A 55,259-nucleotide genomic window follows, 5' to 3' on the forward strand; every position below is an offset into this window, starting at 1 on the left:
GTATTTTACCTACGCGAGCAGTGTCGAGGAGAGCGACCAGGCTCCGGCGACGGCAATCAATGCCAACGCGTTCCTTGCGCCGTACCACGACGAGATGCTCCAGGCCGGCATCAAGTATGCACCTGTCGACAAGCTGCTGCTGACGGCGGATGCGTTCCGCATGACCCGCCCGTATGCGACGACGCCTACCGACAACATCTTCCAGGTGATCGGCCAGCAGCGCGACCAGGGCTTCGAGGTCTTCGCCCAGGGCGATCTGCTCCCTGCGCTGAGCGTGCTCGGCGGCTTCACCTATCTCGATGCGCGGCTGCTGGGCTCCGGCAGCCCGGCGACCGAAGGCGGGATGATCGTCGGCGTGCCGGAGTGGAAGAGCGACGCGACCCTCGACTGGCACCCCGGCTTGCTACACGGCGTCGCCTTCACCGGCAGCGCGCACTACGAAAGCGAGCGCGCGGCGACGGATACCGGCAACTCGTTCGCCCCCCGGTACGTGACCTTCGATATCGGCGTGCGCTATGCCGCGAGCGTGCTTCGCCATGCGATGGTGGCGAGGCTCGCGGCGGTCAACGTGACCGACAGGCACTACTATTCGTCGATCGCGGATGGCAACATCGTCGGCAGCCCCGGCGCCAACACCGCCTATTCCGGTGCGCCCCGGACCGTGCTGGCGAGCATCGAATTCGACCTCTGACGCAGGCTGTGCACGGGCCACGAGACAGGCCGGCGCGCCTGCAATAGGCTTGGCAGCAATCGCCCCGCCGGACCCGACCCGACCATGCCCAAGCTTCGACATCCAGACCGCCTCGGACTGCATCTGCGGGTGGTGCTGGCCGACGGAGTGGTCCTCGGGCCAGGGCGCGCCGACCTGCTGCAGGCGATCCGCGACCATGGCTCGATCTCGGCGGCGGGACGCGCCATCGGCATGAGCTACAAGCGCGCCTGGGATCTCGCCGAGGCGGTCAACAACCGCTTCGGCACCCCCCTGATCGAAACCAGCGCGGGCGGTGTCGCCGGCGGTGGCACCCGCCTGACCGCAACCGGCGAGGCGGTGCTGGCCGCCTACCGGCGCATCGAGACTGCGGCCGCCGAGGCGGCAGGCCAGGAGATCCGGGCCCTCGAGGCCCTGCTCCCGGACAGGCTGCCGGAGACCTGAACCGGCCGGTCGCGCATGACCGCCTTGGCCCGGCCCCGGACAAGAACAGCCTTGCTGCGATCTGGACCCTCGCGGCTCCGCACCCGGCTGCACCGGCCCGGGACGGGCCGAACACAGCGCTGCTGACAAAAAAGTATCGGTCGGCGGTCTAACCAGACGAGGATTTCTGGTCGGACAGGGCCTAGCATCGGCCGATAAACAAATGGGTGCCCCGGCCGCGTGGCCAGGAGGCAGCCTGGGATGGAACGGTGCAGAAGACCTGCAGGAACGGTGCCCCGGGAACGTGGCCCTCGAACGGCTGCGCGACGGCAGGCGCAAGGGCCGAACCCGAGCTCGAGATCGTTGCCGCCGCCGACGGCACACCGTTCAAGATGTGGTCGCACGGCTATCCGTTCCGCACGGTACGCTGGCACTTCCATCCCGAGTACGAGATCCACCTGATCACCGCGACCACGGGCCGCATGTTCGTAGGCGATCACGTCGGCGCCTTCGTGCCCGGCAACCTGGTCATGACCGGCCCCAACCTGCCGCACAACTGGCTCAGCGACGTCGAGCCGGGCACCACCATTCCGGAGCGCTGCCTGGTGCTGCAGTTCACCGAGGCTTTCATCGCCTGCTGCCGTGCGGCGTTTCCGGAATTCGACCTCACCTGCCTGGTCGAGGACTGCCAGCGCGGCGTGCAGTTCTCGGCCGGCACCGGCCGCGCGGCAGAGCCGCTGCTGCGCGCCATGCTCGACGGCTCGGCATTGTCCCGGCCGGCACTGTTCTTCCAGTTGCTGGAGCTGCTTGTTGGCGCCACCGACCGCCGGATGCTGGCCAGCATCGGCTATCGTGCCAAGCCTGCGATCTACATGACGCGGCCGATCAACCATGTACTCGAACATATCGCCCGCAACCTCGACTGCACCCTGCGCGAGGGGGAGATGGCCGAACTCAGCGGATATAGTCCGAGCGCGTTCTCGCGCGCCTTCCACCGGCAGATCGGCCTGACCTTCACGGCCTACGTCAACGGCATGCGTATCAATCGCGCCTGCCGTTTGCTGACCACCTCGGATCGAACGGTCACTGAAATCTGCTTCGAGACCGGCTTCAACAACGTCTCGAACTTCAATCGGCAATTCCTGTCGCGCACCGCGATGACGCCGCGCGCCTACCGGCGCCACCATCGCGCGAACGACCGTTATTCGATGAAACGGACCGACCACTCCGACATCGATGCCATCGCATCCGCGGGCGTAAGCGGCCCCGATGCGCAATCCGGCGACACGCCAAGAAACGTCCAGACCTGAACGAGGAAGAGCTTCAATGGCTACAAGACATCTCACCCGATCCGGCGCGCTTGGCGCGCTGGCACTCACCGTATTTGCAGCAGCGACCGTCCCAACCCATGCCGCAGGCCTGTCGAAGGTGAAGGTCGCCTTCCTGATGCCCGATGAAGGCTCCACGCGCTACGAGGAGCACGATGCCCCGGGCTTTCGCGCCGAGATGCGGAAGCTGTGCCCGAGCTGCACGGTGCTCTACCAGAACGCCGATGGCGACGCCTCGCGCCAGCAGCAGCAGTTCAATTCCGTCATCTCCCAGGGCGCCAAGGCGATCGTGCTCGATCCGGTCGACTCCACCGCCGCCGCCTCGCTGGTCAAGCAGGCGCAGGCGCAGGGCATCAAGGTCATCGCCTATGACCGGCCGATCCCCTCCACGCGCGCCGACTACTACGTGTCGTTCGACAACGAGAAGATCGGCCGGACGATCGCCACCTCCCTCGTCCAGCATCTGAAATCGATCGGCGCATCGACCGATGGCGGCGTGCTCGAGGTGAACGGATCGCCGACCGACGCCGCCGCCGGCCTGATCAAGAAGGGCGTCCATGAAGGCCTCGCCAGCAGCGGCTACCGGACACTCGCCGAGTACGATACGCCGGACTGGCTGCCCGCAAAGGCGCAGCAATGGGTCAGCGGGCAGATCTCGCGATTCAACAAGAAGATCGTCGGCGTCGTCGCGGCCAACGACGGCACCGGCGGCGGCGCGATCGCGGCGTTCAAGGCGGCCGGCGTGGATCCGGTTCCGCCGGTGACCGGCAACGATGCCACCATCGCGGGACTGCAGCTGATCATTTCAGGCGACCAGTACAACACCATCTCGAAGCCGAGCGAGATCGTCGCCGCAGCCGCGGCAAAGGTCGTGGCAGCCCTGTTGCAGGGCCAGGCTCCGAGCAGCAATGCCACCCTGTTCGATACGCCGACACAGCTCTTCACGCCGAGCCTCGTCACCGCGTCGAACCTCAAGCAGGAGATCGTCGACAAGGACGTGAACGGGAAGCCGATCGAGGCCCCCGCCGTGCTCTGCACCGGTCGCTATGCGGCCGGCTGCTCGAAACTCGGCATCTCGCCCTGATCGTCATCCCCGACGCCTGAGACCGGAGGCCGGCGCGCCAATTGCGCGTCCGGCCTGCCCCTTTCGAAAACACCGGAGTGCCTCCGCGATGGATGACCCGACCCTGTTGGCCAGGCGAGGCGAGCTGGTGCTCAGCCTGCGCGGCATCTCGAAGCATTTCGGCGCCGTGTCGGCGCTGACCGATATCGAACTCGACGTCCACGCCGGCGAGGTGGTGGCGCTGGTCGGCGACAACGGCGCCGGCAAATCCACCCTGGTCAAGATCCTGGCTGGCGTGCACCAGCCCAGTAGCGGCACCATGCGGTTCGGCGGCAAGGAGGTGACGCTTGCCGATCCGGGCGCCGCACTGTCGCTCGGCATCGCCACGGTGTTCCAGGACCTGGCGCTGTGCGAGAATCTCGACGTCGTGGCGAACATCTTCCTCGGCCGTGAACTCGGTCCTCTCGGCCTCGACGAGGTGTCGATGGAGATCAAGGCCTGGACGCTGCTGCGCGAGTTGTCCGCCCGCATCCCGAGTGTCCGCGAAGTGGTCGCCTCGCTGTCGGGCGGGCAGCGCCAGACCGTCGCCATCGCCCGCTCGCTGCTGCTCGAACCCAGGCTCATCATGCTCGACGAGCCGACCGCAGCCCTCGGGGTCGCCCAGACCGCCGAGGTTCTCAACCTGATCGAGCGCGTCCGTGACCGCGGCCTCGGGGTGGTGATGATCAGCCACAACATGGAGGACGTGCGTGCGGTGGCGGATCGCATCGTGGTGCTGCGGCTCGGCCGCAACAACGGCGTGTTCACGCCCGATGCCAGCAACCATGAGCTGGTGAGTGCGATCACCGGCGCGGCCGAGAATGCGGTCTCGCGCCGGTCGGATCGCCGGCGCGCCATGATGCCGCCGCCCGCCGCCGGAGAGGAGGCACGGCCATGAGCTCGAGCAACCTTGTCGACCGCGGCGACGAGCGGCTGAAACAATCGGTGGGGGTGCGTGGCGCGATCCGCGCCTTCCTCGACCGGGTGCGATCCGGCGATCTCGGCCCGCTGCCGGTGATCGTCGGGCTGGTGATCATCTGCACGGTGTTCGAGAGCCTCAACGACGTCTTCCTGTCGAGCAACAACCTCGTCAACGTCCTGTATGACTCGTCGACGATCGGCGTGATCTCGCTCGGCATCGTCTGCATCCTCATGGTCGGCGAGATCGACCTGTCCGTCGGCTCGGTCAGCGGCTTCGCCTCGGCGCTGCTCGGCGTGCTGTGGGTCAACGCGAACTGGCCGGTCTGGCTCGCCGTGCTGGCCGCCATCGCCGCCGGCGCCGCGATCGGCTTCCTCTACGCCCAGCTGTTCAATCGTTTCGGCATGCCGTCCTTCGTGTCGACGCTCTCGGGCCTGCTGGCGGTGCTCGGCCTGCAGCTCTACATCCTCGGCCAGAGCGGTTCGATCAACCTGCCCTACGGCTCGCCGATGGTCAGCTTCGGCCAGTCGCTGTTCATGCCGGCCATCCTCAGCTACGCGCTGGTGCTGATCGCCGGGATCGGGGTCTTCGCCACCGGGTATCGCACCGCGCGCCGGCGCCAGGCGGCGCGGCTCTCCTCGCGGTCCACGGCCAGCATCGCCGCGGTGGCCATCGTGCTCACCGTCGCCCTCGAGGCGTCCGTGTTCTACTTGAACCTCGATCGCGGCGTGCCCTGGATGCTGGGCTTCTTCCTGGCCCTGGTGCTGATGCTGCACTACGCGCTGACACGCACACGATGGGGCCGCTCGGTCACCGCCGTCGGCGGCAACCGCGAGGCGGCTCGGCGCGCCGGCATCAACGTGCGCGGCATCTACACCAGCGCCTTCGTGCTGTGCTCGGTGTTCGCGGCGATCGGCGGCGTGCTGTCGTCCGCGCGCCTCGCCTCGGCGAGCCAGCAGGCCGGCACCGGCGACGTCAATCTCGACGCCATCGCGGCGGCGGTCATCGGCGGCACCAGCCTGTTCGGCGGCCGCGGCAGCGCGTACTCGGCCCTGCTCGGCATCATCGTCATCCAGGCGATCTCGAGCGGGCTGACCCTGCTCGATCTGTCGTCGTCGCTTCGCTACATGATCACCGGCGGAGTGCTGGCGGTCGCCGTCATCGTCGACAGCCTCGCCCGACGCTCGCGCGTCTCGCACGGCCGGGCCTGATCCCCACGCACGCAGACCTGAAGGAACACGCAATGGATCGACCCTTGTCCGGATTGTGTGCGGCGATCACCGGCGCCGCCTCCGGGATCGGCCTCGCCTGCACGAGAGGGCTGCTGGCGGCAGGCGCGCGCGTCGCCCTGGTGGACCGCGACGAGGGCAGGCTGCGGAGCCTCTGCAAGGAGCTTGGGACCGAAGCGAGGGCCGTCTCCCTCGACCTGCTCGATCCCCGCAGCGTCGACGGCATGTTGCCGCGCCTGCTTGCCGAGCTGGGCCAGCTCGACATCTTCCACGCCAATGCCGGGTCCTACATCGGCGGCCCCGTCGTCGAGGGCGATGCGGATGCCTGGGACCGCATGCTCACCCTCAACATCAACGCCACCTTCCGCTCGATCCGCGCCGTGCTGCCGCACATGGTCGAGCGCCGCACCGGCGACATCATCGTGACCAGCTCCGTCGCCGGAGTGGTCCCGGTGGTGTGGGAGCCGATCTACACGGCCTCCAAGCATGCCGTGCAGGCCTTCGTCCACACGGTACGCCGGCAGGTGGCCAAGGACGGCATCCGTGTCGGCGGCGTGCTGCCCGGCCCGGTGGTCACGGCGCTGCTGGACGACTGGCCGAAGGCGAAGCTCGACGACGCGATCGCCACCGGCAGCGTGATGGAAGCCAGGGAAGTCGCCGAGGCCGTGCTGTTCATGCTGACCCGGCCCCGCAACATCACCATCCGCGATCTCGTGATCCTGCCGCAGAGCCTGGATCTCTGATCTCGCACGGCCGGTGTCAGAGCGCCGGCTTGCCATCCATGAAGGCGCCGATGTGGTCGTTGAGGAAGCGGGCATCGGCCGGACTGGCGCCGGCGCCGGCCGGATGGCCCCATAGCGACGGGATCGGTTTGAACGTGCAGCGCCTGATGAAGCGGGCCTCGTCGCGCGCCTCGTCCGCCGGAAAATACAGGTCGGTCGCCGACGGCATGTAGAGCAGCGGCGCCGTGATCGAGCCGAGCGCCGCCTGTAAATTGCCGGCGAACGGCGGCGTGTGGCCGACATCGTGCTGCTGCCAGCAGCGCATCTGCAGAATCAGGTCGTTGGCGTCGTCGCCTTCGAAGAACTGCGCCGTAAGCCGCTCGACCGCCTGCCGGAAGGTCGTGCCGGGCGGGTTGTCGTTGCGCCACAGTTCCTGCCGCCACCATTCCTGCGAATACAGCCAGCCGAGCCAGACCAGGGCGGTGGCCAGGATCCCGCGGGTGGGCTGGGCGGTGTAGTTGCCGCCGTCGAACGCCGCATCGGCGGTGAGCGCCGCGATCTGGCCGTCGAGGCGGACGATGCCGTGGCCATAGGTCTTCGCGGTGCCGGAGGTGGCGACGATCCGGTCCATGAAGGTCGGATGGCTGATGCCCCATTGCAGCGCCTGCTGCGCGCCCATCGAGAAGCCGATCACGGCACGCAGATGGCTGATGCCGAAATGCCCGGTGAGCAGGCGGTGGACCGCGTCGACGTTGTCGCGAATGGTGGTGACCGGGAACCGCGGACCGTGCAGCGGCTCCGGCGTGTTGCTCGGCGACGAGGAGCGCCCGTTGCCGAACATCTCGCTGGTGATCAGGAACAGCTTCCCCGGATCGAGCGCGTGGCCGGGACCGATCAGCCAGTCATAGCCGTGCATGTCGGCCATGTAGTGCGACGGCAGCAGCACGGCATTGTCGCGCGCGGCGTTCAGGGTGCCCTGGGTGCCATACACGATGCGTGCCTCCGGCAGCACCGTACCGCTCTCGGTCACGAAATCGCGGATGACGAACTCGTGCCGCACCGGGCCGGACGGGGCAGCCTCGGCGGCGGCCTGCCGGATCGGGTTGGTGGTCATCGCCGCGGAGCCGATCAGCGCCGCCCGTCTGGTCATCATGTCGCATTGCCCTGCCTGTCGGGGAGACAGGTATCGGCAGTCGCGCCAGGGATCCATAGCACCTCCGGTCGACCACCCCCCCGGCGGCCTGCTAGAGCCGCGCATTCCCTCCAGGAGCCACGCCGATGCTGAAGCTGAGCGCCCGCAACCAGATCAAGGGCCGGATCACCGCAGTCACCAAGGGCCAGACCACCGGCCACGTGCATATCGATATCGGCAACGGCGTCACCGTGCACTCGTCGATCACCAACGAGGCGATCGACGATCTCGACCTGAAGGTCGGTGACGAGGCCGTCGCGGTGATCAAGTCGTCGGACGTGATGATCGGCAAGTAGGCCGCGTCAGCCGGCCGGGAACCTGATCCGGCCGGCAAGCTGCGCCATCAGCGCACGCAGGGTTTCCAGCACGCCGGCATCGCTGGCGTTGTCGCCCCGCAAGCTGAGCCGCGTCTGCATCATCAGGTCGGGCCGCCCCGGTCGCTCCAGCGACCAGCGGGCCTGCGCCACGGCGTTGCCGTCGCGGCTCAGCTCCAGGATATCGAGATCGACCAGCAGGCGCTCCCGCCGGGATGACCCGAGCGTGCTGCGGGTGACCTGGAGTTCGGGATGCACCGGCTGCAGGTCGGCGACCAGCGCGTCGGTGAGCTGGTCCGAGAGCCGGCTGGCCCAGCGGCCTGTCGGACTTGCGGACAGCACGCTGCCGGCATCCCTCACCTGGATGTCGCGCGTGTCGAGATAGTCCGGAATGCGCAGGCGCGGCACTTCGAGCACGGTATCCGCCTGCACGGCCGGCAGCGTCGCGGCCGGCGGGGCGATCAGATAGAGCCTCGGTACCGGCGGGGCGCAGCCAGCCAGGAGCGCCGCCAGGAGCAGCCATCGACCCCTCACCGTCCGCGCCCCGTCAGCAGCAGCTGCGGGTTGCGGTCGAGATCCTCGGCCAGGCCACGCAGCGAGGACGCCGCCGCCGACAGGTCGCGCAGGCTGCTCTCGATATCCCCGCGTGGCGCCGATCGCGGCGAGGCAATCCCGTTGAGCTGAGTCAGCAACGCCTGCGCCTGTCCGACCGTGCGATTCGAGGTTTGCAGCAGCCGGCTCAGCTCGGCGCCACGCCCGGCGAGCTGCCGGTCGCCATCGTTCGTGAGCCGGTCGACCGCCTCCAGCGTACGCCCGGCCTTGACCTGCAGGTCGGCGATGGCCGCTGTCGCGGTCGCCAGCGCCACCTGCGACTGGTCGGACGTCCGGGTCAGGCTGCCGACCAGCGGCGGCAACATCTGGTCCATGTGCGTGCTCAGCGCCTGCAGCGAGACCAGCGTGCGCTCGGCATCCAGCGCCAGGTCGTGCAGCGGCAGGTTCACGATCTGGTCGCGAAGCTGCTGCAACTGGCCGGGCAGCGTCGGGATCTCGGGCAGGCCGGGCACCCGGTGGTAGAGCGTCGCCGGGGTCTCGGGCCGGAAATCGAGGTCGATCTCCGCCTGGCCGGTGACGAAGCTCTGCACGTTGAGCTGGCCACGCAGGCCGTCGGCGACCATGCGCGGCAGGCCCACCGTGCGCACGCTCTTGACGCTGGTGCCGACGGTGACCCGGTTCGGCTCGAGCTGCACGATGACCGGGATATACGCGCGCCGGCTGCCGGGATCGAACTGCACCCGGATATGGCGCACCACGCCGACGCGCACGCCGCGGAAGGTCACCGGGCTGCCGACGATCAGCCCCTGCACCGAGCCCTCGAACACCAGCACCGCGCGGGTCACCGGCTCGAACGGACGCAGCCGGCTGAACAGCACCAGCACGCCCAGGGCAAGCAGGATGCCGCCGAGCACGAAGCCGCCCACGATGGTCTGCCGGTTCACCATGACGCTGATCCCACCGTGGCCCTATCCTTCCTGCTCGAGACGCTCGCGGCGCATGAAGGCCTGCACCTGCGGGTTGATGCTGTCGTCGCGCAACGCTTTTGGAGAGCCGTGCGCGATGGCGGTGCGCGTGGTGGCATCCAGGAACACCCCGTCATCGGCGATCGCCAGCAGGCTCGGCAGCTCGTGGCTGACCAGCACGATGGTCTGGCCGAAGCCGTCGCGCAGCTGCAGGATCAGGTCGTCGAGCCGCTTCGAGGTCACCGGGTCGAGCCCGGCGGACGGCTCGTCGAAGAACAGCACCTCCGGATCAAGCGCCAGCGCACGCGCGAGGCCGGCGCGCTTGCGCATGCCGCCGCTGAGCTCCGAGGGCGACAGCGCAGCCGCGTGCTCCATGCCGACCAGGGCGAGTTTCAGCCGCACCAGGCTGTCGATGGCGGCGTTGTCGAGCCGGGTGAACATGCGCAGCGGCAGCGCCACGTTCTCCGCCACCGACAGCGAACTCCAGAGCGCGCCGTTCTGGAACAGCACGCCGAAGCGCCGGCCGATCGCCTCGCGCTGCGCCGCATCGCCCGCCCAGTAATCCTCGCCGCCGACCAGCACGCGCCCGGCCGCCGGCCGCAGCAGGCCGACCAGCGAACGCAGCACCGTGCTCTTGCCGCAGCCGCTGCCGCCCATCACCGCAAATATGCTGCCGCGCCGGACGCTGAACCCGAGATCGCGCTGGATCACCCTGGTGCCGTACGCGAGTTCGAGGCCCTGCACTTCGAGGATGGTGTCCGCCGCCACGCCCTCAGCGCCCGACCGCGTTGGCGACGACCGCGAACACCGCATCGAGCGCGATGGTGCCGACGATGCCGACCACCACCGCCGAGGTCGCGGCACTGCCGACATCGGCGGCGCTGCGGCCCGCCTTCATGCCGATCCGGCAGCTGGTCACCGCGATCATCAGCCCGAAGGCGAAGCTCTTCAGCAGCCCGAAGCCGAACTCGCCGACCGGCAGCGACATGCGCGTCTGCTGGATGTAGGCGAGCGGGGTGATGTCGAGCATCGCGATCGCCACCACGAAACCGCCGGCGATGCCGACCACGCAGCCATAGAGATACAGCACCGGCATCATCGCGGTCAGCGACAGCACCGCCGGCAGCACGATGTAGTCGGTGGCGGGAATGCCGGTGGCGGCGAGCGCGTCGAGTTCCTCGTTGCCCTGCATGGTGGCGATGCGCGCGGCATACGCGCCGCCGGTGCGTCCGGCCATGATGATGGCGGTCATCACCGGCACCATCTCGCGCACCAGGGCAAGCCCGACCAGGTTGGCGACGAAGCTGTCGGCCGCGAGCCGGCGCAGCTGCACCACGCCGACGAAGGCGAGGATGGCGCCGACCAGCACATTGACCACGGTGATGATGAGCAGCGCCGACGGCCCGGCATCGTAGAGATTATCGAGCAGGTCGATCCCACGCATGCGGGCGCGACCCAGGCTGGCGGCGCCGGCGCGCAGTGTGAGGCCGCCGAGCAGGGAGCTGAGCTCGCCGGTGTTGTTCAGCGCACCGGTCAACGCCGTGGTTGTCGCCCCGCCAAGCCGGGCCAGCAGTCCCGGCCCGCGACGTGGCGGCAGCGGCGCCGGCCTGCTGTCGTCGAGCAGGGAGAGCAGCCGGCGGCTGGCATCCGGGAGCCCGCTCTCGTCGAAGCCGATGCCGCGCCCGGCGGCAAGCCGGCGCAGCTGCCACAGGAAATCGATCAGGGCGCTATCCCAGCGACCGAGCCGGGTCGCATCGAAGCCGATGCTGGCTGGCGTCGCGCGGTCCGCCCCGGTTCCATGCTCGGGCAACATCGCCTCGGCAGGGCGCGGCGTATCGCCGGACCGGCCGATCCACGCGCCGGACAGCAGCAGGGTCGCATGCGCGCCGTCCTGCCGCAGCGTGACCTTGGGAGAATTGGCCTCGCTCACGCCGCCGCCGTCACACCATGCGGTTGTAGGCGTCGAGGGCCGCGATCTTGTATGCCTCCGCCAGGGTCGGATAGTTGAAGGTGTTCTCGATGAAGTAGTCGATGGTGCCGTGCAGGTTGAGCACCGCCTGTCCGATGTGCACCAGCTCCGTGGCCCCCTCGCCGATGATGTGCACGCCAAGCAGGCGGCGGTCGTCGGTGGCGAAGATCATCTTCATCATGCCGCCGCGCAACCCCATGATGTGCCCGCGCGAGGTCTCGCGCAGCCGCGCGATGCCGCATTCGTACGGGATCCGCTTGGCACGCACCTCCTCCTCGGTCATGCCGATGGTGGAGATCTCCGGCACCGCATAGATGCCGTACGGGAAGAAGCGCGGCGCCGGCGGCATGCGCTGCCCGAAGGCGTGGCAGGCGGCGATGCGGCCCTGCTCCAGCGACGTCGACGCCAGGCTCGGGAAGCCGATCGCATCGCCGGCGGCGTAGATGTGCGACACCTCGGTCTGCAGCGTGTCCGGATCGACGGCGATGCGCCCCCGGTTGTCGACCTTGACGCCCAGCACCTCCAGCCCGAGTCCCCCGACGGAGACCTGCCGCCCGGCGCAGTGCATCAGCATCTCCGAGCGCACCACCCGGCCGCCATCGAGCCGGACCACGACGCGCTCGTCCTCGATGGCGATGTCGTCCACCTTCGAGCCGAGGCGCAGCGCCACCCCGCGGTCGCGCAGCTCGTGGGTCAGCTCGTCGATGATCTCGCGGTCGATGAAGTCGAGGAAGGTGTCGCGCGCCTCGACCAGCGTCACCTTGACGTCCAGCGCGCTGAAGATGGTGGCGTACTCCACCCCGATCACCCCGGCGCCGATCACCGTCAGGCTGCGCGGCACGTGGTCCAGGTTGATGATCTCGTCGCTGTCCAGCACGGTGCGGCCGTTGAACGGCACCCCGTCCGGACGGCGCGGCTGGGTGCCGACCGCGATGAGCACCTTTTCCGCGGTCACCTGCCGCGTCTCGCCGGCCGCCATCGCGACCTCGATGGTGTGCGGCCCGACGAAGCGACCGGCGCCGTGCAGGATCTTGACGCCGTTGCGGTTGAACTGGTGCTCGAGCCCGTCCACCTCGAACTCGAGCGTCTTGCCGAGGCGCTCGGTCAGGTCGGCGGCGCCGATCACCCCGCGCGCCCGAAACGCCGAGCCGTAGAAGCCGCGCTCGCGAAAGCCGGTCAGGTTCAGCACCGTCTCGCGCAGCGTCTTGGACGGGATGGTGCCGGTATGCACGCACACCCCGCCGACCCGCTTGTCGCGCTCGACCACCAGCACCGACCGGCCCAGCTTGGCCGCCTGCACCGCCGCGCGACGGCCGGCCGGCCCGCTGCCGATGACCACGAAGTCGTACTGGTCGCTGGCTGGCACGTTCATATCCATCGGCATGGTTTCCTGTCGGGAACGGCTAGTTCAGGCGGATTTCGCGCAGGCGCTGCATCAGGTACTCCTGCGCGGTGATCGGCTCGGGGTAGTGATCGTCCCCCGCGCCGATGCAGCCGGGCAGCGTCCGGATCTCGTATTCCATGTTCGGGGCCAGGAAGAACGGCATCGAGTAGCGGCTGACGCTGGCCGCCTCCCCGGTCGGGTTGACCACCCGGTGGGTTGTGGAGGGATACACCCTATTGGTAAGTCGTTGCAGCATATCACCGACATTGACCACCAGCGTGCCGGGTGCCGCCTCGATCGGCAGCCAGCGCCCTTCGCGGGTCAGCACCTCCAGCCCCGAGGCGGTGGCGCCGACCAGCAGGGTGATCAGGCTGATATCCTCGTGCGCCTCGGCGCGTACCGCCGGCAGGTCGCGCACGTCCACCGGCGGGTAGTGCAGCGCGCGCAGGATCGAGTTGCCGTGGTCGGTGACGGTGGCGAAGAAGCCCTCCGACAGGCCGAGATCGGTGGCGATGGCGGCCAGCACGCGGTCGCCGGCCTGCTGCATGGCGCGATACAGGGCGAGCGCGTTGTCGCGGAACGACGGCACCTCGGCGGGCCAGACGTTGGGCTTCAGCACCGCATCGTCCGGCGGCGCCTCGTCGCGGCCGACATGGAAGAACTCCTTGAGATCCGGCACCGTGCTGGTCCTGGCGGTCTCGACCTTGAAGCCGACATAGCCGCGCCCGGTCTGCGGCTGCGCGTAGGCGCGCTTGGCGGCATCGGGCAGTGCGAAGAAGCGGCGGAAATCGTCGTACGCGGCGTCGATGCGATCGGGCGGGATGCCGTGGTGGCTGAAGCAGCAGAAGCCGTAGCGCCGGTAGGCCGCCCCGACATCGGCCACGAACGCCGCCCGGTCGTCCTCGAACCGGCGCATGTCGAGCGTCGGCACCCGCTCGTTCGTCAGCACGGTCACAGCATTCCCTTCAGCCGCAGCATTCCGATGGCGGCGATCGACACCATGCAAGCGATGCGCCCGTCGCATATCATCGCCTCGACCTCGGCGAGCGGGATGCGCCGCGTGACCATGTCCTGCTCGGTCGCCTCGCGCTCGGCCTCCTGCTGCACCAGGCCGGTCGCCAGGAACACGTGCCCCTTCTGGTTGGAGTAGCCGGCGCCCTGGAACAGCGTCCCGGCATGGCGCATCGAGGCCGCCACCAGGCCGGTCTCCTCGCGCAGCTCGCCGGCGGCGATCGTTTCCGGCGTGGCGTCCGGCCGCTCCTCCCACATGCCCATCGGCAGCTCCCACAGGCGCCGGCGCACCGGATAGCGGTACTGCTCCACCATGGCGAGCCAGGGCACGCCGGCGTCGTCGCCGATCGCCGCGACCGCCACGAAGTCGTTGCGCTCCACCACGCCATACAGCCCGTCCGAGCCGTCCGGCCGCCGGATGATGTCCTCGCGCAACCGCAGCCAGCGGTTCTCGTAGGCGATCCGGCTGGACAGGGTGACGATCTCACTCTCCATACTTGCTCCTGCCACACTCGCTGCCAGAGGAAGACCCGCTGTCCCCCACCCTGCCGACTTCGGCGCCGCTTGTCCGCACGCTTCGTACGCTCGGCTCCAGCCCATCCGGCCGGATCATCGGCACCGTCGTCCTCACCATGCTCTGCTACACCACCATCGGCCTGCCGCTCGCGGTCATTCCAGGCTTCGTGCGCGACAGCCTGGGCTACGACGTGGTGGTCGCCGGGCTGGCGGTGTCGGTGCAGTATCTGGCCACCTTCGCGACCAGGCCGTTCGGCGGCCGGCTGACCGACACGCGCGGCCCGAAGCTGTCGGTGCTGCTCGGGCTCGCCGGCTGCATCGCCAGCGGGCTGCTGATGCTGGCGACCGGCCTGCTCGCACACGCGCTGCCCGCCAGTCCCGGCATCGCGCTCGCCGCGCTGTTCGCCAGCCGCCTGCTGCTGGGGCTGTCGGAGAGCCTGGTCGGCACCGGCTGCATCATGTGGGCGATCGGGCAGGTCGGCGCCGGCCGCACCGCGCAGATCATCTCGTGGAACGGCATCGCCTCCTATGGCGGCATCGCGCTGGGAGCACCGCTCGGCGTGGCGCTGAGCGGCGACGGCAGGATCGGTTTCGCCATGCTCGGCCTGGTGCCGGTGGCGCTCGGACTTCTCGGCCTGCTGATCGCGGTGCCGAAGCGGGGCCTGGTGCCGCATCCCTCGAAGCGCATCCCGTTCCTGTCCATTCTCTCGCGGGTACTGCCGCAGGGCACGGCGCTGGCACTGAGTTCGATCGGTTTCGGGGTGATCGCCGCCTTCATCACCCTGTTCTATGCGGCTCACGGCTGGCCGGCCGGCGGCCTTGGCGGTGCCGCCAGCGCGCTGTCGGCGTTCGGGCTCAGCTTCATCGCCGCCCGGCTGCTGTTCGCCGGCCGCATCGCCCGCCCGGAGCTCCGGATCGGCGGCGGCTACCCGGTTGCCATGGTCTCGCTCGCCGTCGAGGCGTGCGGCCTGCTGGTCCTCTGGCTGGCCCCCGGCAGTCTCGTCGCGCTGTGCGGCGCCATCCTCACCGGCCTGGGCTTCGCGCTGGTGTTCCCGGCGCTGGGCGTGGAGGCCGTGAAACGTGTCGGCGTCGACAATCGTGGCGCGGCGATCGGTGCCTACACCGTGTTCCTCGACATCTCGCTGGGACTGTCCGGGCCGTTGCTCGGCCTGATCGCCAACCATGCCGGCTATGCGACGCTGTTCCTCGTCGCCGCCCTGTGCTGCGTGGCGGCACTGGCGCTGACCGCCGGCCTGCACAGCGCCGCGCCATCATCCAACGAGCATTCGACGGCAAATTCACCATCCTGCTAAAGCTTGCCGACCGCGCAGCCGAACCAGCAGGAGCCGCCTCGCCGATGCCGTCCCACGCGTCTTCCGACCTCGGCCTGGCCGATCCCGTGCTGGAGGCGGCCGCCCCCGGCCTCGCGGTCGACCCAGGCCTCGCGGTTGCCCCAGGCCTTGCGGTCGCCGTCTTCTGCGGCTCGCGTTTCGGCAACCGGCCGGCTTATCTGGAGGCTGCGAGCGAGGCCGGCGCCGGGCTGGCACGCGCCGGCATCCGGCTGATCTATGGCGGCGGCCGGGTCGGCCTGATGGGCGCGCTGGCGGATGCCGCGATCGAGGCCGGCGGCGCGGTCAGCGGCATCATCCCGGACTTCCTGTCCACCCGCGAGGTGATGCACGACCGCGTCACCGACCTCACGGTCACAGACTCCATGCACAGCCGCAAAGCCGGCATGTTCGCCCAGGCGGACGCCTACCTGGTGCTGCCAGGCGGCCTCGGCACCTTCGACGAGACCATCGAGATCATCACCTGGAAGCAGTTGCGGCTGCACGACAAGCCGATCCTGATCGCCGATATCGATGGCTGGGCGGCGCCGCTGCTGGCGACCCTGGAGGCTGCGATCGAGGACGGCTTCGCCGATCCGTCGGCGCGCCGGCTGTTCGAGGTTGTGCCGGACGTCGGGGCGGCGCTGGCCCGCGTCGCCACCCTGACGCCGCAGGCCCAGCCCTCTGCCGCCCGCCTCTAGCACCGGGAGCGGCTTTGGCATCAGGGCGCGGGTGGCGTCTTGCGGGGTCGGGGCACCGCCTGTATAGGGCGCTCCACCGGAGTGTAGCTCAGCCTGGTAGAGCACTGTGTTCGGGACGCAGGGGCCGGAGGTTCGAATCCTCTCACTCCGACCAGCCTTTTCATGAGGCCAGGTCAAACTCCCGCAGCTTGTCTTGGTCTGGTTGAACCCAAGGCTGTGGCTGACGGGTTCCAATCCGGTGGCAACCGATCAGGCCGCGATTGCGACCGGGACATGCTGCTGAATGGCCTGGGAGATCCAGGCCCTTGCGGACCCTTCCTTGCTGAACTCGATGCTGTACACGCCAGCCGCTCCTTCCCGCACGATTGTCGCGGGGATAGGTCCGGCATTGGGCCCGAACTGGATGGTCAGATGGGTGCCGGCGGCAACCTTCAGGTTGGCCTGGAACGCAGCGCCTCCCTCGGACAGGTTGTCGACCGGCACGGTCATGGCAGCCTGGCCAGGAAGCAGTACGCTGGCCGTCACGGCCCGGAGCTGGAAGCGCTCGAACTGGCGCCGGTCGCTGGCATCCGACTTGATCGCGGTCAGGAACCGGTTGACCTCCTCGCGCAGCGTCACGGTTTCGGTGCCGATGTTGGTCGCCCCGGTCAACACGACCTGACTGGCCGAGCCAGCCTGGTCCGCCACAGAGACAACCTGTCCCATGGCGCGAGCCGAACGCGCAGTGGACTCCGACACCGCATGCACGGAGCCGGCGATCTCCTGGGTAGTGACGCTCTGCTCCTCGATCGCGGCTGACATGGACGTGGTGTTGGCCGCCATGCCGCGTATCAAGTCGCATATCTCGATCACCGCCGACACGGTCGCATCCGTCGCGCTGCGCACCGTGTCCACCTGTTTGCCGATCTCGGCGGTGGCGTGCGCAGTCTGCGCTGCGAGTGCCTTCACTTCGCTGGCCACGACCGCGAAGCCCTTGCCGGCATCTCCGGCACGTGCCGCCTCGATGGTGGCGTTCAGGGCCAGCAGGTTGGTCTGGCCGGCGATGGAGTTGATCAGCCCGACGGCTGCTCCGATCCGCAAGGTGGCAGCCGAAAGATCGCCGATGGCCGCCTGGCCGGTTTTCGCTCGCTCGACCGCCTGCTGCGAGGTCATCGCCGCCGACGAGACCTGACGGGCGATTTCGCCAAAACTGGCGGTCAGCTCCTCCACCGCTGCGGCCGTCGTGTGCAGATCGTGTGACGACTTCCTCGCCCCCTCCGACGTGACGGAAGCTTCCTCGCGAACGGCGTCCGCCGCGTCGTTCATCGCATCGGCCGCCTGTGTCATCTCGTCTGATGAGAAGCTCAGTCGCTGCATGACGGCGTTGACGGCCATGCCGAACCGATCGGTCTCCTGCTCCATCTCGTCATGCCGCCGGGCAAGCGCCGCGCGCGAGGCGGTCTGATCCTCCGTCAGCCGACCGGTCTCGATCAGGTTGGCCTTGAACACCTGCAGCGACGCCGCCATTGCGCCGATCTCGTCGCGTGACCGAGGCGCCGGAAGCGGCGTCCGGGCGTCGCCGGTGGCCAGCCGACGTGTAGCCGCCGAAAGCGCCAGCACCGGGCGGATCACCATCCACTGCAGCAGCAGATGCACCGCGCCGACGCACAACGCGAACAGGAGCAGGGTTACCACCAGCGCACTGGCTTGCTGGTGATGCAGGTGCTTCACGCGGGTGGTCAGCAGATGGTCGAGCACGTTCGCCGCCGAGATGTCGAAAGCGGCGGTGTTGTCCAGCATGCGGGCGGTCTCGGCCAGCGTCGGCGCCCCCTTCTGCAGGGCCGCCATGTAGGAGGCGAGTGCCGCGTGCTCGGCCTGGTAGGCTTCGTGCAAAGCAGGCTTCAAGGTGCCGTCGAGGTTGTCCTCCTCGGCTGCGGCCATATCCCCGTCGGCGCCATCGCTGGCGGCGCTCAGCAGGCCGACGCCCATGAGGAACTGTGCCCGGTCGGCGGACGACATGCCGGCTGCATGGGCGGCGGTGACGGACAGGTCGGCGACCCGGTCGATGATCTCCGGGAACCGGTTCAGCACGACGTCGGTCAGGTAGTAGGTGTCGAGCACGTTGTCGAGAATGAGGTTCGAGCGATCGCCGACCCGGGTCAGCAGGTCGCGCATCTTGCTCCGCGCGGCGCCGAGCGTCGCGCCATCGACAACCGCCCGCATGGCATGCACCGCGTCCGCGGACTGCATGGAGGTCGTGAGATGGGTGCCGTAGCGGTCTTCGACCTTCTGCAATGCCGGCACCAGGGCGCCGGGTGGCATGCTGTCGATGCTGGCGGCGGCGGCAGCCTGGGCCTGCACCGGGATCATGTCATGCAGGTAGTTGGCCCCCATGACTTCGCTCCTGGCGAAGTCGATCGCGATGTTCTGGCTCGACACGATCATCCACAGGGTGAAGGTGATCGGCACGATGAAGACCACGACGGCCATCCCGAGCTTCGCCGATATGCCGAGGGGTCGCCGCATGGCACGCATCTCCCACGCGGTGCAGGCTGCACCGCAAACTCGCCATTAAGGTGAGGAACCCTAAGATCCGATTAAGACGCTCTGGCCGCATGACCGGCTTGCTACCAGGAAGTCCGGCGCTTGCCCGGAAGCACGGCTTGTCAATAAATGCGAGGCATGAGCCAGAACCACCGCGGTAGTCCCGCCATGCGCGACCCGGTCTGGACCCTGCGCGGCTCGCGCAACTACCGGCGCATCGTGGTGGCGTTGTTCCTGTCCGGCTACGCCACCTTCTCGCTGCTCTACTGCGTGCAACCGCTGCTGCCGCTGTTCTCGCAGCATTTCCGGCTCGACGCCGCCCGCAGCGCGCTGTCGCTGTCGCTGGCGACCGGAATGCTGGCGCCGTCGATCCTGGTCGCCGGCGCCCTGTCCGAGACGCTCGGGCGCAAGACACTGATGGCCGGGTCGCTGACTGTCGCGGCACTGCTGAACCTGCTCTGCGCCATGAGCCCCGGCTGGACCCTGCTGCTGGTGCTGCGGGGCCTCGAGGGCTTCGCCCTGGGCGGCGCGCCGGCGGTGGCGATGGCCTACCTCGCCGAGGAGATCCACCCGTCCGGGCTCGGCCTCGCCATGGGCCTGTATGTCGGGGGTACCGCAATCGGCGGCATGGCCGGGCGGCTGCTCACCGGGCTGGTGGCCGAGTTTGCCGGCTGGCGTGCTGCCCTGGCCACGATCGGCCTGCTGGGTGCCGCCAGCGCCGCCTGCTTCGTGCTGCTGCTGCCGGCGTCGCGCAACTTCGTGCGACGCCCCGCCTTCGAACCCGCCTACCATGCAAGGGCCTGGCTCGCGCACCTGCGCACCCCCGGACTGCCGACCTTGTTCGCGGTCGGCGGCCTGCTGATGGGCAGCTTCGTGACACTCTACAACGCCACCGGCTACCGGCTGCTCGCGCCGCCATACAACCTCAACCAGGCGGAGGTCGGAGCTATCTTCGTGATCTACCTGTTCGGCACCGCCGCGTCCGCCGGCGCCGGCATGATGACCGACCGGATCGGCCGCAAGCCGGTGCTGGCAGCCGCCCTGCTGGCGTCCCTGCTCGGCGTCGCCCTGACCCTGGCCAACCCGCTCGCCGCGGTGATCGGCGGCCTCGCCTTGTTCACCGTCGGCTTCTTCGCGGGCCATGCTGTAGCAAGCGGCAGCGTCGGACGCCTCGCGCTGCAGACCAAGGGTCACGCCGCCGCGCTCTACCTGCTGTCCTACTACCTTGGTTCGAGCCTGCTCAGCATCCTCGGCGGCGTCGCCTGGGAGTGGGCCGGCTGGAATGCGGTGGCCGGGTTCTGTGCCCTGCTGCTGATCCTGGCGCTGGCGCTGGCTTTGCTGCCGCAGCGGCCGGCGATCCGGCGTGGCGCCGGCGCGGCCGCGCTGCTGCTGGCGCTGGCACCCGCGATGCCGGCGCGCGCGGCCACACTGCCCGCGTTCATGCAGCAGATGCTGCGGGCGGAGCTGCCCGACCCGGCTCCGGCGCCCGCGGAGATGAAACCGATCGGCACCATCGAGGTCGCCGGCGTCCCGCTCGCTTTCGGCCATGCCGGCATCGCCGCGATTGCCGGACGCCTCGGCGTGCCGGTGCGCCACCAGGGTGATGCCGGCGACAGCGTCTACTGGGCCTGCGCGCGGCTCGATGTTCCGGCAGGCACAAGGCACCCTCGCGAGGTGCCCACCCTCACCCTGTGGCTGCTGTCGGACGCGGAGGCGACCGGCCGCGCGCACGCCGTGACCGCCCTGGCCCTGGACAGCGTGCGCGAGGATGACCGGTCCTGCCCGGTGCCGCAGCACGAGCCCGATCTCACGCTCGATGCCCGCATCGTCCGCCCCGGGACCGACGCGGCACGCATCGGGATGCTCTATGGCCGCACGCCCCGGCGCGACGGCCGCAGCGCCTTCGTGCTGCCCACCGCCGACGGGACGCTCACACTCACCGTGGCGATGGCGAACGGACGGGTGCAGACGGTCTGGCTGGCCGATACGCCCGACAACTGATCGGCCATCGGGTCCCGTTAACCGGAGCTTCACGCCTGTCTGGATAGGATGGATCCAACCAGACCAGCACAGGAGCATCCATCATGAGCATCGCCAGCGTCGCCGCAGCCGGATCGGCAGTTCTTGCCCAACAGATCCAGAAGCTGCAGCAGGCGGTCCCGGCTCAGCAGACCGGGCGCGTGCACGGCCATCATCACGGCAGCCAGCAGACACCCCCGGCGGTGTCTGCGGCGACCACTCAGCCGGCCTCGTCCGCCGCCTCCGCCACATCCAGCAGCCTGCTCGACCTGCTGGCCTGAGCGCTCCCCGCCGGGTGCGCGATCGGTTGGCACGTGCTCGTGTCGCCGGAGGCGCCGACGCCGAAATCCTTCCGGTGCAGCAGGAACAGCGCCTGCTCGCCGAACAGGTTGGCCATCTGGATGGATCTGCGCCAGGGCGAGCGGCCCCCCTTGTCGTCGACCGCGAGCCAGCTCTGGATCGCGTAGCCCTCGCTGCCGCACAGCGAGACGAAATCGCGGATGGTGCAGGGATGGATGTTCGGCGTCTCGTACCAGCCGGTCGACCAGGTGTCGGTCATCGGCATGCGTCCGCGCAGCAGCAACTGCCAGCGCAGTTGCCAGTGGCCGAAATTCGGGAAGCTGACGATGGCACGCGTGCCGATGCGCAACATCTGACGCAGCACCTCGCGCGGGCGCTCGACCGCCTGCAGCGTGCGCGAGAGAACCACATAGTCGAACGCGCCATCCGGATAATGCGCAAGATCGCTGTCGGCGTCGCCATGCATCACCGGCAGGCCATGCGCGACCGCGCGCGTCACCTCCGCCATGTCGATCTCGATGCCACGCGCATCGCAATTCCGGGTGCGGAACAGATGTTCGATGAGCGAGCCATCGCCACTGCCGATATCGAGCACCCGGGAGTTCGGCGCAATCATGTCGGCGATGAGCTTCTGGTCGAGGCGCATTCGATCAGTCCGGCTTGCGGCGGTGCGGCGTCATGCCTGCCCGGCAGAAGCTGCATGGGAACGCGGTCGCTGCTCCAGCCCGGCATGTTCCGCAGCCCCGGCCAGGAAGCCCCGTATCGTGCGGTCGAGCGCAGGCTCGTCGAGCAGGAAGGCATCGTGCCCCTTGTCGCTGTCGATCTCGACGAAGCTGACGTTGGCCGCGGCACGGTTCAGCGCCCTCGCCACCGCGCGCGACTGCGCCGTCGGAAACAGCCAGTCCGAGGAAAACGAGATGACACAGAAGCGCGTGTTGGTGTTCCGAAATGCAACCGCAAGATCGCCGTCATGGTCCGCAGCGATATCGAAGTAGTCCATCGCGCGGGTGATGGTCAGATACGAGTTGGCGTCGAAGCGGCGCACGAAGCTGCTGCCCTGGTGGCGAAGATAGCTCTCCACCTCGAACATCTCGCCGAACAGGGCAAGCGGCGCCTCGGCGTTATACGGGTCGCGGCGCAGGCGGCGGCCGAACTTCCGGGTCAGCGCCTCCTCCGACAGGTAGGTGATGTGCGCCATCATGCGTGCCACCGCGAGGCCGCGCGCCGGAACCCGCCCATCCGCCCAATAGCGGCCGCCCTGCCAGTCCGGATCGGCGAAGATCGCCTGCCGGCTGACCTCGTTGAAGGCGATGTTCTGCGCGGAATGGAACGGCGCGGTCGCGATCGGAACCGCGGCAAATACCAGTTCCGGATAGGTCGCCGCCCACTGCAGCACCTGCATGCCGCCCATCGAGCCGCCGATCACCGCGAACAGCCGCTCGATACCCAGTTCGGCGATCACCAGCCGCTGCGCCCGCACCATGTCGCGTATGGTGATGGGCGGAAAGTCCGTGCCCCATGGCATGGAGATGTGGGGTTCGGTGCTGCCATCGCCGGAGCCGGGACGCGGCGAGCGCGGTCCGGTCGACCCCATGCAGCCGCCCAGCACGTTCATGCACAGCACGAAGTAGCGGTCGGTATCGATCGGCAGCCCGCTTCCTACCATGCGCGACCACCAGCCGGGCTTGCCGGTCACCGGATGCGGTTCGGCGGCATACTGGTCGCCGGTCAGGGCGTGGCAGACCAGGATCGCGTTGTCGGCCGCCCTGTTGAGGGTGCCGTAGCTGCACAGGGCGATCTCCAGTGGCGCCAGATGCACACCGCAATCGAGCGTCAGGCCCTGCGGCAGCAAGACGAGGCGATGGATGGTCTCGGCGAGAACGGTCGGCTGGTCCATGCGCAGGGTCTACAGCGCCACGCCCGCATCCGCATCATTCCAGTTCCGGCCTGCACCCTTTTTCGCGCTGCATGCCATGCAAACCGATAACGTCCTTTACCCGAAGCTGGTTCACAACTACGTTACCTAACGCTCCGTTAGTTGCTCCCCTTTCCTCAGTCAGCCTGTGGGGCGGACCACGATCATGTCAGCCGGCATTGAGCAGCATCCCGACGATCCGGTCCCGCCCGCCGCTGCGTCGCCGTTCGGCGAATTGCAGGTGATCGGGCATTCCGGGCTGTTCGACTGCGACTTCTATCTTGGCGGCAATCCGGATCTCGCCGGGCTCGGCTCGGAGGCGCTGTCGCACTACCACAACTATGGCTGGCGCGAGGGGCGAAAGCCGAACCTGTATTTCGACCCGCGCTGGTATCTCTCGCAATATCCCGACGTCGCTGCGGCGGGGATCGATCCGCTGCTGCACTACATCCTGCGTGGCGAGGCCGCGGGCAATCGCCCGATCGCCTGGTTCGACGGGCTCTGGTACCTGGACACCTACACGGTGCCCGCAGGCATGCTCGGCCTGCGGCACTTCCTGCTGCATCGCGCAGACGGCGCGGTAAGCGCGCTGCCCGAGTTCGACGCCGGCTTCTACCTGAACTCCTATCCGGATGTCGCCGCTGCCGGACTGGATCCGCTCGAGCACTACATGGTGCAGGGCTTCCGCGAGGCACGCCGGCCGTTCGAGGGTTTCGATCCCGCCTTCTACCGCAAGCGCTACCTTCGCGATGACAACGCCACCAACCCGCTGCTGCACTACCTGTCGCATCGCGACGATCCGGAGGTGCACCCGGCGCTGCCGCGACACGAGACCAGCATCCCGCGCGAGATGCGCCGAAACACCCAGCCCGGACCGTACTTCGAGCCGGTGCGACCGTTGCCTGCGGGCGCCCCCCGACGCGTGCAGATGCTGGCCTACTACCTGCCGCAATTCCATGCCGTGAAGCAGAACGATGAATGGTGGGGCAACGGCTTCACCGAATGGACCAACGTCGCGCGCGGGCTGCCGCGCTTCGCCGGACACTACCAGCCGCGCATCCCGCGCGACCTCGGGCATTACAGCCTGACCGGGGCGGAGACGCTCAGGCGCCAGGCGGAAATGGCGCACAATGCGGGCATCGGCGGCTTCGTATTCTATTTCTACTGGTTCAACGGCACCCGGCTGCTCGATGCCCCGCTCGAGACGCTGCTCGCCGAGCCGGCGATCGCGATGCCCTTCTGCCTGCTGTGGGCGAACGAGAACTGGACCCGGCGCTGGGACGGCTCCGACCACGACGTCCTGATCAGCCAGGATTTCCGCCCCGAGGACGAGGCGGCGATGATCGACTGCTTCGGCCGGCATTTCGCCGATCCGCGCTATATCAGGCTGCAGGGCCGTCCGCTGCTGATGATCTACCGCGCCGCGCTGATCCCGGACACCAGACGCACCATCGCGCATTGGCGCGCGATGTTCATGGAACGATGCGGCGAGGACCCGATCTTCCTGATGGCGCAGGCATTCGGCGAGACCGATCCGCGCCCCTTCGGCATCGATGGCGCGATCGAGTTCCCGCCGCACAAGCTGGTGGACGGACTTCCCACCATCAATTCCCAGCTCGACCTGCTCGACACCGAGTTGACGGCGCAGGTCTACGACTACGAGCAGGTCGTGGCGCAATCGCTGGCGGCGCCGGCGCCAGATTATCCGTTGATCCGCACCGCCAGCCCATCGTGGGACAATGACGCGCGGCGCCAGGGCAGCGGACTGGTGATCCATGGTTCGACACCGGCACGCTACCAGGCCTGGCTGGAGGGGCTGGTGCGCCACGCGCGGGCGCACCCGTTCTTCGGCAGTCCGATCGTCTGCATCAATGCCTGGAACGAGTGGGCGGAAGGGGCCTATCTCGAGCCGGACCTGCATCATGGCGCCGCCTACCTTAACGCCACCGCGCGCGCGGTCAGCGGCTGCAGTACGACGACACGTCCCGGTCGCATCCTGCTGGTCGGCCACGACGCCTTCCAGGCCGGCGCGCAGAGCCTGCTGCTGCATATCGGACGCCAGCTCAGCCGTGCGCATGGCATCGAGATCAGCTTCCTGCTGCTGGCTGGCGGCGCGCTGCTGGCGGGCTACCAGGCAACCGGCCCGACCCGGGTGATGGCGGCCGACGATCCGGCCCTGGCCGCCTGGCTCGACCGGCTGCGGCGCGACGGCTACGACGCCGCCATCGTGAACTCGTCGGCCTCCGGCGCCGCCGGGGCGCAGCTGCACGCCGCCGAGATCGGCTACACCCTGCTGGTGCACGAGCTGCCGACAGTGATCGCCGAGAAGCACCTGCGGCACGTCCTCGCCGCCGCCGCCGCATCCGCCCGCAGCGTGGTGTTCCCCGCCACCGTCGTGCAGAACGCCGTTCGCGCGCTGGTCCAGCTGCCGGAGGCGAAGTGCCGGCTGCTGCCGCAGGGCCTGTATCGCCGATGCCGCTACTCGGCGCGCGCACGCTCCATGCTGCGGCGGCGCCTCGGCCTGCCGGCGGACGCGCTGCTGATGATAGGCATGGGCTATGGCGACCTGCGCAAGGGGTTCGACCTGTTCCTGCAGCTCTGGCGCACCCTGCAGTCGTCGCCTCGCTCACGTGCGAAATCGGCCGGGCCGGCCCGGCAGGTGCACTGCCTGTGGCTCGGCGAGCTCGATCCCGGCCTGCGTCTCTACCTGCAGGCCGAACTCGATCTCGCGCTCGCGACGGGCAGCTTCCACATGCTCGGCTACGTGCAGGACGCGCCGGACTATCTCAGCGCCGCCGACGTGTTCGTGCTGACCTCGCGCGAGGATCCGCTGCCGAGCGTGGTCCTGGAGGCGATGGCGACCGGCCTGTCCTGCGTCGCCTTCGCCAGTGGCGGCGGCATTCCCGAACTGATCGAGCAGCATGGCGGCGGCGCGCTGGCACCGCTCGGCGACCTCGCCGGCATGGCCGGGCAGGCGCTGGCGCTGGCGGCGCAGACCCACGCGCAGTCCGCCGCCGCCCGGGCCGCGATCGGCAGGCGGGCGGCGGCGCGGCACGATTTCGGCAGCTATGTCACGAGCCTGGTGGCGCTCGCCCGGCCGGCGCTGCCGCGCATCTCGGTGGTGGTGCCGTCCTACAACTACGCCCGCTACATGAAGCAGCGCCTCGCCTCAATCTTCGCGCAGACCCAGCCGGTGCTGGAGATCATCGTGCTCGACGACGCCTCGTCGGACGACAGCGTCGCCACCGCCCGCGCCACTGCCGACGAGTGGAACCGGGACGTGCGCCTGGTCGCGTCGCAGAGCAACTCCGGCTCGGTGTTCCGCCAGTGGCGGCGCGCGGCCGCGGAGGCGCAGGGCGACTGGATCTGGATCGCCGAGGCGGACGATGCCGCCGAGCCGATGATGCTGGAGCGCCTGATACAGGCCATTACGCAGGCCGCCTCGGTCGGCCGCGACGTCGTCATGGCGTTCTGCGACAGCAGCAGCCTCGACGAGGACGGCGCGGTGACGTCGGAAAGCTACAAGCCGTATTTCGCCACCACCGCCGGCACGCTGCTCGAGCAGGACGGACTGCATGACGGGCCCGATTTCGTGCGCGACTGCCTGAGCGAGCGCAACCTGATCCTCAACGCGAGCGGCGTGCTGTTCGCGCGCACGGCGCTGCGCCAGGCGCTGGCGGAGTGCGGCGACGAGCTGTTCGCCTTCCGCATGGCCGGCGACTGGCGGCTCTACATCGAGATGCTGCGCGCGCCCGGCGCTCGCATCGCCTACGTCGCCGAGCCGCTCAACATCCACCGCCGGCACAGCCAGTCCACCACCCACCGGCTGGCTGGCCAGAAGCATCTCGGCGAGGTGGCACGTATCCACCGGCTGCTCGGACGCGGTCCCAGCCTGCTCGATGCCGACCGCATCCGCCAACGCAGCTATCGCGACCAGCTTGCGCGCCAGCTTGGCCTGGCGGTGCTCGGGGAGTGAGGCCGGCCTGCGTCGGCGGCATGACGACGGTTCCAGCCATCATGTTCCGCCCGAGCGGAAACCCGGCTACTCCTCGACACTAATGGTGCTTGTGAAAAAACCGTGGCTCCCTGCCGTCGACCTTGCCTGGCGCACTGCCTTCCGCATCGGCTTTCCGATGGCGCGGCTGTGGTGGCGGCTGCGGCGCCCCCAGCACGAGGGTGCCCTGGTCGCCGTGCATGTCGGCCGCGACCTGCTGCTGCTGCGCTGCTCCTATCGCCGGCAGTGGAACTTTCCGGGCGGCGGGGTGCGTCCGGGCGAGGCGCCGGAAGCCGCCGCGCGCCGGGAACTGCGGGAGGAGATCGGGCTGTCGGACTTCACGCTGCGGCCGGCGGGCATCACCACCGGAACATTCGATTGCCGGCCCGATCGGGTGCATTTCTTCGAGCTCCGGCTCGACCGCCTGCCCCATCTCTCGCTCGACAACCGCGAGATCGTGGCGGCAAGGCTGTTCGCTCCGGAGGAACTGCGCGGCATCGGCCTGACCCGTCCAGTCCTCGATTACCTGGCGGCCCGGGGCCCGGCAAACCTCGGCCACGCACCCCAGGGCGCATGACCGGCGAACCGACTTCCACAGGACGGGGCCGAATGGAGAATGTCTGGGAGTATCCGCGTCCGCCCGCGCTGCAACCGGTGACGCGCCCGGTGCGCATCGTGTTCGGCGGCCGGATCATCGCCGCGACGGAGCAGGCGTGGCGCGTGCTGGAAACGTCGCATCCGCCGGTCTACTACCTGCCGCCGGACGCTTTCACCGGCTGCACCCTGGAACCGGCGCCGGGACGCAGCCTGTGTGAATGGAAGGGTGTGGCGCGCTACTGGACCATCGCGGCCGGCGCGCACCGGGCGGAGCGCGCGGCCTGGAGCTATCCCGACCCCACTCCGGCCTTCGAGCCGTTGCGCGACCATCTGGCGGTCTATGCCGGCATGATGGACCAGTGCTTCGTCGGCGACGAGGCGGTAACCCCGCAGCCGGGCGGCTTCTACGGCGGCTGGGTCACCAGCGATCTTGTCGGGCCGTTCAAGGGTGCTCCCGGCACCATGGGCTGGTGAGGCTAGGCTCTTTCGAATCGAGGCGCACCGTCCACCGCCTCGTTCCACATCGATAGCGGCCGCACCCAGTAGTCGCCGCGGGCTTCGCTGCGATAGGTGACCAGCCATTCCTCGGTCTCGCTGTGCCGGCCGACGCAGATCACCGTATAGAGGCCGCCCTTGTAGTGGCGGTAGAGGCCCGGTTCGGGTGATGTCATGCCGGCTCCATCCCTGATCGTTCGACGGCGTATCGACCCGGCGACCTGCCGGCTCTAGATTGAGACCAACAAGCCTGTTCCGGGATGATCAAGACGCCATGACTTTCGTCCGCCTGATGGTCCTGGCCGGCCTGCTGCTTCCGCTGCACGTTCATGCCGCCACACGGAAGGCGCACCATGGTGGCGCGCCGGTCATCCTGACACGCCAGCCCGGTACGGCGGCCGACCAGGCTGCCCGCACGCTTAATCGCGAGGATCTGCAGGGCGCCGCCCGGCATGGCGAGACGCCGCTGGTGCTGGTCGGGTCGGCGCCGCTTTCGGACCATCGCACCGACGAGGCGCTGTTCGTGCAGCTGCAGTCCGCCAGCCTGTGTGGCTCGGCGGGCTGTTCCACCTCGGTCTATCTTCGGCGCGACCATGAGTGGACCAAGGTGCTGGACTCCGTGAGCGGTCCGATCCGCGTGATGCCGCAGAGCAACGACGGCATGCACGACCTGCTGGTCGGCCGCAACGACCGCTGGACCTGGTCTGGCGGAGGCTACCGCGACACCCTGGCTGCGCCACCCCTGACTGGCCTCAAACGTTCGGTGGAGCAGCACCGCGCAGCGGTCCGGCGGCACCAGGACCCCACGACCAACTGACCTGGAGCGGATGGCGGGAATCGAACCCGCGTATGCAGCTTGGGAAGCTGCCGTTCTACCATTGAACTACACCCGCCTTGGAGGAGACTTTAGTGACCGTCCGGGACGCAGGCAAGACGCGGCCTCGACCTCACCCCGCTTGACCTCGTCACTTGCTGACGCCACCATGGCTCTGCTCCGGTCGCCTCCGCGCCGGGGTCCTCGTGATTTGTCCGGCCGGCTTGCGGCGAGGTAAAACAACTGCGCTAAAGAGGCATCGGCGAACCGTCCCATGGGGGAAGGGCGTCGTGTCATCCATGGCCGGCCCCACTACGGGACTTCGACCGGGACATCCATGATGAGCGACAACGCCTCCTATCGCACCAACACCCGCCTGATCCATTCCGGCACCGAGCGCAGCCCGTTCGGCGAGACCAGCGAGGCGATGTTCCTCACCTCCGGCTTCGTCTACGACAGCGCAGAGCAGGCCGAGGCGACCTTCAAGGGCGAGGCCGAGCACTACCAGTATAGCCGCTTCGGCAACCCCACCGTATCGATGTTCGAGCGCCGCCTCGCCGAGATCGAGGGAGCAGAGGCGTGTCGCGCCACCGCGTCCGGAATGGGCGCGGTGCATGCTGCGCTGTTGAGCCACCTCAAGGCCGGCGACCGCCTGGTGGCGTCGCGCGCCTTGTTCGGCTCGTGTTTCTGGATCGTCTCGACGCTGCTGCCGCGCTACGGCATCGAGAGCGTATTCGTCGACGGCCATGATCTCGACCAGTGGCGCACCGCCCTCTCGCAGCCGACCGCGATGGTGCTGCTGGAGAGCCCGTCCAACCCGATGCTGGACATCGTGGACCTGCAGGCGGTCGCCGATCTCGCGCATGCGGCGGGGGCCCTGGTGGTGGTGGACAACGTGTTCGCCACCCCGCTGCTGCAGCGCCCGTTCGAACTCGGCGCCGACGTGGTGGTGTATTCTTGCACCAAGCATATCGACGGCCAGGGCCGTGTGCTCGGCGGCGCCGTGCTGGGCCGCGCGAAGTGGGTGGAGGACGTGCTGCAGCCGTTCATCCGCAACACCGGCCCGACGCTCTCCGCCTTCAATGCCTGGGTGCTGCTCAAGGGCCTCGAAACGCTGGCGCTGCGGGTGGATGCCATGTGCGCCAATGCCGCGCGCATGGCGGACTGGCTGGCGCTGCAGCCTGGCATCCGCCGGGTCTGGTATCCGGCCCGCACCGACCATGCGCAGCACGCCCTGGCGATGCGGCAGATGAGCGCCGGCGGCACGCTGGTGACGTTCGAATTGGACGGCAAGGCGGCGGCCTTCGAGGTGATGAACCGGCTGCGCCTGATCGCGGTCTCCAACAATCTGGGCGACAGCCGCTCCCTGGTCACCCATCCGGCGACCACCACGCATATGCGCATCGGCGCCGAGGAGCGGGCCAGGCTCGGCATTACCGATGGCGTGGTGAGGATGTCGGTGGGACTGGAGGATGTGCTCGACCTGCAGGACGATCTGGGCCGCGCGCTGACCGGCCTCTCGCGGCTGCGGGCGGCCGAATGACATCGAGGCGACCCTACGATGCTGCTGGCCAGAACATCCGCGCGGCGGCAACATGCGCAAGGAAACAGGAAGGCGTCCGATGAAGGATAACGACCCCGCAGCCGCGGGGACGCAGCCGGGTGCCGCGGCGCCGGCCTCCGAGGCGCAAGCTGCCGAGACCTATGCACTCGTGACCCGTGGCATCAGGGTGAGCGTGCGACCGTTCTTCCTCGAGGACCAGTCGCAACCCGACGAGCGGCAATTCGTCTGGGCCTACCGGGTTCGCATCGAGAACCAGGGGACCGATACGGTCCGCCTGCTGCGCCGCACCTGGCACATCACCGACAGCCGTGGCCGGACGCAGCACGTCGAGGGCAGCGGCGTGGTCGGCGAGCAGCCGCAGCTGCATGCCGGCGAGGCCTTCGAATACACCTCCGGGACCCCGCTTGAGACGCCGTCCGGATTCATGTCGGGCGCCTACCACATGGTGCTGACCGGGACCGGGGAAGAATTCGACGTGCAGATCCCGACCTTCAGCCTCGACAGTCCGCATCAGCCGGCGGTGCTGCACTGATGGACCAGGCGATCCCGGCGGGCGCCCTGCCCCACCATGCCGACCGGCCGTCCCAGGAGGAGGCCGAGGCGGCGGTGCGCACGCTGCTGCGCTGGGCGGGCGAGGACCCGGCTCGCGAGGGGCTGCTCGACACCCCGCGGCGGGTGGTGAAATCATACAACGAGTTCTTCCAGGGCTATGCGACCGATCCGGTGGCGCTGCTGGCGACCACCTTTGCCGAGACCGATGGCTACGACGAGATCGTGCTGCTGCGCGACATACGCATCGAGAGCCACTGCGAGCACCACATGGTGCCGATTATCGGCAAGTGCCACGTCGCCTACCTGCCGCGCCGTCGCGTGGTCGGGATCAGCAAGCTTGCCCGCCTGGTCGAGGTCTATGCCAGGCGGCTGCAGATCCAGGAGCGGTTGACCGCGCAGATCGCCAACACGCTGAACGAGGTGCTGGAGCCGCACGGGGTCGCGGTGATCATCGAGGCTGGCCACCAGTGCATGAGCACGCGCGGCGTACACAAGCCCGGTGTCTCGATGGTGACCAGCCGCATGCTGGGCGCGTTCCGCGACAATCCGACCACCCGGTCCGAGCTGTTGTCGATGATCAACCACAGCTCGGCGGTGTCGGCCTTCGAGTAAGGGCTAGTCGCTCGCCCCTTCCGTAATCTTGTAGTCCACCACCGCATGGTTGGGCTGCGGATAGGTTGCGCTGGGCGCGATCTGGACGCCGATATTCTTCTTCTTGTACAGCGCCAGGATCGCCTGCATGTTGGCGCTGACCTTGGCCTCGTCGACGACGTCGCCCGGATGCAGCGTGATGACGCCGTCGATCTCCTGGGTGCTGACCTTGCTGTTGCCCTCGACGGTCACCCGGTCGACGCGCAGCACGGCGGGGCCCTGCGGCGCGGGGGCCGCCTGCTCGGTGATCAGGTAGGCCACCGTCACCGCGCCCGAGGGCTGGATGGTCAGGCGCTGCTTCAGGCTGGCGCCCACATTGGCGTGCTGGTAGACGCCGACCACCGCGTTCTCGTTGGCCACCAGGTCCGCCTTGGTGACCTTGTCGCCGACATGCACCGTCATCGCATTGTCGATGTCGGCGGTCGGAACGCGGTGATTGCCGATCACCTCGATGCGCTGCACCTTCATGACCTTCGGGGCCTGGGCGAGAGCGGGGGTGGCAGCGAGCGCAGTCACCATCGCGGCGCGCACGAACAGACGATCGATCTTCACAGGGTCAGCACTCCGGGTCATTGATCGGGGCGCAGCATACAGACGCGGGCGACCGGGTCGACCCCGGCGCTTCAGGCGGTGCGGGACACCGACGCCGAGTAGAGCGGTTCACCGGAGGCGCCCTTGAACTCGAAGGCGAAGGTGTCCGGGGTCAGCGTGGCGGTCATGAAGCCATGCGTCTCGGCGCCCCAGGCCCCGGGGCGGACAGGATAGAGATGGATCAGCTTCGAGCCGCCGCCGTTGGTGACGTAGTCGACGCTGCCCACACGGATGTGCTGCAGGTTGTGGATATGGCCGTTGAGATAGACCCGCACGCCGTACCGCTCCAGCACCGGCTTGAGGGACGCGATCAGTTCCGGCTCCTCGGTCGGCGCGCCGTCGGCGGTGTGGATCGGATGGTGCCCGATCACGATCTTCCAAGGCGCGCGCGAGGCGGCGAGGCTGCGCTCGAGCCAGGCGAGTTGCGCCGCCGGATCCTGACCGTCGACGCGCACCTTGCTGTGCCGGTAGCGCGACAGGAACGGGTTGGTGTCGATGAAGAACAGGTCGCATGGCGTGCCGTCGGCGAGATGCTCGGTGCGGGCGTAGTAGCGCGCCGGCATCGACCAGCGCGTATCACGGCTGCCGTAATCGAGCTGCGCCTGCACGTCGCCGCGGTAATCATGGTTGCCCAGGATCACCCGCCACGGCGAACGCAGCGACGGCGCGTCGTAGATATCCTCGAACGAACCACGCCACTGCGGATCGTCAGTGCCCTGCACGCCATCCTCGTAGAAATTGTCACCGAGCGAGAGCGTCCATGTGCTGCGATGGATTTCCGCCGCGCGACCCATCGCGACGCCGACCGCACGCTGCTCGTCGTGTCCCTGCCGGCCCCAGTCGCCCACGGAAACAAATCGCATCCCGGGTGCAAGCGGCGTCGCATAGACGCGGCCCGGCAAGGCGACAGCGGCGACACCGCCGGCCGCAAGTGCCAGCGCATCGCGTCGACGCAGCAGCATCGTCAGTACGGCTTGTACGGCAGGAACTTGCCGCTCATCGAGATGCTGACCCGATCGCCCTGGTTGTTCGGCTCGCGCTGCAGGTCCATGTGGAAATCGATGGCGCTCATGATGCCGTCGCCGAATTCCTCGTGGATCAGCGCCTTGAAGGTGGTGCCGTACACCGACACCAGCTCGTAGAAGCGGTAGATCAGCGGATCGGTCGGCACCGCGGTTGGCAAGGAGCCGCGATAGGGTGCCTCCTGCAGCAGCCTGATCTCGAACGGATCGAGACCGAGATGATCACCGATCGCCTCGGCAGCCGCCTTCGGCAACTGCATCTGCCCGAGCAGCCCGGCGGTGATGAATTCCTTCGACAGATCGGGCGCCAGTCCGGCGAGCCCGCTCCAGCTCAGATCGCGCTCGATCTTGAGCCGGACGATCTTCTCGGTGAGATCCGCGCGCATGCTCATGACGCAAGATGCTCCTTCAGGCGTGGCATCAGTTCGACAAAGTTGCAGGGCGAGTGGCGGCTGTCGAGCTGCCAGACCAGGATGTCGTCCCAGCCATCCTTCACCGCACCGGTGCTGCCCGGCAACGCGAACAGGTAGGTGCCGTTGGCAACGCCCGCGATGGCGCGCGACTGGATCGTCGACGTGCCGATCTTCTGGTACGACAGCATCCGGAACAGCTCGCCGAAGCCCTCGATCTGCTTCTCGACCACGCGTGCATACGCCTCCGGCGTCACGTCGCGGCCGGTGACCCCGGTGCCGCCGGTGCTGACCACCACATCGACCTGCGGGTCCGCGATCCATCCCGACAGCCGTTCGGCGATCCGCCCGGCATCGTCCGGCTCGATGGCGCGGTCGGCGAGCACATGCCCCGCCGCCTCGACGCGGCCGGCCAGGATGTCGCCGGAGGTGTCGTTGGCGACGGTGCGGGAGTCCGAGACGGTGAGCACCGCGATGCGGACCGGGATGAAGCGCTTGGAGAGATCTAGACGGGACATGGCTCGATCAGACCAGCCCCGGTGCAGCCACGTCAATCTCGGGCGCGCCGATGCCCGGCACGATCGCATGATCGATCGCGGCGTCGCGCAGAGCCCGCACATCCGCGCCGGTCGGTGACAGCCGCACCAGCTTGGCGCCTTCGCGAGCCAGCCGCACCAGCAGCGCCGGGGCCTCGGCATCGTCCACCATCGCCCGCCCGGCATCGCGGCGCGCGACCTCGAGCACCGCAGGACTTTCGTCCGCACGATGCACGATGACATCCGCCTCGCCGAGCAGCCGGAGCGCCCGCAGGGTCAGGAGATCGGCAGGTCCCGGACCCGCATGCACCAGATGCACGAACCCGCGCTGCAGGGCGGCACCGTCCGCCGCCGCCGCGAGCGCCTGCCGGTACGCCGCCTCCGCCTCCGCCTCGCGACCCTCCAGCATCAGCTCCGCCACCGGGCCGGACAGCGCCGCTTCCAGCATGCGTCGCCGCTGCAGGACGTCCGGCAGCACCCGCCTGGTCTCGTCCTGCAGCCGGCCGGCCAGCGCCGCCAGCTTGCCGAAGGCCGGCGGGACCAGGGTCTCGATGCGCGCCCTGAGCAGCCGTGCCAGCACCGGAGCGGCGCCCCCCGAGGAGATCGCGATCGACAGCGGCGGCCGTTCCACCACCGCGGGCGTGATGAAGCTGCCGAGTTCCGGCTGGTCGACCACGTTGTGCGGGATGCCGCGCCGACGTGCCGACGCCGTCATCGCGCGGAGCTGGATCTGCGCCGGATGGTCGTATGCACGCGCATCCTCGTCGGCGGCGCCGATGGCGATCGCGCAGCCATCCAGCAGCGCCTCATCGAAAATGGTCGCGCGCACCAGCACCGCACCGCAGGCCAGTAGGGTCGCGGCCCGGCGCTCGGCCGCCTCGCCCTCGCCGAGCAGCAGCGCGCGGCGGCCGTCGAGATCGAGGAATACCGGCAGCCGGCTCTTCATCGTGGCAGCTCCAGGCACTTGCGCATCAGCGACGGCAACGCCTCGGTGGCCATCGCGTCGGGCGCGCGCAGGAAGCCCACCTGCAGCAGGTCCTCCGCGACCTGCACCACCGATGCGGCGAAGACCTGCAGGGTGAGGGCGAAGTGGGTGAAAACATGCGTCACCGTGCCGACCGGCCGCCAGTCGGCCGCCATCGGCGCCGAGGCCCGCACCTCGTCGAGGGCAAACGGCGCATCCCGCCAGGCGGTGCCGGGGAACTCGGTCATGCCGCCGAGCAGGCCGCTTGGCGGACGCCGTCGCAGCAGCAGCCGGCCCTCGGCATCGGACAGCAGGAACACCGCGCCATGACGCTGCGGGCGCACGGCCTTCGCGGCCTTGACCGGCAGGTCGCCGGCGATCCCCGCGGCGCGCGCGGCGCAGCAGCGCATCCATGGGCAAATCGCGCAGGCCGGGTTGCGCGGGGTGCAGATCGTGGCGCCGAGATCGAACAGCGCCTGCGCAAAATCGGACGGCCGCGCATACGCCTCCAGGTCGGCGTTCAGCGTCGCCGCTGCTGCGCCGATTACCCGGCGGGCCAGGGGTAGCGGGATGTCGATCGCGAACAGCCTCGCGGTCACCCTTTCGACATTGCCATCTACCGGCACCACCGGCCGTCCGAACGCGATGGCGGCAATGGCGGCGGAGGTATAGGCACCCACTCCCGGCAGGCGGCGCAGGCCTTCCACGTCGTCCGGAAAGTCGCCGAGCGCCGCCACCGCACGGGCGCAGGCATGCAGGTTGCGGGCGCGGGCGTAGTAACCGAGCCCAGCCCAGGCCGACATCACCGCCCCGTCCCCGGCGGCGGCCAGAGCCTGCACGGTCGGGAACAGCTCCAGGAAGCGGCGATAGTACGGCACCACCGCCGCCACCGTGGTCTGCTGCAGCATGATCTCGCTGAGCCAGACGTGGTATGGGTCGGCGGTCTGGCCGGGCCCGGCGCGCCAGGGCAGCACCCTGCGGTGCCGGTCATACCAGCGCAGCAAGGCGCCGGCAGGTGGCGTGGAGGTAACGGCGAGGGCGGCTGATGCTGGCGGCACGAGTGCATCCATGACGAAGGATCAACGCTTCGTATACGGGCCGCGCGCGCTTGGCGCCCTGCTGCCGGCGATCGTCAAGCCTGCCCTGCACAGCCGCAACGCCGCCTCGGCGCAGCTGGTCGCGGACTGGGACGCCATCGTCGGTCCGGCGCACGCCGCCACCACCCGCCCGCGCCGGCTGTCCGCCGGCACCCTGACCCTGGCCTGCGCCGGCCCGGTGGCGCTCGAGCTGCAGCACGTCGCAGACCTGCTGATCGGGCGCATCAACACCCACTACGGGCGGCAGCTGGTCAGCCGGCTGCGCTTCATCCAGGACGACACCGCGCTCGCCGACCGCACGCCGCCGCGCCCGCTTCCCGTCCCGGCTCAGGCGGTGGACATCCCGGACCTGCCGGACGGGCCGCTGCGTGATGCCTTGGCGTCGCTCGGCGGCCGCATCGCGCAACGTGGGCGGCGCTGATACAACATGCCCCGGAAACCGGAGCGGTCCGGACCATCCAGGGAGACGCGACCATGAAGACCAACGGCTCGGCAGTCTGGCAAGGCGGCCTCAAGGACGGCAAGGGCGCCATCACCACCCATAGTGGCGCACTCAAGGAATATCCGTACGGCTTCGCGGCCCGCTTCGAGGGCAAGCCCGGCACCAACCCGGAGGAGCTGATCGGCGCCGCGCATGCCGGCTGCTTCACCATGGCGCTGTCGATGATCCTGGGCGGTGCCGGCCTGACCGCGGAGCACATGGAGACCAAGGCGGACGTCACCCTCGACCAGGTGCCGGACGGTTTCTCCATCACCAAGGTGCACCTGACACTCAAGGCGAAAGTCCCCGGCGCCACGCAGGAGAAGTTCGAGGAGCTGACCGCGATGGCCAAGGCCGGCTGCCCGGTCTCCAAGCTGCTGAAGGCGGAGATCACCCTGGACGCCACGCTGGAGAGCTAGCCGCGCGTTCCGGAGAGAGTTGCAATGCGGCGAACGCTCTGGCGTACTGGAGCGATCAACGGAGTCGCCTCACGCATGCCGACCGTTCGCCGCCGCTTGCTTCTGGGTGCAGCCCTCACGCTGGGAGCGGCGCCGGCCCTGCTGCTGCCGGACACGGCTCATGCACAACAGGCCGATCCGCGCATGGCGGAGCGCGCGCTCGGGAAGCCGGACGCGAAGCTCACCGTGCAGGAATGGTTCTCGCTGACGTGCACGCATTGCGCCCGCTTCGCCGCCGAGACCTTCCCGGACGTCAAGGCCAAGCTGATCGATACCGGACGCATCCGCTACGTCTTCAAGGATTTCCCGCTCGACCAGGTGGCACTGACCGCGGCGATGGTGGCGCGTGCGCTGCCGACCGATCGCTACGAGCCGTTCGTGCTGGCGCTGCTGGCCAGCCAGGATCGCTGGGCGTTCGGCCAGAATGTCGACCCCCAGGCACAGTTGCAGCAGATGGCGGCGCTGGCCGGAATGCCGAAGGCCACCTTCGACGCCACCATCGCCGACGACACCCTGCGCAAGGAGATCCTCGCCGAGCAGGATCGCGGCCAGACCCAGTACAAGGTGGACAGCACCCCGACCTTCGTCTTCGGCGCCACCAGCCATTCCGGCGAGATGGATTACGACACCTTCCTCAAGCAGGTGACTGCGGCCGGAGCCTGACCCCCGGGCGCCTCGACTTGACCCCAGGCAGGACGACCCGCCGATGAGCGTCCGCTTCGCACGCCTGCGCATCGCCGGCTTCAAGAGCTTCGCCGAGGCGGTCAGCGTCGACATCCTGCCCGGGCTTACCGGCATCGTCGGGCCGAACGGCTGCGGCAAGTCCAACGTCGTCGAAGCGCTGCGCTGGACGATGGGCGAGACCTCCGCCCGTTCGCTGCGCGGGGGCGAGATGGACGACCTGATCTTCGCCGGCACCGCCGCCCGGCCGGCGCGCAACCTGGCCGAGGTCACCCTCACCCTGGAGGAGGCCGCCGGCATCGCGCCGCCGCCGTTCGACGACCAGCCGGAGTTGCAGATCTCGCGCCGCATCGAGCGCGGCGCCGGGTCCGCCTACCGGGTCAACGGACGCGAGATGCGTGCCCGCGACGTGCAGACGCTGTTCGCCGACCTCGCCAGCGGCGCGCGGTCCTCGGCAATGGTCAGCCAGGGGCGGGTGTCGGCGCTGGTGAGTGCCCGGCCGGAGGAGCGCCGCTCGATCCTGGAGGAGGCCGCCGGCATCACCGGCCTGCATGCGAGGCGGCACGAGGCGGAACTGAAGCTGCGGGCGACCGAAAGCAATCTCGCGCGCGCCGACGATCTGCGCCTGCAGCTCGAGGCGAGGCTATCCGATCTCGACGCGCAGTCGCGGCAGGCGCGCCGCTATCGCGAGGTGGCCGCCGGCCTGCGCGAGGCGGAAGCGGGCCTGCTGTCGCTGCTGCATGCGCGCGCCCGGCTTGCCGTGCAGCAGGCGCACGAGGCGGGTGTCGCCACCGAGGCGGAGCTTGCCGCCGCCGAACAGCGCGCCGAGATCGCCACCCTTGCCGAACATGCCGCCGAGCTGGCGTTGCCGCGGCCGCGCGAGGCGGAGGCGATGGCACGCACCAGCCTGGAGCGGTGCCGGATTGCCGCCGAGACCCTGGAAGCCGAGGAGCAGCGCGCGGCACAGGCTGCGGTCGAGGCGCGGGCCAGGCTGTCGCGCGCCGAGGCCGAGGCGGCGGCGGCGGCCGCCCGGCTGGCCGATGCGGACCAGGCGCTGGCGGCGCTCGATGCCGAACGCGCCACCAACGCTGCCGGGCGGGCGGCGCTGCCCGAGCGCGAACAGGCGGCGACGCAAGCGCTGCAGGACGCACAGGCGGAGCAGGCCTCGGCTGGCACCGCGCATGCCGAGGCGCTTGCCGCCGAGAACGTGCTGCGCAACCGGATCCAGCAACTGGAGCGCGAGCAGCAGGCCGCCGCCTCGACGATGGAACGGCTGTCCGGCCTGGCCGCCGCGCTGCAGGCCGAGCATGACGAGGCCGAGGCCGGGTTGCCGCCGGACGCCGCGCTGGCGGCGCTGCAGGCGGAGTGCGGCCGCGCGGCGCAGGCGGTGGCGCAGGCGGATGCCGACGCCGAGCAGGCCGTCGCCTCGCGCGGCGAGGCCGGTCGCGCGGCCGATGTCGCCGGGCTGCAGGCGGCCGAGGCGGCGCGCGCGCATGTCGCCGCGACCTCGCGGCAGGCGGACGCAGCGCAGCGGGCCACGCGACTCGCCGCCGAGCTTGCGACGCTGGCCGCCCAGGTTGCCGAGGCGGAGGCCGGACGCGACGGCGTTGCGGATGCGTCGGACGATGCCGGGGTGGCAGAGCAGGAGTTGCGGCTCGCCGAGGCGCGGCATGAACTCGCCGCCGCCGAGAGCGCCCGGGGGGAGGCGCAGGATGCCCATGCGCTGGCGCGTCGCCGTCTTGCCGAATCGGTGCACCGGCATGAGCAGGCCGCTTCTGCCGAGGCCGCCGCCGAGGCGATGCTCGGCCGGGCCCGATCCCAGCACACAAGGATCGCCGGCGACGTCGCAGCAGCCGAGGCTGCCCTGGTGGCGCCGTCGCGGCTGGACGAGGCGGCGGCGGCACTGGCGGCGGCCCAGACGGCACTGGACTCTGCAGCCTCTGGGCTGGTCGAGGCCGAGCAGGAACGCGACCGGGCGGCCCATGAGCATGGCACGGCAGCCCAGGACCTCGCCGCCATCTCGGCCGACCAGGCGAGGCTGCAGGCGCAGCTCGACGGCCTGGGTCCGGTCGAGGATGGGCGCGGCGAAGACGCCGGCGGGCCCGCCTGGGCCACGCTCGCCGACACGCTGACGGTGCCCGACGGTCTCGAACGCGCGCTGGGCGCGCTGCTGGCGGACGGGCTGGATGGCGCCCTGGATCCGGACGCGCCACGCCACTGGCGCACACTCGACGAGTGTCCATCCCCTGCCCTCCCCACCGGCGCCACCAGGCTGTCGGACCTGGTGGCGGCACCGCCGGCGCTGGCCCGTGCGCTGTCGCATGCCGGGCTGGTCGAGGAGACGGAAGGTGCCGCGCTGCAGGCCACCCTGGCACCGGGACAGAGCCTGGTCTCCCGGGCCGGCGCACTCTGGCGCTGGGACGGCTACAGCGACACTGGCGGCCTTGCCGCGGACAGCGCCGCCGGCCACGCCGTGCGCGCGCTCGAACAGCGCCGCCGCATGCGCGAGACGCTGCGGCTGCTCGAGAGCTGCTCCGAAGAAGCGATCGCTGTTCGCGTGCGGGCTGCAGGCCTGGCCCGGGACGCCGCCGGACAGGCCGAAACCGCTGCCGCTGCGCGGCTTCGCCGCAACGAGGCGGAGCGCGCCCTGTCGGTGGCGCGTGATACCCACCAGGACCTGTCCGGCCGGGCCGGCGCTGGACGGGCGCGGCTGGACGCCCTGCTGCCGCAACGCGATCACGCCGCCGCCGCCAGGGACGAGGCCGACCGGGCGCTGGCGGAAGCCTGCTCGCAGCGCGCCGGATTGCCGATCCTGGAGACGCTGGAGAGCGAGCTTCGGGAAGCGGCGCGGCGCGATGCCGAGGCGTCGGACCGGGAAGCTCGCGCCCGCGATGCCCGCGGCGAGGCCGAGCGGCGGCTGGAAACCGCGAGGCGCAACGTCGCCGCCCGGCTGGCGGCGCGGGCGGAGATCGAGAGCCGCCTCGGCGTCCTGCTGCCGCAGCTTGCGCGCATCGGCGAGGAGGAGCAGGCGGCGCGGGCCGAAATGGCCGCCGCCGATGGCGTCCTGGCCGCTGCAGCCGATCCGGCCACCAGCCGCATGGCGGCGGCCCGCCTGCGACAGGCGGCGGAAGCGGCCGAGGCGCAAGAGCAGCGCACCCGCGCGGCCCGGCGCGAGGCGGCCACCCGGCTCGACCGGCTGCAATCCGAGCGCGTCGCGCTATCGACACGGATGGTCGAGCAGCGCAGCCGGCTGCAGGCGCTGGCGCCACGGCTGGCCTCGGTGATGGCGGAGCGCCGGGAGGTGGCAGCGTCGCTGGCTGCCGTACAGGAGGCGCGGTCTGCGCTGCCGGACCTGGACGCGGCGGCCGCCGCCTCCCACCAGGCAGCCGGACGCCTGCAGGCGGCGCGCGAGGCCGAGGCGTTGCAACGAGATGCCCGCCTGCGCATCCAGGGCGATGCGGTGGCGCTGGAAGCGGAGGCGGCACGGCTTGCCGCTTCGCACGAGGACTGGTCCCGTCGGGCGGTCACGGCGCGTGAGGAGGAAGAAGCGGCGCGGATCCGGCTGGCGGCGGATCGCGAGGCGCATGACGCGCTCGCCGAGGCGCCGGCGCTGGCCGGGCAGCACCGCCGGCTGCAGGCTGCCGCCCTGGCGGACGCCACGCGCCAGCACCAGGCAGCCCGGCAGGCGCTCGATGGGTCCGAGCAGGCGCTGCTGGGAGCCCAGCACGAGCGGCGCCAAGCCGACACCGCGCTGATGCAGGCGCGCGAGGCTAGGCTGAGGCTGCAGGGCCAGTCCGAGCAGGCGCAGGCGATCCTGGCGCAGCTGCTGGCCGAGACCGGGACGCCGCCGCAGGATGTTCCGGACGATCTCAGCGACAATGCCGAGGCGGGCCTGCGCCGGCGCATCGCCCGGATGATCCGTGAACGCGACGAGATGGGCCCGGTCAACCTGCGCGCCGACATCGAGAGCGGCGAGGCGCTCGCCCGCGCCGAGGCCATACGCGCCGAACGCGAGGAGCTGGACGCTGCGATCGCCCGGCTACGTGGCTCGATCGGTCATCTCAATCGCGAGGGCCGCGAGCGCCTGCTGGCGGTGTTCGAGCAGGTCGACCGGCATTTCCAGGCGCTGTTCGCCCGCATGTTCAACGGTGGCCGCGCACATCTGGGCATGGTCGGCAACGACGATCCGCTTCAGGCCGGGCTTGAGATCTATGCGCAGCCGCCGGGCAAGAAGCTCGCGACGCTCTCGCTGCTGTCGGGCGGCGAGCAGGCGCTGACCGCGCTGTCGCTGATCTTCGCCGTGTTCCGCTGCAATCCGGCACCGGTCTGCGTGCTCGACGAGGTCGACGCGCCGCTCGACGATGCCAATGTCGGCCGCTTCTGTGCGCTTCTCGGCGACATGGTGACGGAGACCGGCACGCGGTTCCTGGTGGTCACCCATCACCAGCTGACGATGGCGCACATGGACCGGCTCTACGGCGTCACCATGCAGGAACGCGGTGTAAGCCGGTTGCTGTCCGTCGACCTGGCCGCCGCCTCGGCGATGACCGAGCGGCAGCGCGAGACCGCCTGAGGTCGAGGGACTGGCCGCGCCCATTGTCTGCACGATCGGTTGCATCCAGGTCGGCCTCTCAGCCGTAACCCTTGGGTTTGCGTGCAGACGGTCGTGGGATCGCGATGTCGAAGAGACGGTTCAGGCCGGCAAACCCGGTGGAGTGGGCGTTCTACGGTCTGCACGACGGCCGCCCGCGCTACCTCTACGAGCGGGACCAGCTGGTCCGTTATCATTTCCGGCAGCATGGCGGCATCTTCGCCGATGGGCCTGGTGGCGAGGTGGTCGCGCTGCACTCCGGACCTTTCGACGAGCGGCATGAGGCGGCCGACCTGATCGCGAGGCTCGCGGGCTTTCTCAAATGGTAGCGGCGGGCAGGGCAACACAATCTTAATGATCGCCGTCGCAGGCACGTGCTTCACTACCCGGTGATGCAACGAATGCCGACGGAGGGTTTCCGCATGCTGCTCTACACGGTCTGCGCGCACGATCGATCCATACTGGTGATGAACGTGACCCCGCAGAGCCCGCATCACCAACTCGACGAAGCGCTCAACAGCTGGCTCGGTGCCGACCTTTCCACCCTGGAGCATGACGGCCAGCCGGTCTGGAACGGCGATCCGGACGCCCTGCACGCTCGCGCCGCGACCGTCGACGAGGCGGCAACCTGGCGCCGGCGCCAGGAGATGCCGGAGGATGCGGCTGCTCCGGTACCGGTCTATCTCGTGGCGGCCTCCCGGCTGGCAGTGGCTGCTTCACCTCGCTGAGCAAGTCCTATTCGCGATCCAGCCGGGCGCCTTCGAGTTCGAGCAGCGTCCGCTTGCGCTCGATGCCCCATCGATAGCCGGACAACGCACCATCCTGCCGCACCACGCGGTGGCAGGGGATCGCGACCGCCAGGGAATTTGCGGCGCAGGCGCCCGCTACCGCGCGTGCGCCGCCGGTCGCTCCGATCCGATCGGCGATCTCGCCATAGGTCGAGGTCGCGCCGGGCGGGATTTCGCGGAGCGCCTGCCACACGCGCTGCTGAAACACGGTGCCCCGGATATCGAGCGGCAGATCACAGCCCATCCCGGGCGCTTCCACCAGACCGACCACCCGCGCCACCAGGGTTTCGTAGCCGGCATCCCGGCCGACCAGATCGGCGTTGCGGAAGCGGTCCTGCAGGTCGCGCACCAGGGCGTCCGGGTCATCGCCGAGCAGGATCGCCGCCACGCCGCCCGGACTGCTCGCCACCAGGATGCTGCCGAGCGAGCACTGCCCGATCGCAAAGCGCAACGTCTCGCTGCCGCCACCGTTGCGGTAGTGTCGCGGCTGCATCCCGAGCATGCCGGCGGCCCCGGCATAGAACCGGCTGTTCGAGTTGAAGCCGGCCGCGTAGATCGCGTCGGTAACACTGGACCGCCCTGCAAGGGCTTCGCGCACGCGTGCGGACCGGCATCCGTCGGCGTAGGCCTTCGGGGTCAGGCCGGTCACGGACTTGAAGAGGCGGTGGAAGTGGAACTGGCTGAGCCCGACCGTGCCGGCCAGCCGTGCGAGCGGCAGCGCCTCGTCCGTCGCCTCGATCGCCCGGCATGCCTTCGCCACCAGGGCAACCTGTTCCGCGCGGTTCGACGATCCATCCGGGTTGCAGCGCCGGCATGGACGGAATCCCGATCGCCGCGCCGCCTGCGGGCTATCGTGCCGGGCGACGTTCTCCCGTCTCGCCATCCGGGACGGGCAGGACGGCCGGCAATACACGCCTGTGGTCGCCACCGAATACCAGAACAGGCCGTCCGCGGTGCCGTCGCGACGGAGCACGCTCGACCAGCTCTTGTCGTCGATCACCCCGAAACTCCCGGGAGACGGGCTTGCGGGGGCGAGGCTTGCGCGCATCGTCATGACCGCTGACGCCTTCCATGCTGTTGCCGGCGAAGCATGCCGCAGGCGAGCTCCCGGGGCGCTCCGGTTCTTGCTCCGGAATTCCCTATCGAAACAACGTGGGCCATCACCAGCTCAGAGCGGGACCACCGGCTGATGGCTCCTTCTTCGCGTGGGATCTCGTTGCCGCGCTGGAGCGTCACGCTTGCGACCGTCATCGCATTGGCTTCCGGAGTGGCGGCGCTTGCCTTCCTGCTGCTGCCGTTGGTGCTGGTGCTGCTGATCGTGCTGTTCGACAGCACGGCGCATGGCGTGATGGTCCTGCTCGGGCTGCTGCTCGGCTGGCTGCGCGGCTTCCTGCCCTACACGCCAGAGGTCTTCCAGGCGATAGACCTCGATCCGGTCGGCGTCGCATTCGCCTCACTGGCCCGCGCCGCGCCGGTGCTTGGCGGTTTGCTGGCGATCCTGATCGTCCGTCGTCCGTCCGGGTGGCGTATCGCCCTGCCGCTCTGGGCCGTGGCGTGCGCGATGGACGGCCGCGCGGTGGCGGCGTTGCTCGCCCCGGCAATGGCCGCCGGCCTGGTCTGCGCGCTGCCGGCACGTGAGAAGCAGCCTGCGACGCCTGGCGACCCAGGGTAGGGAGCGCCAGCCGCCGGGCCCGGCTCGCGGTGCCCATGCCGGCGATGGCCTCCCTGCCGCTCAGGGCCCCCGGCTGGTGGTGATGACAGCGGACGGCTTCAGGCTTGCGAGACCACGACGGATCAGCCAGAACCCGCACCACATCGCCCAACCGGCCGCGACGAGCAGAAGCAGCGAGCTCCACAGCACCAGGCCGGCTTCGACCGGCACGAGCAGCCAGTGGAACACCACCCCCAGCAGCCTGAGCGCTTCATGATGCGCCCCCAGATGCATTGCGGCCGACGCTCCGACCTGAGTCCCAACAAGGGCTGGACCGTGAACAAGCATGTCGCTACTATCCATTCCGCGATGCAGGAAATTGGCGTCGGTGAGAACTTGCAATCTCGCCAGTAACGCTCGCCAATTATAAAGCGCAACGTTCGCCACTGCCAGGGCTTATTACAACCCCAGGTCGCACCTGCTGAAGAAAGTTGCCTGGCGCCTGGGAAAGGCGCGGTTGCCATGTTGCAACCTTGCGAAACATCGCTGACATTGCAGTCCTCCTTCAGGACATTCCTCAGCAATGTTGATTTCGCTATGAGTCAGCTAGGCCCCGCATTGGCAATGCTGTTTGCCGCGGTCGTCTTCATCGCTCCGCTCTGGTTCGGTACGCCTCCCGATCTCGGCTGACCAGCCGGAACGGGTTCTGGAACGTAGGTAGGTCTGTCAGACCGCTGCGCCGCAGCATCCAGGCCGCGCACCACAGTGCCCATCCCGCCAGCGCCAGGCAAAGCGCCACCGCCCAGATCAGGAAGGCCGCCTCGCCGAGGGTGAGGAGCCAGCGGGTCGCGATGTGGCAGAGCGAGACGAGTTCCATTGGTGCGGAAGCATGAGCAGCGATGTGGCCGAAATCCGGATGAAACACGGCCAAACTGAGGCATGCCGTTGCGCGCCCGATTACAGGGCTGTTCGCCACGGGCGTAAATTGACAGCCCGCGCACCGGCCTCCTAGCCTCCGTCGGCCGAAGCCAGCCGGAGGAACGCCAACATGGATCTCGGCCTGAACAGCAAGATCGCGGTGATCACCGGCGCCAGCGTCGGTATCGGCTCGGCCGTCGCCGAAGGTCTCGCCGCCGAGGGGGCCCAGTTGATCCTGGTGGCGCGTGAGGCGCCGCGCCTGCAAGCGGAAGCGGACCGCATCGCCGCGTTGCACGGGGTCAGGACGAGTGCCGTGGCAGCCGACGTCGCCACCGTCGCCGGGGTCGCCCGCGTGATCGAGGCGGCCGAGGCCTGGGGTGGCGCCGACATCCTGATCAACAACGCCGGCACCGGGTCGAACGAGACCATCATGGAAGCGCCGGACGAGAAGTGGCAGGCCTATTGGGACCTGCACGTCATGGCTGCCGTCCGGCTGGCCCGCGGGCTGGTGCCGATGATGCGGACACGCGGCGGTGGCGTGGTGCTGCACAACGCCTCGATCTGCGCCGCCCAGCCGCTCTGGTACGAGCCGATCTACAACGTCACCAAGGCGGCGCTGATGATGTTCAGCAAGACGCTGGCGACCGAGGTGATCGGCGACAACATCCGGGTCAACTGCATCAATCCCGGCCTGATCCTGACGCCCGACTGGATCAAGACCGCCAAGCAGCTCACCAGCGAGAGCGGCGGCGACTGGGAGGGCTATCTGCAGGGCGTCGCCGACGAGCACGCTCCGATCAAGCGCTTCGGCACGCCGCAGGAACTCGCCAACTTCTTCGTGTTCCTGTGCTCCGACAAGGCGACCTACAGCGTCGGCTCCGCCTACTTCGTCGACGGCGGCATGCTCAAGACACTCTGACAAGGATCCTCCCCATGAGCAGCGCGCGCGCCCTCGTTCTCGAACGCCAGCACGAACTCGCCCTGCGCGACATCGAGGTGCCGGCGACCCTGGGGGCCGACGATGTCCGCATCGCAATCCATACCGTCGGCATCTGCGGCAGCGACGTGCACTACTACACGCATGGCCATATCGGCCCGTTCGTGGTGCGCGAGCCGATGGTGCTCGGCCACGAGGCGTCGGGCATCGTGTCCGAGGTCGGTGCCAACGTGCGCAGCCTGAAGGCCGGTGACCGCGTCTGCATGGAGCCCGGCATCCCTGATCCGAACTCGCGCGCCGCCAAGCTCGGGCTGTACAACGTCGATCCCGCTGTCCGCTTCTGGGCGACGCCGCCGGTGCATGGCTGCCTGACCGCCTCGGTGGTGCATCCCGCCGCCTACACCTACCGGCTGCCGGACAATGTCAGCTTCGCCGAGGGCGCCATGGTCGAACCGTTCGCAATCGGCGTGCAGGCGGCGGTGAAAGGCGCGATCAAGCCCGGCGACACCTGCGTGGTCACCGGCTGCGGCACCATCGGGCTGATGGTGGCGCTGGCCGCCCTCGGCAGCGGCGCCGGCCGGGTGGTGATCTCGGACGTGGTGGATCCCAAGCTGGAGCTGGCGGCCCGGTATCCCGGCCTGATCCCGGTCAATGTCGCGCGCGAGAAGCTGCGCGACCGGATCGACGCCCTTTGCGGCACGGGTTGGGGCGCCGACGTGGTGCTGGAAGCGAGCGGCAGCCCGCGGGTCTACGACGACGTGCTGGCCTGCGTTCGTCCCGGCGGCACCGTGGTGCTGGTCGGCATGCCGCCCGACAAGGTGGCGTTCGACATCGTCTCGGCGCAGGCCAAGGAGATCCGCATCGAGACCGTGTTCCGCTACGCCAACGTCTTCGACCGCGCCATCGAGATGATCGCCTCCGGCAAGGTCGACCTCAAGCCGCTGATCGCGGAGAGCTTCGGCTTCGAGCATTCGGTGGAGGCATTCGAACGGGCCGCCTCGATGCGGCCGACCGACATCAAGCTGCAGATCGTGATGCCGGCCTGATCGTCGCCGGCTCGGTCATGATCTCGGCCCGGGCCAGGGTCTCGAGCATGTCGACCGCCTCGTCATCGGCATTCAGGCACGGAATGGCGAAGAACTTCTCGCCACCAGCCTCCATGAACTCCTCGCGCAGCTCGTTGCCGATCTCGTCCAGGGTTTCGATGCAGTCGGCGAGGAACCCCGGCATCACCACGGCGAGCTTGCGAAGGCCGTTCTTCGCCAGCTTGACCACGGTGGGCGCGGTATAGGGCTCGAGCCACTTCGCCGGGCCGAAGCGCGACTGGTAGGTCAGCAGGCAGTTGTCCTCGTCCAGTCTCAGGGAGGTCCGCAGCGCCCGGATGGTGCGCTCGCACTCGACATCGTACGTATCGCCGAGCTTCACGTATTTCTTCGGCAGCCCGTGGAACGACGCCACCAGGATGTCAGGCTTCCAGTCGAGGCCGCCGAGCGCACGTCGCACCGAGGCATCCAGCGCCCTGATGTAGGAGGGGTGGTCCGGGAAGGACGGCACGGTGCGCACCGCCGGCTGCCGGCGCATGCGCATCAGGGTGCGGAATACCTGGTCGTTGGCGGTCGCCGTGGTGGTCGCGCTGTATTGCGGGTAGAGCGGCAGCACCACGATGCGCTCGCAACCCTGGTCGGTGAGCTGGCCGATGGCGGCCTCCACCGAGGGATTGCCGTAGCGCATGCCATGCACCACCGGGATCTGCTCGGCAGCGAAGCGGGACGCGAGCTTTTCCGCCTGCGCCCGGGTGTAGGTCAGCAGCGGGCTCTCGTTGCGCTCCATGTTCCAGATGCGCTGGTAGTTGCGGCCGCTTTTCTGCGGACGCACCGCCAGGACCACGCCCTGCAGGATCGGCTGCCAGATCAGCTGGTTGGCCTCGATGACGCGCTGGTCGGACAGGAATTCCGAGAGATAGCGCCGGACGGAACGATAATCCGTCCCGTCCGGCGTGCCGAGATTGATCAGCAGGATACCGACATTATGGTGCATGCCAGGGTATTTACTCCGCGGCGGCGGCCACGTCAGCAGCAGTCGTTGGCGCCGAGGCCGGCTCGGTGTGGGTGGCCCTGATGGCCGCCTCCACGCCAGCCGCCCAGGCCGGATCGGCGCTGTGGAAATGCTCAAGCTGCCGGTCGATGATCGGTCGCGGCACTCCCTGCATGGCCGCCGCGATGTTGGCGAAGAAGCGCTGCCGCTGGCCCTCGTCGAACATCCGGAACAGGTTGCCCGGCTGGGTGTAGTCGTCGTTGCCGGCGCGATGGTCGTACCAGCCGGCGTCGCCGTTGATGCGCAGCGGCGGCTCCTTGGCGAATGGCTGCTCGACCGGGCCGCCGAACGAGTTCGGCTCGTAGAAGTGGTCGGTGCCCTTCGGTGCATCGAAACGCATCGGCCCGTCGGCGTGGTAGGTGTTCACCACCGAATGCGGGCGGTTGACCGGCAGCATCTCGTAGTGGGTTCCGACGCGGTAGCGATGCGCGTCCGCATAGGCGAACAGGCGGCTCTGCAGCACCTTGTCCGGCGAGACGCCGATGCCCGGCACGATGTTGGAAGGCGAGAACGAGGACTGCTCGATCTCGGCGAAATAGTGCTCCGGGTTGCGATTCAGCTCGGCCACGCCGACTTCGATCAGCGGATACTCGCCATGTGGCCAGACCTTGGTGAGGTCGAACGGATTATAGGACGTCTTCTCGGCGTCGAGTTCCGGCATGATCTGAACGAACACCCGCCACTTCGGGAAGTCGCCCCGCTCGATGGCCTCGTACAGGTCGCGCTGCGCGCTCTCGCGATCGTTCGCGATGACCTGGTTGGCCTCCTCGTTGGTCCAGTGCCTGTGGCCCTGCATGGTCTTGAAGTGGAACTTCACCCAGTAGCGCTCGCCGTCGTCGTTCCAGAAGCTGAAGGTGTGGCTGCCGTAGCCGTTGATGTGGCGGTAGCCCTGCGGCAGGCCGCGGTCGGAGAACAGGATCGCCACCTGGTGCAGGCTCTCGGGCGAGAGCGACCAGAAATCCCACATCGCGGTCGGCGAGCGCATGTTGGTGCGCGGATGGCGCTTCTGGGTGCGGATGAAGTCCGGGAACTTCATCGGGTCGCGGATGAAGAACACCGGCGTGTTGTTGCCGACCAGGTCCCAGTTGCCCTCCTCGGTGTAGAACTTCACCGAGAAGCCGCGCACGTCGCGCTCGGCATCGGCGGCGCCCCGCTCACCGGCCACCGTCGAGAAGCGCATCAGCAGCTCGGTCTTCTTGCCGACCTCGCTGAACAGCTTCGCCCTGGTGTACCTGCTGATGTCGTGGGTGACGGTGAAGGTGCCGTACGCGCCCGAACCCTTGGCATGCACCACCCGCTCCGGGATGCGCTCGCGGTTCTGGTGCGCCAGCTTCTCGATCAACTGGTAGTTGTCGAGCAGCAGCGGACCGCGCGGGCCAGCACTGCGGCTGTTCTGGTTGTCCGGCAGCGGCGAGCCCGCGGTCGTCGTCAGCTTGGTGTCGCTCATGATGTCGTCCCATCCGAATTTGGGTGCGACACCTCTAGCCGAGGTTATGCGATAGGTGAATTCGATCGTTGTTGTTCGACCGATAGGCTTTCCCTATGTAGTGACGACCGGGCCCAGGCGGCCGCGAGCACTGAGCCGGACAGGTTGTGCCAGATCGAGAACACCGCGCCGGGCAGCGCCGCGACAGGTCCGAAATAGGTCCGTGCCAGGGTCGCGGCCAGGCCGGAATTCTGCATGCCGACCTCGAATGCAAGCGTCCGGCAGGTGGCGCGGTCGAAGCCGAGCCACCGCCCGCCCCAGTAGCCGCCGAGCAGCCCGGTCGCGTTGTGCAGCATCACGCCGAGAACGATGGCGGGCCCGAGCGTCGCCAGCTTCGCGCGGCTCGCCGCCACGACGACGGCGATGATCAGCACCACGCAGAGCATCGAGAGCACCGGCAGCGGCCGACGCCAGCTCTCCGGCAGCACCCGGTTGGCGACCAGCCCGAGGCCGACCGGCAGCGCCACGATGATGAGGATGGAGCGCAGCAGGCCCAGCACATCCACTGCCACCCCGGTGTCGATATAGAGCCACGCCAGCAGCGGGGTCATGACGATGCCGGCGAGCGTCGACAGCGCGCCGATGGTGACCGACAGGGCGACGTCGGCGCCGGCCACGAACACCATCACGGTGGAGGCGGTGCCGCTCGCCACCGAGCCGGTCAGGATCATGCCGGCGGCAAGCTGCGGCGGCATCCGGAGGGCATGCGCGATCGCCCAGGCGGCCAGCGGCATGATGCCGTAATGCAGCGCAAGGCCGGCCAGCACCGGCGCGGGACGCAGCAGCACCCGGCGGAAATCGGCGGGCTCCAGGGTGGCGCCCATGCCGAACATGACCAGCGCCAGCAGCCAGCCGGTCCACGGGGCGAGCGGCAGGAACAGCGCCGGCAGCCGGATCGCGAGGAGGGCCGCCAGGCTGGCCAGGACGGGGAAGAGCAGCGCCACACCCGAACTGGTAGGCTGCCGCGCCCGACAGGAGAAGAGCCAAGACCGCCATGACACGCACCCATCTTGGCGGCCTGTCGCTGCGCGATCTGCAATATGCGCTCGCGGTGGCCGAACTGCGTCATTTCGGACGTGCCGCGGATCAGTGCGGCGTCAGCCAGCCGGCGCTCAGCGAGCAAATCCGCAAGCTGGAGGCGCTGCTCGGCACCAGGCTGTTCGAGCGCACCGCCCGGCGTATCGAGGTGACCAGCCATGGCGAGACGCTGCTGCGCCAGGCGCGCATCGTGCTGCGCGAGGCGGCCGGCCTGCTCGAACTGGCCAGCGCGCGTAGCGATCCGCTTGCCGGCCCGCTGCAGGTCGGGGTGATCCCGACACTCGGTCCGTACTACCTGCCGCTGGTGCTGCGGGCCTTGCGCGACCGCTTCCCGGGGCTCGAGCTGCGCCTGCAGGAGGGGCGCACCGTCGAGCTGGTCGAGCAGCTGCAGCGCGGCCAGCTCGATGCGATGCTTGCGGCGCTGCCTCTGGGCGATGGGCAGCTGGACAGCAGGGCGCTGTTCTTCGAGCGCTTCCAGCTGCTGCTGCCTGCCGGACACGCCCTGCTCGATGCCGCCTCGGTGCAGCCCACCGACCTGCCCGGACATGACCTGCTGCTGCTGGAGGAAGGTCATTGCCTGCGCGACCAGGCGGTCTCGCTCTGCAGCCTGCCGGGCGCCAGGGGGGGCGATGCGCGGCACGCCAGCAGCCTCGAAATGCTGCGCCACATGGTCGCGGCGGGAGAGGGCTACACGCTGATGCCGCAGCTGGCCACCCGCATCACCGAGAGCACCGACCTGCTCGACGGTCTGCTGCAGGCCCGGCCACTCGATCCTGCCACGGGCGGCGCGATGCCGGGCCGGACGATCGGGATGGCCTGGCGTGCGACCGACCCGCGCGGCCCGCATTTTGCGCGGCTCGCCGACTTCCTGCGGGAACGGGCGCCGGCCGGGACCGATCCGGTTGGTTAGCGGTTCGTCAGGCGGACTGGCCGACATGGCGTGGCCCAATGAGCTTGGGTCGGCCGCTGCAGGTCGACCCGGAGCTGCAGGGCCTCGGTGGCCGGCTCTGTAGTGATGGGCCTTCAGCCGTCGTGACGTCGTGCGTGGTTCAAGCGCGATCCGGGACCCTCAACTCGTATGGGTGCCGGCCGGGCGCGAGAGCGGATGGAAGGGACCAGCCGGGCTTGCGGGATAGGCCGGGCAACGCCTTGGGTCGAACCTGGCGATCAGCGCACGGGTCTGCCGGCGCAGGGCGTCGCGGTCGGCCAGGACCTGCCGGATGCTGGCGTTGCGCGCCCTGGGCGGCAGCCCGGCATACAGCGCGACGCGCTGGGCTGCGGCCACGTCGGGGAGCTCGGAAAGGGCGGCGAAGGTCAGCGGCAGGGTGAGCCCCTGGGTCTGGCCGCGTGCGAGCGAGCTGGACAGGCCGAATGGCGGCCCGCCGGTGATTGACGGGCCGAGCGCGAAGCCGCCGGTGGCGGTGAAACTGCCGGTGAGGTCGATGGTGATGTCGTGGGTCAGGATCGGGAGCTCAGGATCGGCGGCCTGGGCGCGGCATTGCGCGTCGCGCGCGGCCTGGGCGAAGACGATCGGCCCGGCGCCAACCACGCTGACCGCGCCGGCAGCCTGCAACTGGCTCTGCAGCTCGTCGAGGGCGGCGGCGATGGTGATCGGTCGCGACTGCGCCGCGCAGCCTGCCAGCAGCAACAGCATGGCCGGCAGGCCCAGACGCCGCATCGCGCGCTTCCCCGAGTGATGATGATCCGGCGGCGTCGACCGGTTGGCGAACCCTAGCCGACCCGGCATACTGGAGGATAGACGTGCCGGGTTAGCACAGCTGGTAGTGCACCTGATTTGTAATCAGGGGGTCGGGGGTTCGAATCCCTCACCCGGCACCAAATTGACCCGCTGAGACGATGACATGCTTCGCAAGCTGCCAGGCGAGTGGGATGACAGTTCCTTTTCCGACGCGTCCCTAGCGGACCCGGTGATTCGAGGAGGGCTGGCGTTGGCTGACCAGCCTCTCCGGTATCGAAGCATCTCTGCGCCGGACGAAGCGTCGGCAGTCCGCCCTCTCGCCCAGGTTCAGATCCTGTCCCTGCGTCGCGTAGCGCCTCTCTCTCCATCATAGCCGGCTGCACTGCCTCCGGGCGCGGCATCTCGTCCGAAGCTTTTGCAGTCGCCAGAGCCCGGGCCGCTGACCGTGGACCCGGGAGCGGTCGGGCGCGAGCTCGCAGATCCGCAAGTGACAGATCCAACCTGATCGACAGCGCCATCATCGGCTTCATCCCTCGAAGGTGAAGCGCATCACGCCGCCCATACTGTCGTTGGTCATATCGGGCCAGACCATCGCCGCCCCGGGTTAACGGTCTGTAAAGGCCGAACGGTTACGTTGTGAAAACGCTGCGGACGATGTGGAACCCATGATCGAGACGATGACCTCGGGGACGTGCCCAAATCGCCGGGTAAAGGCCACTCCAGTCTTGCGTACCACTTCCTCGCTGCTCGATCGGCCCTGGCGAGCATCCTGTCCCAGGCGATTTAGCTGCCGACCAAGGCCGAAGCGCCCGAGACGGTCACCAGGGTAACCGGAGAGTATTCAACCACAGCGAAAGAACCTCCGCGTGTTTCGCTCCGGTTGGCCGCCACCGGCTATCGCGCGCGCCCGGCTCCAGCCTTCGCCTACCGGGCCGGCAACAACCCAAGTGATCAACAGGCGGACCATGTCGAACTTCATCTCCAGTATCAGCATCCGTTCCAAGATGGCCTGTGCGTTCGGGGCGATCCTGGTCGTGGCGACTGGGCTCGGCTGCTTCGCAGTTGAGCGTCTGGCCATGCTGAGCGCCGTGACCGAGCAGGTCAGCTTCAATTCGCTCCCGTCGACCAGGGCGCTTGGTCAGATGGCGGTCGCCGCCGAGCGCTTCCGCTCCGCCGACGGGCAGACCCTGCTCGCCTGGAACGCGAGCAATCTGCCGGAGCTGCGCGCCGTCATGGATGCCGCTCATCACGAATATGCCGCGACTCGAGATGCCTACGGCCCGTTGATCGATCCTGGCAGCGAGGCGCAACTCGCCTCGGCCATCGACGCCGGCTGGACGCAGGTGGTCGGGCAGGCGGCACAGCTCGACGAGTTGATGAAGCTGGGCGACCGGGCGAAATGTAGTGCATTCTTCTTCGGCGAAATGCGCCGCGGCATACGCAGCTTCCGGACCGCGTTGAACGCGGACATCGCCTTCAACATGAAGCAGGGACAGGAAGCGGCAATCAGCGGCCGGGCACTCGGGCACAGCGGCACGCGCCTGATCGAGGCGGCAATGGGCCTGGCGGCATTGCTCTGTGTGAGTGTGGGCTGGTCGTTGATCCGGGCCGTTTCCAGACCGGTAACGGCGATGACAGTCGTCATGCGCCGCCTCGCTGACCGGGACACGACCGTCCTGGTTTCCGGCACGGAACGTCGTGACGAGATCGGCTGCATGGCTGCCGCCGTCCAGGTCTTCAAGGACAACATGATAAGCGCCGCCCGCATGGCCGCTGAGCAGGAAGTCGAGCAGGCGGCCAAGGCCGCACGCTCGGTGCGGCTCGAGGCATTGCTCAAAGAATTCGAGGCGAATGTCGGCGAGGTGGTGAGCGTGCTGGCGTCGTCATCCACCGAACTCGAAGGAACCGCCGAGGCGATGACTGGCACCGCGCGCGCGACCGACGATCAGGCAGGCAATGTGGCCGCGGCTGCGGCGGAGGCGGACCTCGGCGTCCAGACGGTCGCTTCCGCGGCTGAGGAACTGAGCGC

54 protein-coding genes, 3 tRNA genes, 1 pseudogene and 1 riboswitch (2 of these 59 cut by a window edge) are annotated in these 55,259 nt (G+C 69.1%); of the genes and pseudogenes, 32 read left to right on the plus strand and 26 right to left on the minus strand.

Features of this window, described 5'->3' with window-relative positions; genetic code table 11:
* The 7 genes from FE263_RS04595 to FE263_RS04625 all read left to right on the plus strand — a co-directional run.
* Positions 1-691: the final stretch of a TonB-dependent receptor gene (locus tag FE263_RS04595; RefSeq protein ID WP_138324713.1), read on the plus strand. Its footprint begins 1,532 nt before the window's first position; the window shows 691 of its 2,223 coding nt (coding positions 1,533-2,223); its start codon lies beyond the left edge, outside the window; its stop codon occupies positions 689-691.
* 84 nt (positions 692-775) lie between these two features.
* Positions 776-1,153: a winged helix-turn-helix domain-containing protein gene (locus tag FE263_RS04600; RefSeq protein WP_138324714.1), complete on the plus strand. Its 378-nt coding sequence runs from the start codon at positions 776-778 to the stop codon at positions 1,151-1,153.
* Between the two features lie 248 nt (positions 1,154-1,401).
* The gene (locus tag FE263_RS04605) at positions 1,402-2,442 is read left to right on the plus strand and encodes an AraC family transcriptional regulator (RefSeq protein WP_138324715.1); all 1,041 of its coding nucleotides are present in this window, start codon (positions 1,402-1,404) and stop codon (positions 2,440-2,442) included.
* Positions 2,443-2,458: 16 nt separating this feature from the next.
* Positions 2,459-3,544: an ABC transporter substrate-binding protein gene (locus FE263_RS04610; RefSeq protein WP_138324716.1), complete on the plus strand. Its 1,086-nt coding sequence runs from the start codon at positions 2,459-2,461 to the stop codon at positions 3,542-3,544.
* A gap of 88 nt (positions 3,545-3,632) precedes the next feature.
* Positions 3,633-4,460 (plus strand): ATP-binding cassette domain-containing protein, encoded by an 828-nt coding sequence (locus tag FE263_RS04615; protein WP_138324717.1) that lies wholly within the window; start codon positions 3,633-3,635, stop codon positions 4,458-4,460.
* Positions 4,457-5,692, plus strand: coding sequence for a sugar ABC transporter permease (locus tag FE263_RS04620; protein WP_138324718.1), 1,236 nt, complete (start codon positions 4,457-4,459; stop codon positions 5,690-5,692). Before FE263_RS04615 ends, FE263_RS04620 begins: the two co-directional genes overlap by 4 nt.
* Positions 5,693-5,724: 32 nt before the next feature.
* Positions 5,725-6,453: an SDR family oxidoreductase gene (locus FE263_RS04625; protein ID WP_138324719.1), complete on the plus strand. Its 729-nt coding sequence runs from the start codon at positions 5,725-5,727 to the stop codon at positions 6,451-6,453.
* A gap of 16 nt (positions 6,454-6,469) precedes the next feature.
* Here the strand turns inward: FE263_RS04625 and FE263_RS04630 are convergent, their stop codons facing one another.
* The gene (locus tag FE263_RS04630) at positions 6,470-7,585 is read right to left on the minus strand and encodes an alpha/beta fold hydrolase (protein WP_205880253.1); all 1,116 of its coding nucleotides are present in this window, start codon (positions 7,583-7,585) and stop codon (positions 6,470-6,472) included.
* Between the two features lie 128 nt (positions 7,586-7,713).
* Here FE263_RS04630 and FE263_RS04635 point away from each other — a divergent pair, with 128 nt between their 5' ends.
* Positions 7,714-7,920 carry a TOBE domain-containing protein gene (locus tag FE263_RS04635; protein ID WP_138324951.1) on the plus strand — a complete coding sequence of 69 codons (207 nt, stop codon included), beginning with the start codon at positions 7,714-7,716 and terminating at the stop codon, positions 7,918-7,920.
* A gap of 6 nt (positions 7,921-7,926) precedes the next feature.
* On the opposite strand, the gene FE263_RS04640 is transcribed toward FE263_RS04635, so the two are convergent.
* From FE263_RS04640 to FE263_RS04670, 7 genes are read right to left on the minus strand one after another with little or no spacing between them, the layout of a single operon-like run.
* Positions 7,927-8,472, minus strand: a complete 546-nt coding sequence (locus FE263_RS04640) for a PqiC family protein (RefSeq protein ID WP_171033933.1) — start codon at positions 8,470-8,472, stop codon at positions 7,927-7,929.
* Positions 8,469-9,437 (minus strand): MlaD family protein, encoded by a 969-nt coding sequence (locus tag FE263_RS04645; protein WP_138324721.1) that lies wholly within the window; start codon positions 9,435-9,437, stop codon positions 8,469-8,471. The genes FE263_RS04640 and FE263_RS04645 overlap by 4 nt, the downstream gene beginning before the upstream one ends.
* Positions 9,438-9,458: 21 nt before the next feature.
* Positions 9,459-10,223: an ABC transporter ATP-binding protein gene (locus FE263_RS04650; RefSeq protein WP_456306562.1), complete on the minus strand. Its 765-nt coding sequence runs from the start codon at positions 10,221-10,223 to the stop codon at positions 9,459-9,461.
* Between the two features lie 4 nt (positions 10,224-10,227).
* Positions 10,228-11,385, minus strand: coding sequence for an MlaE family ABC transporter permease (locus tag FE263_RS04655; protein ID WP_240758980.1), 1,158 nt, complete (start codon positions 11,383-11,385; stop codon positions 10,228-10,230).
* Between the two features lie 10 nt (positions 11,386-11,395).
* Complete coding sequence (gene sthA / locus FE263_RS04660; protein WP_240758981.1) at positions 11,396-12,802, minus strand: Si-specific NAD(P)(+) transhydrogenase; 1,407 nt, start codon at positions 12,800-12,802, stop codon at positions 11,396-11,398.
* Between the two features lie 25 nt (positions 12,803-12,827).
* Positions 12,828-13,763, minus strand: a complete 936-nt coding sequence (locus FE263_RS04665; RefSeq protein WP_205880254.1) for an isopenicillin N synthase family dioxygenase — start codon at positions 13,761-13,763, stop codon at positions 12,828-12,830.
* Positions 13,760-14,314, minus strand: coding sequence for an NUDIX domain-containing protein (locus tag FE263_RS04670; RefSeq protein ID WP_138324724.1), 555 nt, complete (start codon positions 14,312-14,314; stop codon positions 13,760-13,762). The genes FE263_RS04665 and FE263_RS04670 overlap by 4 nt, the downstream gene beginning before the upstream one ends.
* A gap of 2 nt (positions 14,315-14,316) precedes the next feature.
* Between FE263_RS04670 and FE263_RS04675 the strand changes: the two genes are divergently transcribed.
* From FE263_RS04675 to FE263_RS04685, 3 genes are all read left to right on the plus strand, one after another.
* Positions 14,317-15,648, plus strand: coding sequence for an MFS transporter (locus tag FE263_RS04675; protein ID WP_240758982.1), 1,332 nt, complete (start codon positions 14,317-14,319; stop codon positions 15,646-15,648).
* Between the two features lie 44 nt (positions 15,649-15,692).
* Positions 15,693-16,364: an LOG family protein gene (locus FE263_RS04680; protein ID WP_138324725.1), complete on the plus strand. Its 672-nt coding sequence runs from the start codon at positions 15,693-15,695 to the stop codon at positions 16,362-16,364.
* Positions 16,365-16,441: 77 nt separating this feature from the next.
* Positions 16,442-16,518: transfer RNA gene (locus tag FE263_RS04685), tRNA-Pro, on the plus strand.
* 95 nt (positions 16,519-16,613) lie between these two features.
* On the opposite strand, the gene FE263_RS04690 is transcribed toward FE263_RS04685, so the two are convergent.
* Entirely contained in the window at positions 16,614-18,869 is a 2,256-nt protein-coding gene (locus FE263_RS04690; RefSeq protein WP_171033934.1) for a methyl-accepting chemotaxis protein, read from the minus strand.
* Positions 18,870-19,025: 156 nt separating this feature from the next.
* Between FE263_RS04690 and FE263_RS04695 the strand changes: the two genes are divergently transcribed.
* Both FE263_RS04695 and FE263_RS04700 read left to right on the plus strand, forming a co-directional pair.
* A complete protein-coding gene (locus tag FE263_RS04695; RefSeq protein ID WP_240758983.1) occupies positions 19,026-20,888 on the plus strand; it encodes an MFS transporter in 1,863 nt (620 codons plus the stop codon).
* Between the two features lie 83 nt (positions 20,889-20,971).
* Positions 20,972-21,187, plus strand: a complete 216-nt coding sequence (locus FE263_RS04700) for a hypothetical protein (RefSeq protein ID WP_138324727.1) — start codon at positions 20,972-20,974, stop codon at positions 21,185-21,187.
* Positions 21,188-21,252: 65 nt separating this feature from the next.
* On the opposite strand, the pseudogene metW reads toward FE263_RS04700, so the two are convergent.
* Both metW and metX read right to left on the minus strand, forming a co-directional pair.
* Positions 21,253-21,852: pseudogene (gene metW, locus FE263_RS04705) on the minus strand (methionine biosynthesis protein MetW); the annotation flags it as partial.
* 30 nt (positions 21,853-21,882) lie between these two features.
* Positions 21,883-23,103: a homoserine O-acetyltransferase MetX gene (gene metX, locus FE263_RS04710; protein ID WP_138324729.1), complete on the minus strand. Its 1,221-nt coding sequence runs from the start codon at positions 23,101-23,103 to the stop codon at positions 21,883-21,885.
* A 184-nt stretch (positions 23,104-23,287) separates the two neighbouring features.
* On the opposite strand from metX, the gene FE263_RS04715 reads away from it, so the two are divergent.
* From FE263_RS04715 to FE263_RS04725, 3 genes are all read left to right on the plus strand, one after another.
* Positions 23,288-27,097: a glycoside hydrolase family 99-like domain-containing protein gene (locus tag FE263_RS04715; RefSeq protein WP_240758984.1), complete on the plus strand. Its 3,810-nt coding sequence runs from the start codon at positions 23,288-23,290 to the stop codon at positions 27,095-27,097.
* An 85-nt stretch (positions 27,098-27,182) separates the two neighbouring features.
* A complete protein-coding gene (locus FE263_RS04720) occupies positions 27,183-27,692 on the plus strand; it encodes an NUDIX domain-containing protein (protein WP_205880255.1) in 510 nt (169 codons plus the stop codon).
* 32 nt (positions 27,693-27,724) lie between these two features.
* Complete coding sequence (locus FE263_RS04725; RefSeq protein WP_240758985.1) at positions 27,725-28,186, plus strand: DUF427 domain-containing protein; 462 nt, start codon at positions 27,725-27,727, stop codon at positions 28,184-28,186.
* 2 nt (positions 28,187-28,188) lie between these two features.
* On the opposite strand, the gene FE263_RS04730 is transcribed toward FE263_RS04725, so the two are convergent.
* Positions 28,189-28,383 carry a DUF1653 domain-containing protein gene (locus tag FE263_RS04730; RefSeq protein WP_138324732.1) on the minus strand — a complete coding sequence of 65 codons (195 nt, stop codon included), beginning with the start codon at positions 28,381-28,383 and terminating at the stop codon, positions 28,189-28,191.
* Between the two features lie 98 nt (positions 28,384-28,481).
* Here FE263_RS04730 and FE263_RS04735 point away from each other — a divergent pair, with 98 nt between their 5' ends.
* Positions 28,482-29,024: a hypothetical protein gene (locus tag FE263_RS04735; RefSeq protein ID WP_205880256.1), complete on the plus strand. Its 543-nt coding sequence runs from the start codon at positions 28,482-28,484 to the stop codon at positions 29,022-29,024.
* A 2-nt stretch (positions 29,025-29,026) separates the two neighbouring features.
* Here FE263_RS04735 and FE263_RS04740 read toward each other — a convergent pair.
* Positions 29,027-29,100: transfer RNA gene (locus FE263_RS04740), tRNA-Gly, on the minus strand.
* A gap of 114 nt (positions 29,101-29,214) precedes the next feature.
* Positions 29,215-29,294: riboswitch (SAM riboswitch) on the plus strand.
* A 67-nt stretch (positions 29,295-29,361) separates the two neighbouring features.
* Here FE263_RS04740 and metZ point away from each other — a divergent pair.
* The 3 genes from metZ to folE all read left to right on the plus strand — a co-directional run bounded on the left by metZ (position 29,362) and on the right by folE (position 31,749).
* Positions 29,362-30,564 carry an O-succinylhomoserine sulfhydrylase gene (metZ, locus tag FE263_RS04745; protein WP_205880257.1) on the plus strand — a complete coding sequence of 401 codons (1,203 nt, stop codon included), beginning with the start codon at positions 29,362-29,364 and terminating at the stop codon, positions 30,562-30,564.
* A gap of 79 nt (positions 30,565-30,643) precedes the next feature.
* Positions 30,644-31,117, plus strand: a complete 474-nt coding sequence (gene apaG / locus FE263_RS04750) for a Co2+/Mg2+ efflux protein ApaG (protein ID WP_138324734.1) — start codon at positions 30,644-30,646, stop codon at positions 31,115-31,117.
* A complete protein-coding gene (gene folE, locus FE263_RS04755; RefSeq protein WP_138324735.1) occupies positions 31,117-31,749 on the plus strand; it encodes a GTP cyclohydrolase I FolE in 633 nt (210 codons plus the stop codon). The genes apaG and folE overlap by 1 nt, the downstream gene beginning before the upstream one ends.
* A 3-nt stretch (positions 31,750-31,752) precedes the next feature.
* Here the strand turns inward: folE and FE263_RS04760 are convergent, their stop codons facing one another.
* The 6 genes from FE263_RS04760 to FE263_RS04785 form a co-directional block, all read right to left on the minus strand.
* Positions 31,753-32,340: a POTRA domain-containing protein gene (locus FE263_RS04760; protein ID WP_171033935.1), complete on the minus strand. Its 588-nt coding sequence runs from the start codon at positions 32,338-32,340 to the stop codon at positions 31,753-31,755.
* Between the two features lie 71 nt (positions 32,341-32,411).
* Positions 32,412-33,341, minus strand: coding sequence for a purple acid phosphatase family protein (locus FE263_RS04765; RefSeq protein ID WP_138324737.1), 930 nt, complete (start codon positions 33,339-33,341; stop codon positions 32,412-32,414).
* A gap of 2 nt (positions 33,342-33,343) precedes the next feature.
* Positions 33,344-33,793, minus strand: a complete 450-nt coding sequence (gene cynS, locus FE263_RS04770) for a cyanase (protein ID WP_138324738.1) — start codon at positions 33,791-33,793, stop codon at positions 33,344-33,346.
* Positions 33,790-34,329, minus strand: coding sequence for a molybdenum cofactor biosynthesis protein B (moaB, locus tag FE263_RS04775; protein ID WP_138324739.1), 540 nt, complete (start codon positions 34,327-34,329; stop codon positions 33,790-33,792). The genes cynS and moaB overlap by 4 nt, the downstream gene beginning before the upstream one ends.
* 7 nt (positions 34,330-34,336) lie before the next feature.
* On the minus strand, positions 34,337-35,293 hold the full coding sequence (locus tag FE263_RS04780) for a siroheme synthase (RefSeq protein WP_138324740.1): 957 nt from the start codon (positions 35,291-35,293) through the stop codon (positions 34,337-34,339).
* Positions 35,290-36,381, minus strand: coding sequence for an A/G-specific adenine glycosylase (locus tag FE263_RS04785; RefSeq protein ID WP_138324741.1), 1,092 nt, complete (start codon positions 36,379-36,381; stop codon positions 35,290-35,292). The genes FE263_RS04780 and FE263_RS04785 overlap by 4 nt, the downstream gene beginning before the upstream one ends.
* Between FE263_RS04785 and FE263_RS04790 the strand changes: the two genes are divergently transcribed.
* From FE263_RS04790 to FE263_RS04815, 6 genes are all read left to right on the plus strand, one after another.
* The gene (locus FE263_RS04790; RefSeq protein ID WP_138324742.1) at positions 36,380-36,829 is read left to right on the plus strand and encodes a DUF721 domain-containing protein; all 450 of its coding nucleotides are present in this window, start codon (positions 36,380-36,382) and stop codon (positions 36,827-36,829) included. The two genes, FE263_RS04785 and FE263_RS04790, sit on opposite strands and share 2 nt — an antisense overlap.
* Positions 36,830-36,882: 53 nt before the next feature.
* Positions 36,883-37,308: an OsmC family protein gene (locus tag FE263_RS04795; protein ID WP_138324743.1), complete on the plus strand. Its 426-nt coding sequence runs from the start codon at positions 36,883-36,885 to the stop codon at positions 37,306-37,308.
* A 75-nt stretch (positions 37,309-37,383) separates the two neighbouring features.
* Entirely contained in the window at positions 37,384-38,010 is a 627-nt protein-coding gene (locus FE263_RS04800; protein WP_138324744.1) for a thioredoxin domain-containing protein, read from the plus strand.
* Between the two features lie 43 nt (positions 38,011-38,053).
* Complete coding sequence (locus FE263_RS04805; RefSeq protein WP_138324745.1) at positions 38,054-42,601, plus strand: AAA family ATPase; 4,548 nt, start codon at positions 38,054-38,056, stop codon at positions 42,599-42,601.
* A 104-nt stretch (positions 42,602-42,705) separates the two neighbouring features.
* Entirely contained in the window at positions 42,706-42,948 is a 243-nt protein-coding gene (locus FE263_RS04810; RefSeq protein WP_138324746.1) for a hypothetical protein, read from the plus strand.
* A gap of 72 nt (positions 42,949-43,020) precedes the next feature.
* Entirely contained in the window at positions 43,021-43,347 is a 327-nt protein-coding gene (locus tag FE263_RS04815) for a hypothetical protein (RefSeq protein ID WP_138324747.1), read from the plus strand.
* A 7-nt stretch (positions 43,348-43,354) separates the two neighbouring features.
* On the opposite strand, the gene ada is transcribed toward FE263_RS04815, so the two are convergent.
* Entirely contained in the window at positions 43,355-44,461 is a 1,107-nt protein-coding gene (gene ada / locus FE263_RS04820) for a bifunctional DNA-binding transcriptional regulator/O6-methylguanine-DNA methyltransferase Ada (RefSeq protein ID WP_138324748.1), read from the minus strand.
* A 135-nt stretch (positions 44,462-44,596) separates the two neighbouring features.
* Here ada and FE263_RS04825 point away from each other — a divergent pair, with 135 nt between their 5' ends.
* Positions 44,597-45,079: a hypothetical protein gene (locus FE263_RS04825; RefSeq protein WP_138324749.1), complete on the plus strand. Its 483-nt coding sequence runs from the start codon at positions 44,597-44,599 to the stop codon at positions 45,077-45,079.
* A gap of 60 nt (positions 45,080-45,139) precedes the next feature.
* On the opposite strand, the gene FE263_RS04830 is transcribed toward FE263_RS04825, so the two are convergent.
* Both FE263_RS04830 and FE263_RS04835 read right to left on the minus strand, forming a co-directional pair.
* Entirely contained in the window at positions 45,140-45,352 is a 213-nt protein-coding gene (locus tag FE263_RS04830; RefSeq protein ID WP_138324750.1) for a hypothetical protein, read from the minus strand.
* A 352-nt stretch (positions 45,353-45,704) separates the two neighbouring features.
* Positions 45,705-45,989 carry a hypothetical protein gene (locus tag FE263_RS04835; RefSeq protein WP_138324751.1) on the minus strand — a complete coding sequence of 95 codons (285 nt, stop codon included), beginning with the start codon at positions 45,987-45,989 and terminating at the stop codon, positions 45,705-45,707.
* 117 nt (positions 45,990-46,106) lie between these two features.
* Here FE263_RS04835 and FE263_RS04840 point away from each other — a divergent pair, with 117 nt between their 5' ends.
* Both FE263_RS04840 and FE263_RS04845 read left to right on the plus strand, forming a co-directional pair.
* Complete coding sequence (locus tag FE263_RS04840) at positions 46,107-46,895, plus strand: SDR family NAD(P)-dependent oxidoreductase (RefSeq protein ID WP_138324752.1); 789 nt, start codon at positions 46,107-46,109, stop codon at positions 46,893-46,895.
* A 14-nt stretch (positions 46,896-46,909) separates the two neighbouring features.
* Positions 46,910-47,959 (plus strand): NAD(P)-dependent alcohol dehydrogenase, encoded by a 1,050-nt coding sequence (locus FE263_RS04845; protein WP_138324753.1) that lies wholly within the window; start codon positions 46,910-46,912, stop codon positions 47,957-47,959.
* On the opposite strand, the gene hemH is transcribed toward FE263_RS04845, so the two are convergent.
* Genes hemH through FE263_RS04860 form a run of 3 tightly spaced genes read right to left on the minus strand, consistent with a single transcriptional unit; the run spans position 47,931 to position 51,437 of the window.
* Entirely contained in the window at positions 47,931-48,950 is a 1,020-nt protein-coding gene (hemH, locus tag FE263_RS04850) for a ferrochelatase (RefSeq protein WP_138324754.1), read from the minus strand. The genes FE263_RS04845 and hemH overlap by 29 nt on opposite strands.
* Positions 48,951-48,960: 10 nt before the next feature.
* Positions 48,961-50,454, minus strand: a complete 1,494-nt coding sequence (locus FE263_RS04855; RefSeq protein ID WP_138324755.1) for a catalase — start codon at positions 50,452-50,454, stop codon at positions 48,961-48,963.
* Between the two features lie 44 nt (positions 50,455-50,498).
* The gene (locus tag FE263_RS04860; protein ID WP_138324756.1) at positions 50,499-51,437 is read right to left on the minus strand and encodes a bile acid:sodium symporter family protein; all 939 of its coding nucleotides are present in this window, start codon (positions 51,435-51,437) and stop codon (positions 50,499-50,501) included.
* A gap of 50 nt (positions 51,438-51,487) precedes the next feature.
* Between FE263_RS04860 and FE263_RS04865 the strand changes: the two genes are divergently transcribed.
* Positions 51,488-52,441, plus strand: a complete 954-nt coding sequence (locus FE263_RS04865; RefSeq protein WP_138324757.1) for a LysR substrate-binding domain-containing protein — start codon at positions 51,488-51,490, stop codon at positions 52,439-52,441.
* A 159-nt stretch (positions 52,442-52,600) separates the two neighbouring features.
* Here FE263_RS04865 and FE263_RS04870 read toward each other — a convergent pair whose 3' ends face one another.
* Positions 52,601-53,209: a hypothetical protein gene (locus tag FE263_RS04870; protein WP_138324758.1), complete on the minus strand. Its 609-nt coding sequence runs from the start codon at positions 53,207-53,209 to the stop codon at positions 52,601-52,603.
* An 85-nt stretch (positions 53,210-53,294) separates the two neighbouring features.
* Between FE263_RS04870 and FE263_RS04875 the strand changes: the two genes are divergently transcribed.
* Positions 53,295-53,370: transfer RNA gene (locus tag FE263_RS04875), tRNA-Thr, on the plus strand.
* A gap of 825 nt (positions 53,371-54,195) precedes the next feature.
* Positions 54,196-55,259, plus strand: the 5' portion of a protein-coding gene (locus tag FE263_RS04880; RefSeq protein WP_138324759.1) for a methyl-accepting chemotaxis protein. It continues 628 nt past the right edge of the window; 1,064 of the gene's 1,692 nt are visible here — the first part of the coding sequence; its start codon is at positions 54,196-54,198; the stop codon falls past the right edge of the window.

Origin of the sequence: Lichenicoccus roseus, from assembly GCF_005844085.1 — a bacterium.
Lineage (GTDB): Bacteria > Pseudomonadota > Alphaproteobacteria > Acetobacterales > Acetobacteraceae > Lichenicoccus > Lichenicoccus roseus.

Excerpts from the sequence above, each read along its gene's own strand:
- FE263_RS04735 (WP_205880256.1), top strand. The coding sequence starts at position 28,482 with ATGACTTTCGTCCGCCTGATGGTCCTGGCCGGCCTGCTGCTTCCGCTG.
- FE263_RS04825 (WP_138324749.1), top strand. The coding sequence starts at position 44,597 with ATGGCTCCTTCTTCGCGTGGGATCTCGTTGCCGCGCTGGAGCGTCACG.
- FE263_RS04870 (WP_138324758.1), bottom strand. The coding sequence starts at position 53,209 with ATGCGGCGTCTGGGCCTGCCGGCCATGCTGTTGCTGCTGGCAGGCTGC.
- FE263_RS04630 (WP_205880253.1), bottom strand. The coding sequence starts at position 7,585 with ATGATGACCAGACGGGCGGCGCTGATCGGCTCCGCGGCGATGACCACC.
- FE263_RS04815 (WP_138324747.1), top strand. The coding sequence starts at position 43,021 with ATGCCGACGGAGGGTTTCCGCATGCTGCTCTACACGGTCTGCGCGCAC.
- FE263_RS04785 (WP_138324741.1), bottom strand. The coding sequence starts at position 36,381 with ATGGATGCACTCGTGCCGCCAGCATCAGCCGCCCTCGCCGTTACCTCC.
- FE263_RS04715 (WP_240758984.1), top strand. The coding sequence starts at position 23,288 with ATGTCAGCCGGCATTGAGCAGCATCCCGACGATCCGGTCCCGCCCGCC.
- FE263_RS04695 (WP_240758983.1), top strand. The coding sequence starts at position 19,026 with ATGAGCCAGAACCACCGCGGTAGTCCCGCCATGCGCGACCCGGTCTGG.
- FE263_RS04670 (WP_138324724.1), bottom strand. The coding sequence starts at position 14,314 with ATGGAGAGTGAGATCGTCACCCTGTCCAGCCGGATCGCCTACGAGAAC.
- FE263_RS04790 (WP_138324742.1), top strand. The coding sequence starts at position 36,380 with ATGACGAAGGATCAACGCTTCGTATACGGGCCGCGCGCGCTTGGCGCC.
- moaB (WP_138324739.1), bottom strand. The coding sequence starts at position 34,329 with ATGTCCCGTCTAGATCTCTCCAAGCGCTTCATCCCGGTCCGCATCGCG.
- FE263_RS04845 (WP_138324753.1), top strand. The coding sequence starts at position 46,910 with ATGAGCAGCGCGCGCGCCCTCGTTCTCGAACGCCAGCACGAACTCGCC.
- folE (WP_138324735.1), top strand. The coding sequence starts at position 31,117 with ATGGACCAGGCGATCCCGGCGGGCGCCCTGCCCCACCATGCCGACCGG.
- sthA (WP_240758981.1), bottom strand. The coding sequence starts at position 12,802 with ATGGATATGAACGTGCCAGCCAGCGACCAGTACGACTTCGTGGTCATC.
- FE263_RS04615 (WP_138324717.1), top strand. The coding sequence starts at position 3,633 with ATGGATGACCCGACCCTGTTGGCCAGGCGAGGCGAGCTGGTGCTCAGC.
- metX (WP_138324729.1), bottom strand. The coding sequence starts at position 23,103 with ATGGACCAGCCGACCGTTCTCGCCGAGACCATCCATCGCCTCGTCTTG.
- cynS (WP_138324738.1), bottom strand. The coding sequence starts at position 33,793 with ATGAGCATGCGCGCGGATCTCACCGAGAAGATCGTCCGGCTCAAGATC.
- FE263_RS04725 (WP_240758985.1), top strand. The coding sequence starts at position 27,725 with ATGGAGAATGTCTGGGAGTATCCGCGTCCGCCCGCGCTGCAACCGGTG.
- FE263_RS04620 (WP_138324718.1), top strand. The coding sequence starts at position 4,457 with ATGAGCTCGAGCAACCTTGTCGACCGCGGCGACGAGCGGCTGAAACAA.
- apaG (WP_138324734.1), top strand. The coding sequence starts at position 30,644 with ATGAAGGATAACGACCCCGCAGCCGCGGGGACGCAGCCGGGTGCCGCG.
- metZ (WP_205880257.1), top strand. The coding sequence starts at position 29,362 with ATGAGCGACAACGCCTCCTATCGCACCAACACCCGCCTGATCCATTCC.
- FE263_RS04865 (WP_138324757.1), top strand. The coding sequence starts at position 51,488 with ATGACACGCACCCATCTTGGCGGCCTGTCGCTGCGCGATCTGCAATAT.
- FE263_RS04795 (WP_138324743.1), top strand. The coding sequence starts at position 36,883 with ATGAAGACCAACGGCTCGGCAGTCTGGCAAGGCGGCCTCAAGGACGGC.
- FE263_RS04600 (WP_138324714.1), top strand. The coding sequence starts at position 776 with ATGCCCAAGCTTCGACATCCAGACCGCCTCGGACTGCATCTGCGGGTG.
- ada (WP_138324748.1), bottom strand. The coding sequence starts at position 44,461 with ATGACGATGCGCGCAAGCCTCGCCCCCGCAAGCCCGTCTCCCGGGAGT.
- FE263_RS04840 (WP_138324752.1), top strand. The coding sequence starts at position 46,107 with ATGGATCTCGGCCTGAACAGCAAGATCGCGGTGATCACCGGCGCCAGC.
- FE263_RS04625 (WP_138324719.1), top strand. The coding sequence starts at position 5,725 with ATGGATCGACCCTTGTCCGGATTGTGTGCGGCGATCACCGGCGCCGCC.
- FE263_RS04645 (WP_138324721.1), bottom strand. The coding sequence starts at position 9,437 with ATGGTGAACCGGCAGACCATCGTGGGCGGCTTCGTGCTCGGCGGCATC.
- FE263_RS04780 (WP_138324740.1), bottom strand. The coding sequence starts at position 35,293 with ATGAAGAGCCGGCTGCCGGTATTCCTCGATCTCGACGGCCGCCGCGCG.
- FE263_RS04830 (WP_138324750.1), bottom strand. The coding sequence starts at position 45,352 with ATGCATCTGGGGGCGCATCATGAAGCGCTCAGGCTGCTGGGGGTGGTG.
- FE263_RS04700 (WP_138324727.1), top strand. The coding sequence starts at position 20,972 with ATGAGCATCGCCAGCGTCGCCGCAGCCGGATCGGCAGTTCTTGCCCAA.
- FE263_RS04800 (WP_138324744.1), top strand. The coding sequence starts at position 37,384 with ATGCCGACCGTTCGCCGCCGCTTGCTTCTGGGTGCAGCCCTCACGCTG.
- FE263_RS04610 (WP_138324716.1), top strand. The coding sequence starts at position 2,459 with ATGGCTACAAGACATCTCACCCGATCCGGCGCGCTTGGCGCGCTGGCA.
- FE263_RS04810 (WP_138324746.1), top strand. The coding sequence starts at position 42,706 with ATGTCGAAGAGACGGTTCAGGCCGGCAAACCCGGTGGAGTGGGCGTTC.
- FE263_RS04855 (WP_138324755.1), bottom strand. The coding sequence starts at position 50,454 with ATGAGCGACACCAAGCTGACGACGACCGCGGGCTCGCCGCTGCCGGAC.
- FE263_RS04730 (WP_138324732.1), bottom strand. The coding sequence starts at position 28,383 with ATGACATCACCCGAACCGGGCCTCTACCGCCACTACAAGGGCGGCCTC.
- FE263_RS04765 (WP_138324737.1), bottom strand. The coding sequence starts at position 33,341 with ATGCTGCTGCGTCGACGCGATGCGCTGGCACTTGCGGCCGGCGGTGTC.
- hemH (WP_138324754.1), bottom strand. The coding sequence starts at position 48,950 with ATGCACCATAATGTCGGTATCCTGCTGATCAATCTCGGCACGCCGGAC.
- FE263_RS04680 (WP_138324725.1), top strand. The coding sequence starts at position 15,693 with ATGCCGTCCCACGCGTCTTCCGACCTCGGCCTGGCCGATCCCGTGCTG.
- FE263_RS04690 (WP_171033934.1), bottom strand. The coding sequence starts at position 18,869 with ATGCGGCGACCCCTCGGCATATCGGCGAAGCTCGGGATGGCCGTCGTG.
- FE263_RS04805 (WP_138324745.1), top strand. The coding sequence starts at position 38,054 with ATGAGCGTCCGCTTCGCACGCCTGCGCATCGCCGGCTTCAAGAGCTTC.